Genomic DNA, 57671 nt, shown 5'->3' with positions numbered 1-57671 from the left:
CGACGCTCAGCGCCTCGATGGGCTCTCCCTGCAGCCGCACCGAACCGCCCACCGTCGCATGCTGGCCGGCCAACGCCTCCGCCAATTGCTTCTGGCCATTGCCGTCGATACCGGCGATGCCCAGCAGCTCGCCTGGACGGATATCGAACGAAATCGACGACAGGCCCGGTGCATCGTCTGTCGGCGCAACGCCGAGATCATGGACCTGAAGCAGCGGAGCCGCTTCGGCGCGGACGGTGCGAATAGGACGCTCGGCCGCTTCCGGGTCGTCCTTCTGCTTGCCGAACATCAATTCCACGATCTCGGAGATGATCGCCTGCTCGCCCAGCGCGCGAAACCGCTCGGGAGGAATCTCGCCGACCTTGCGGCCGAGTTTCAGCACCGAGATGCGATCGCCGAAGGCCGCCGCTTCCTTGAGCTTGTGGGTGATGAAGACGATCGCCAACCCCTGCTCGACCAAGCGGCGCATCAGTGCGCCCAGCTCATCGATACCCTTCGGCGTCAGCATCGAGGTCGACTCGTCGAGGATCAGAAGCCGGCTGTTGCGCACCATGGCGCGCAGGATCTCGACCTGCTGCTGCTCACCGAGCGAAAGCTCGGACACCTTGGCATGCAGCTTTACCGTGATGCCGAGCGTTCTGGTGATCTCGGCGACGCGCGCTTCCAATTCTTCGGTCTTGGGGCGCTGCCACCACGGTCCGCCGAGCAACAGGTTTTCCGCGACTGTCAGCGTCGGCACCAGCATCATGTGCTGGAATACGGTTCCGATGCCAAGCGCCAGTGCATGGCGGGGCGAAGTGATCGCGGTCGGCTCGCCGTCGACCAATATGCGCCCCTCGTCCGGCTGCTGCAGACCCGACAGCATGCCTATCACAGTGGATTTTCCGGCGCCGTTTTCGCCGAGAAGCACATGCACTTCACCTGGACGGATCTCCAGATCGACGCTGTCGTTGGCGACGACGCCGGGGAACCGTTTGGTGACGCCTTCAAGCGCGACGATATCGCGCTTAGCGACCGACAATGAGGAAGCACTGCTCATAAAAGCCAAGGCCTTGAAAATATGAAATCGGTCCGGAGGGGCGAACGGATCGCCCCTCCGGCAGCCTGCTGTTAATCGCCTTACTGGGCGACGCTGGTCATCAGCGCCCTGACGGCGGCTGCATCATAGACCGGATCGACCTTGGTCTTGCCGGAAATGACGTCTTCGCGCAGCGCCTGGATCTCAGCCCAAATATTGTCCGGGATCGCAGCGGTCTTCAGAAGCTTGACGGAATCGTCCTTGAGGCCGATCGAGTAGCTCTTCGTGCCGAACGTGTCGGCCTTCAGGTCTGCGATCATCGCCGCATAGACCGGCTCGATGTTCCAGACCACCGACGACAGCAGGAAACCTTTGTCGATGGGCGTCTTGTCGCCGATGACATCGATGAAATAGACCTTGCCGCCATCCCCGGCCTTGGTCGTCTCGACCGCCTGCAGCATGCCGAAGCTCGAGCCGTTGCCCTGGCCGAAGATGATGTCGGCGCCCGATGCGATCACGCTTTCGGTGACGCGCTTGCCGCCGGCCGCATCGCTGTAGGCGGCAGGTCCGATCACAGCATAGGTAACCTTGACGTCCGGGCTCTCGGCCTTCACGCCCTGCGCAAACGCTGCCGACTGCGAGTTCCACGACGGAGGCTCGCCGGACACGACGATGCCGACCGACTTGGAGCGCGACATCTTGGCGGCGAGACGGCCGGCAAGATACGAACCCTCATGACCGCTCAGCGTGTAGTCGGCGACGAGGCCCTTCTCCAGACCGGTCGGTGTGTCGACGATCGCCACCGGCACCTTGGTTTCCTTGGCGATTTCGGGAGCCGAGGTGTTGTAGCCGCTGGCATGAGCGATCAGCAGGCTGGCGCCGTCAGCCGCCAATTCGCGCAGTGTCGGCCGCACGTCGCCATAGCCGAGCCCCTGCGCCACGACTATCTCGACACCGGCAGCTTTCGCCGCCGCCTTGGCAGCGTCGATACCTTGCTGGTTCCAGCCATAATCGGTGCCTTCTTCCGGCGTCAGGATGGCAATGGACTTGACCTCGGCGGCAAGTGCGTTGCCGAGCAAGAGGCCGCTCAATATAACAGCGCTTACGCTGCTCTTCAAAAACTTAGACATGTTACCCTCTCTGTTCTGTTGACCCAAGATATTCTTATTGTTATTGCGCAAAAGCGAGGTAGACTGCCTGAACAATTATATCAGGAGTTCAAGCAAGGTGGTTGTGCGATATGTCCTTCCGATAACGCTGGCGTTCACCTCGTTCGCCAACGCGGTTGAATTGCGGCACATCACTGTGCGGACCGGCACCGACGGGCTCGATCCCGTGCCGCTGACGATCTCGAATGCGGGGCGCGAGGCGCTTTCCTGCAACGCCGACTTCGCCCACTGGTATTCGGCCACGATCGCCACCGCGGCGCCTGGCAAGAGCGCACGTGTCGAGCTGTGGTTCGATCCAAAGACCGGGACGTTTGCGATTCTCAACGACAAGCGCGAAAACCTGCCTGTCGAGCGGCTGTGGTGCGGCCTGGCCGGCCACGCCTACACCAGCCGCGTGCAGATCGCGCTCGACCGGGCCAGTGCCGCAAAGGGGCAAGTGGCCGTGACATGCGGCAGCGCGGACGGCAGGCTGGCCTGCTGGTAGACGCTGACTGTTTGCCACTTCAGACACCGCCGGAACCTTCACTCTGCCGCCAGGAATTTGTCGGTAAAGACGTCGTCTGCCGACAGCGCCGTTTTGAGCACGCCCTGATCCGTCAGCGTCTTCAAGGTCTCTTCCCACTGGGCCTTCGTCATCCAGCCGAGACCGTGTTCCTTCGTCGCCGGGCTGTTGAACGTCGAGGCGATGTCGGCCTTGAGCTGGGCCAGCAGGACATCTTTCTTTTCCGCGTAGCCCGGAACGGCCTTGGCGGTGATCTCGGCGGCTTCTTCCGGATGGGCCGCGACATAGTCGAAAGCTTCCCTGTAGGCCTTCACGAAACGGCGCACGACATCAGGCTTGTCCTTGATCGTCGCTTCAGAGGTGAACAACCCCGAGCCATAGGCTTTCCAGCCATGATCGGCGCCGAGCATGATGCTCAGCGACCCCGGGCCGCCGGCCTTGGCTTCGAGTTCGGGCACTTCGGCGTCGAGATAGCCGACCACTGTCTGCACACGCCCGAGCAGTAGGTAGCTTTCGTAAGGCGGCGAGACGCTGTTGAGCGTCATGTCCTTCTCGCTCATGCCGTTGGCGGCCAGGAAGCCCCTGAAGAAGATGTAGGTGGATCCTGCCGGGTGGATGCCGATGGTCAGGCCCTTGAGGTCGGAAGGCTTGGTCAGCTTGAGCGTCTTGGCGAGCGAGATGATGCCCAGCGGCGACTGCTGGTTGACCGCCGCCAGCGCCACGACGGGAACATTCTGCGACCTTGCCACGGCAAGCGTGGGAAGATCGCCGAAGCCGAATTCAGCGTTGCCGTTACCCACCAGGCGCATGGCGTCTGGCGAGCCGGAGCCCTTGCGGACCTCGCTCACATCGATGTCGTTCTTGGCGAAAAAGCCCTTGTCCTTGCCGACAAAGAACATGGCGTGATTGCCGCGCACGACCCAATCGAGCTGAACGTTGACCTTATCCGCCGCCAGCGCCGCGTTCGAGAAGCCAAGCGCGCCGACAAACGCCGCAAAGGTGGCTGCCTTGATAAGAGAGCGTCTCAGCATGTTTGTTCCCTTCTTTGATCTTGGTTGTTCGAGAAGCCTAGGCCTGGCTGAATTTCGGCGCCCACGGCACCACGATGCGTTCGAGAATTTCGGCTGCGTAGTAGAAGGCGATGCCGAGCACGGAAACGAGCAGCAGCGCCGCAAAGACCAAGGGCGTGTCGAGTTGGGTCGACGCGAACTGGATGACGTAGCCGAGCCCGTCCGAGGCTCCGGCAAATTCGCCGACGATCGCGCCGATCACACTCAGGGTCGCTGCAATTTTGGTTCCAGCCATCAGGCTCGGAAGCGAGTGGGGAACACGGATCCTGAACAGGATCTGGGTCGGGCTGGCACCAACCGAATTCATCAGCGACAGAAGCGAACGGTCGACCGACTGCATGCCAGCCAGCATCGACAGCGTCACCGGGAAGAAGGCAATGACCAGAATAAGTCCGATTTTGGGGGCGAGCCCGTAGCCGAACCAGAGGATGAAGATCGGCGCCAGCGCAACTTTCGGCACGTTCTGGAACAACACGACGAGCGGGTACAGAGCGCGGCCCAGCCAGTCGAAACGCACGATGACGAGAGCAAGCGCAATGCCGACTATGACCGAGACAAGAAAGCCAAACAGGATTTCGCCCGCCGTGACCACTGTCGCCTGCATGAGAGTGCCCCATTGCGCGACGAGCGATTTCGCAATCTCGGATGGGGCAGGAACGATAAAGGAGGAAATGGAGAATATCCGCACCGCGGCTTCCCACAACACGATCGTCACCAGCAAAAGGATGACCGCCGGAAGCCAGCTGCTTGTCGCCGCGTTCCAGCCGGAAACAGGCTGTGGCTGGGAGAGTTTCATGAGAGGTTGCTCGCTCACGTCGCGCCTCCTGGCTCATGACTGGATCGCAGCATGGTCCGAAGCTGAAGCACCAGCCTGACGAATTCGGGGACTTCGGTCACGGAAGTGTCGCGCGGATAAGGCAGCGGAATGTCCAGGCTCTGGGTAATGCGTCCTGGGTTGATCCCCAGCACATGGACCTGTCGGGACAAGTGAATGGCTTCATCGATGGAATGCGTCACCAGGACGATCGTCTTGCCGGTCCGCTGCCAGATCTCTAGCAGCGACTGACCCATCGAATCGCGGGTGATCGCATCAAGCGCGCCAAACGGCTCGTCCATCAGCAAGACCGCCGGATCGAGCGCCAAAGCCCGGGCGATGGCCACCCGCTGACGCATGCCGCCAGACAGTTCGTTTGGGCGCTTGTGGGCGGCATCGCCAAGCCCGACCAGTTCCAGCATCTCCTGCCCACGCGCTCGCAGCGCCGCGCGCGACATCGACTTGTCGGCGATACCGAGCAGCATCGAGGCATTGTCGACGGCGTTTTTCCACGGCAGCAGATTGGCGTCCTGGAAGACGAGACCGATCATCCGTTTGCGCGCCGCCTCGCCTGGTGAAACGCCGGCGACCGAGACGCTGCCGCTGCTCGGACTGACCAGCCCAGCCAGCACTTTGAGCAATGTGCTCTTGCCGCAACCCGAAGGGCCGATCAGGGATACGAACGACCCTTTCGGAACCGAAAGATCAATATCCCTAAGGATCAGCTGCCGGTTCTGATCCGTGCCCATCACCACCGAAACGCCCTTGGTGGAAATCAGGTCGTCGTGGCGGATGTGGGTCGCTCTGCCACCGGCGGGTCGAATGGTTTCAACCTGCATGGCTGGCTGCCCCATACGCGTTCATTACTTGCACACCCGCCTTGACGGCGATGTTCCCGGCCCCGTGCGCACAAGCGGCCAACCGGCAGAACTCCCCAACCCGGCTGCGCGCAACTTGTGCCATCGCCTACTCCCGGCCTTCGAGGATGCGGCGCACGGCGACCAGCTTGCGCGCCCGTTCGCCTTGCAGCGCCTTAATCTGCTCGGGCGTATAGGAGAACATGCCCTCGCCCGACTTGATGCCGAACTTTGATGCGCCGGTCTTCTCCAGAACCATCGGCGCGACATCATCACGATTGGAAAGATCGGCGTTGAGGAACGACGAGACGGATTTGTAGATATCGAGGCCGGCCATATCGAGCAGCGCCATTGGCCCGATAACGGCGATCTTGTAGCCGATGCCCCAGGAGACGCAGGTATCGAGATCCTCCGGCTCGATGACGCCGCGCTCAACCAGATCGACCGCTTCGCGCAGCAGCGCATAGAGCACGCGATTTTCGACGAAGCCGGGAACGTCCTTCTTCACCACCACCGGCAACAGGCCGATCGAGCGGATCAGCTCGCGTATGGTCGCCACGGTTTCAGGCGCGGTCTTCTCGCCGCCGATCACCTCGATCATCGGAATGATGTGCGGCGGGTTCGACCAGTGCATGCCGACCATCCGTTGGGGATGGGAGATATGGGCCTGCAGCTTGGTGATCGGAATGCCTGAGGTATCCGAGGCGACGATCACCGAAGAACCGATCAGCGGGTCGATGGCGCGATAGGCCTCGGCCTTGATGTCAATATTCTCAGGCACGTTCTCGATGACCAGCTCCGCACCATCGACGGCCTCGGCGAGGGTGCGGACGAACCGCACCGTGCCCGCGCCCGCAGTCGGCCCCTTGATGTCGAGCCGGTCCAGAACCCCGCCGGCCAAATCGAGCATGCCGCGGGCGCGTTCGACCGCAACTTCGGAAACATCGTACGCCGCCACGTCGAGCCCGCCGCGCGAAAGCCGCGCGGCGATGCCCGGACCCATCGTTCCCAATCCGATGAGGGCGGCGCGCTTGATCATCATGCGGCCTTTGCGGGAGCCGCGGCGGTCGCTGCTTTGAAGGCTGGACGAGCGGCGATTGCGGCCACCCAGCGCTCCAGATTCGGCAGCGACGGCCGGTCGATCTTGAAGTCGATACAGCGTTTCAGGATCGGCGCGCAGGCGATGTCGGCAATGGTCAGCTTGCCCAGCGCCAGGAAATCCTTGCCGGCCAGATGCCCGTCAATGATCTTGAGTTGCGCCACAAGGTCCTTCACCTGTTCCTTATATTCGGCGGTTTGCTCTTCGGGCGTCAGCTTCGCACCCTTGAAGGCGGCCAGATAACCGGGATTGACCGCCGCCAGCAGAAAATCCATCCAGCGCTCGACCTCGGTCTTTTCGGCAGGGGTGGCGCCGTTCAGCTGTTCGCCGCCGGATGCCGCGAGATAGCGCAGGATGGTGTTGGACTCCCAGATCACGATGTCGCCGTCGACCAGCGTTGGGACTTTGGACGTCGGGTTGAGTGCCTTGTATTCGGCCGTCTGGGTGTTTTCGAATTGGCGGCCGTAATCCTCGCGCTTATATGGCGCACCAAGCTCTTCGAGCATGAAGAGCACCTTTTGAACGTTGCCCGATGTCTGGCGTCCCAAAAGCTTGTACATGTCGTCTCCTCGATAGTGTCGTGGCCTATTTGCCGGCCGGCAGCGGCTTGTAGACGATGGCATCCATTTCGATCTTGGTGTTGATGACCGCCTTTGCCTCGACGGTCGTGCGTGCCAGCACCGCGTCACCGATCCCTTCGAGGAACGCCTTGTTGTAGCGGCCGAAGTCGCGCGTATCCTCGAGATAGGTGGTGATCCGCACGACATCGGAGAGCGTTGCACCCTCGTCGGCAATGACGCGCGCGATGGTCTTCAGCGTCGCCAGCGTCTCTTCCTCGATCGTGCCGCTGATCATGTTGTTGTTCTCGTCCTTCGGCACCTGGCCGGAGACGAAAATGAAATCGCCGGCACGCACCGCCGGATGAAACGGCAGGTTCGGATTCTTCTTGCCGATGGCGTAGTGGCTGGCGGATTTTCGCGTGCTGTCGCTCAACCTATCCCCCTAGAGAACGCTGGTTTCGATGATATCGACGCCACGGATACGGTCGATCAGGTAGACGATGCCGCGGTCGTCGATGGTGACGTCGTTGGAAGAGGAACGCTCGGCGCCTTCAGGCGCATCGGGCATGAAATGGCCGACCTCCTTGGGTGCGAACGGGTCGGCGATGTCGACCAGCCGCAGCCCCTGCGCGAACCATGCAAACGGAATGATGGTGCCCTTGAACCGTTCGGAAGGCTGATGGCAGCCGGTCATCGGCGGTTGCGGTGCGCCGTCCGGGTCGAGGCCGGGCACCTGGAAGGTCGCGATCGGCAGCGGATTCGTCTCGTCGGTGATGTCATAGATCCAGGTGAAAGCCGGCGGCGAAGGCCGGAGCTTGGCGACATCCTCGTCCGCCACCACCATGATGTTGCGGCCCTTGAGCGGCTGCGGGATCGGCAGGCACGTATGCGTGGGATGCGGAAAACTTGGGCTCGAATTGATATGCGAGACAAGCTTCGGCTTCGAAATGTCGGAAATGTCGAGGATGAACAGGCCGTGATGCCAGTAGCTGACATAGAGCCGGTCGCCCATGCGCAGCGGATGGTGGCAGCGTGGCGTGACGTAGTCATGCCACGGATACTCTTCACCGCCGCCGGTCCACTGGCCTGGTATCCACCAGCGCCCGACCTCGACCGGGCTCGCCGGATCGATCAGGTCGAGGATCATTACGATGTTGCCGACATAGCCGTCGGCGGTTGGCGAGATATAGGCGTAGCGGCCGTCATAGTCGTAGCGATGCACGCCATGGCCGCCGGTTATCCACTTCGAGATGAGCTTCGGCTCTGCCGGCCGGCTCGTGTCGTAAAGCGCCAGGCCACCTCCGAAATCGGCAGGGCCCGCATCGCCGAAGCGCTCGTGGTTGATGATCATCAGACCGTCCTGGGCGCGCACCTTGTGTGAATGCCAACCCGGCGGAACATCGATCGTCGCGATCTTCTTCGGATTGCGCGGATCGGAAATATCGACCAGCGTCGTGCCGCTCGGCGGACGCATGTGGCCGATATAGAGAATGTTGCGGTCGACCCAGACCTGACCACCGCCCGGACAGTCGATATGGCCGATCAGCTTTGTGTTGAACGCCGAAACCAAATGCATACGCCCTTGCTGCTGAAAACGTCTTTTTCGGTGTCCGCGCCACTATGGCGGCGCGGACAGGTTTCCGCTGCAAAAGCTAGACGATGCGGAGTAGATCGCCGGCCTGGTTGCGGCCCCAGCGCTTGTAGAGGAGCAGCGCCTTCTGGGTCGGCGCATCGGTCGCGCCGAAGAAGATGACCGGCTCGGACGAGGAGCCATTGACGTGCTCGACCCAGGAACCACCCGGTATGGCGATCGTGTCGAACTGGTTCCAGTCGTAGCGTTTGCCGTCGATGATTGAATGGCCATTGCCGCGGAACGGCGCCAACAGCAGGCTGGCGGTCTCGCGCTGCGGCAGCGTCTTTTCGCCCGGCCGCAACATCTGGACGTAGAAGTTGATCGTGTGGAAGACCGGGCCGCCGGTGGTGGGGTCGACATAGTCGATGACGATACCTTCGTGCGGATCGCCGTCCCAATCCTTGTGGGCATCGAGGATCGCTTCCATCTTCTCCCAGCGATAGACATACATCGGCGACGACAGGCCGCCGCCGCGTTTGTGGTCGACGAAGCGCGGCATCAGGCCGCCCTCCCCATAGATGCGTTGCGAATAATCGCTCGGGAAACGGGCGGTCTGCACCTTCTTCTCGACTTCCTTGCCGTCGACCATCTCGGTGTATTTGTGGTCGAAATGCACGGCGTGCAGTGTCTCGACCAGCGGCAGGTCGAGAACCGAAAGGTTGACTGCCTGCTCGCCGCCGACAGTGCCGTGATTGTGCCAGGCATCATTGGGTGTCAGCACCATGTCGCCGGGGCCGAAAACCACATCCTCGCCTTCGACGCCGGTAAAGTTGCCCTTTCCGGTCAGGCCAAAACGTATGGCGCTCGGCGAGTGCTTGTGCGGCGGCATGATCTCGTCTGGATCATTCAGGCGATAGGCGGTGTACATCGTGCTGACCGATGCGCGCTTGGGCGCAAGACCGGGATTGACCAGGATCAGCGAGCGGCGCTCGCTATCGTCCATGGTGACCAGTTCGGCGGCGCGCTGCAGCAGCGGCTCGATGTCGGCATAGGACCAGACGAAGGGTATCGCCTTCGACGTCGCCATGAGCTGCTTAATCTCGTCGTGATCGACGCCTTCCGATGTCGCCCAGAACGGAAACATGTTCTTTTCGTAGAGGGCGTCATACAGGCCCTTCAGCGCGGCCTTCTTGTTGGTGACGGCAAGGTCTGCTGGTTGCGCCATGGACATGTCTGACACCTCTCTTCGCGAAGAAAATGCACTTAACCAACTCAACCGTATTCGGATTGGTTTTGCTCGACAATCCCAAAACTGAGAATTTTTTAAGTTTTTGGTTGAGTGCTTTTCTGAAAGGCAAATGCCCCGAAAAGCGGCAGAAAAACTCGGAAATGCGCGAGAAAACGGATAATCGAGCAGATGCAGATCAAACAACCGCGGCCGCAGCAATTGCTCGGCAGCCCAACCAATTCGAATTTTTCTTTCAACCAAAGGATTTTGGTTGAACACCGGCTGCCGCCAATCAGGCCGCCATGGCTTGTTCAGCACGGCTGCGGATCAGGTCCGAGGCCTTTTCGGCGATCATGATGACCGCCGCATTGATGTTGCCGCAGATGAGGTCCGGCATCACGGAAGCATCCACTGCGCGAAGACCGGCAACACCGCGCACCCGCAGTTCGGGATCGACCACCGACCCGGCGTCGATACCCATGCGACAGGTGCCGCCGGGATGGTGCACGGTGATCGAGGTCTTGCGAATATGCTCATCGATCTCGTCGTCGCTCTGGCATTGCGGCCCCGGAAAGAATTCCGAGGCGATAAACGGGGTCATCGACGGTTGCGCAGCGAGGTTGCGCGCCACGCGGAAGCCGGCGCGGAGCGACTGCCAGTCACGCGGTGAGGACAGGAAATTCTGGTGGATCAGCGGCGCGGCCAACGGGTCGCTCGACGCCAGCTTCACGCTCCCCCTGCTCTCCGGCTGGACGGCGACGATGCGCGTCGCAAAACCATCGGCGAAGGGCGCCTTGAATGGTGCCATGTAGGGCCATGCGGCAAGCGGTGCAGCCGTGAAAAGCAGTTGGACGTCCGGCAATGGCCGACTTGCATCGCTTTTCAGGAATGCCACGACCCCGCCAGGCACATCGCCAGAAAAGCCCTTGCCGGTGAGATAGGTCTTGACGAAATCCAGCCCGATACGATCGGCCCGCATCATCTTGAGGAATGGTCCCGGCTGCTTGCGCCGATACATCAAAATGACTGAAACGTGGTCCTGCAGGTTCTTGCCGACCTGCGGACGGTCGACTTTCGCCTCGATACCATGCGCGGCGAGCTCGCCACTATCGCCGATCCCCGACAGCATCAGCAGTTGAGGCGTATTGATGACACCACCGGCAAGCAGGACCTCACGCCGTGCCAAAACCTGGTGGCTCGCGCCGCCTCTGGTATAGGCGATGCCGGTCGCGCGCCCATCCTTCAGCAGGATCCTCGTCGCCATCGCGCCGGTCAGCACCTTGACATTGCTGCGGCGCATGGCGGGACGCAGATAGGCCGACGCGGTCGAGCAGCGGCGACCGTTTGCGATCGTCATCTGCAGGCGACCAAAACCTTCCTGCACAGCGCCATTATAGTCGTCGGTCTGAGGATATCCGGCATCCCGGCTGGCGGTGGCAAAAGCATCGATCAGCTCGTCCTTGTAGCGGCAGAACTGGGTGTTCAGCGGACCGCTGCCGCCGCGATAGTCGCTCTCGCCCTTTTCCCAGCGCTCCTGCTTCTTGAAATAGGACAGCACCTTGTCGAACGACCAATCGGTCAGGCCGCTGGCCGCCCAGCGATCATAGTCGCCACGATTGCCGCGCACATAGGCCATGGCGTTGGTGGAGGAGGAGCCGCCGATGACCTTGCCGCGTGCGCATTCGACCTTGCGTCCGCCGACATTGGCCTCGGGCTCGCAGAAATACATCCAGTCGTGACGGCGCTCGGTCAGAATCTTGCCCCAGCCAAGCGGGATATGGATCATCGGATCGCGATCCCAGTCCCCGGCTTCCAAGAGCAGCACGGAAACATCCGGATCTTCGCACAAGCGGTTTGCAAGCACGCAGCCGGCCGACCCGGCTCCGACAATGACATAGTCAAATGTTTCCCCAAACGGCATGCACGGTCCTCGGGAGAAGGACGGCCCCACCGAGATGTGAGCCGTCAAAGAAACAACTGCGGCACTCAACCATCGCGCAACTGGTGTTGTCAACCACTGGGCGCAGATGTAGATTGGTTGAGTTGGTTGAGTGCCGTGTTCATCGATTCCGCGTCACAAGATGATGTCAGGACGTTGAGTCGGCGGCTGCCGATCAGACAGGAGATTTGGTTTTGAACGCATTCGAGCCGCAGATCGTATCATCGGATCTCGACGACATCATTGCAGCGGTCCGCCGGTTGCAACAGGGTGGCGGCAAGTTGCCTTCCGAGCGTGACCTTGCCGAACATCTGAATGTGAAGCGTCACCAGCTTCGCAAGGCGCTCGAATTGCTGCGTCAATCAGGCGATTTGAAACCGGCGCGCGCCCGGCGTGCGCCAACCGCCCTGCCCCGATATGGCGAGGAGCTTGTCAGGGTAACCAATCCAATCGAGGTTTTGGAATTGCGCCTGCTGATGGAGCCGGGCCTCGCCCGGCTGGCATCGCTGCGCGCTTCGTCATTCGAGACGGCCCGGATCATCGATGCGGCAACCACGCCGGAGAATGCCTCGTCGGGCGCAGTCGATTTCGCGTTTCATCTCGCCATCGTTGCAGCCGCTCGCAACCATCTTGCCACTGAATTCTACAAGATGCTGCGCCAGGTCGGGGTCGATGCGCGGGTGAAGATCGCACGCACCGCGGCACCCACCTGCCCCAAGCGGATCGCCGAGCGCGACGGCGAACATCGTCTGATTGCCGAAGCGATCTCGAAACGCGACCCGGAAGCGGCCGAGGCGGCGATGCGCGCGCATTTGCTGTCCGTGCAAAGACAGATCACCGAACGATCGAATGCCGGCGCCTTTGCCGCATAAGCGTGTTTTCCTATTAGCCAGACAGCCTGCGCGGGGACTTCAAAAGTGAAACGTCATTTCGACGTGCTGGTCGTCGGCGCGGGATCGGCCGGCTCGGTGGTGGCCAGCCGGCTGAGCGAGGACCGATCATGCCAGGTCGGCCTGATCGAGGCCGGGGTGATGCCGTCCGATCCCGATATCGCCGACCCGCTGAAATGGACGATGCTGCAAGGCCGCGCTTACGACTGGGCCTATCGGACAGTGCCGCAACCCTTTACCGCAAACCGCGTGCACGAATGGCCACGCGGAAAGATCGTCGGCGGTTCGAGCTGCCTGCATGCCATGGCCTATGTGCGTGGTCATCCCGATGATTTCGAACCCTGGGCGGCTGCCGGCGGCGAGCGCTGGTCCTTTTCGGGCTTGTTGCCGGACTTTGTCCGCAGTGAAGCTTTCACCGCCTTCGATGCGCCGTCGCGCGGCCGCAGCGGACCGCTGGATGTCTATTTGCCGGATGCAGAGGTCAGCCCCGTCGTCCGCGCCTATATGGCCGCCGGACGGGCCATGGGAATCTCCGCCCTGACCGATCACAACAGCGGCGAACTGGCCGGCACCAGCCCCAATTCGCTGAACATCCGCGCCGGCCGGCGCCTGAGCGTCGCCGATGCCTATCTGCCGCCGGAGGTCAGGGCACGACCGAACCTTGCCTTGCTCACCGCCCACGAGGTCGAGCACCTCCTGCTGGAGGGCCAGCGGGCCACGGGTGTGGCTGTCGTGCGTGACGGAGAGACCACGACGGTCTCCGCCGACAGGATCGTTCTTTGCGCCGGTGCGGTGTCCTCACCGCTCATCCTCATGCGATCGGGCATCGGCGATGCGGACACGCTGAAGCAAGCGGGGATACGCTGCCTCGCCGACCGAAGCGATGTCGGCCGCAATTTGCAGGACCATCTGCTGGTCCTTGGAAATGTCTACAGCACCAAAAAACCGCTGCCGCCGTCGCGCCTGCAGCACTCGGAATCGCTGATGTACCTGCACGGCAGCGACATTACCCGTTCGACGGGAAGCCCCGATATTGTGCTAGCCTGCGTCGTTGCCCCATCAGCCGCAGACGGCCTGAGTGCCCCGCCCTATGGCTCGGCTTTCACGATCCTATGCGGCGTCACCCATCCGACCAGCCGTGGGCGCATCGCACCGAGCGGGCCGGGCCGGGCCGATGCACCCATCATCGACCCGCATTATCTCGAAACCGAACACGACCGGGCGGTTTTCAGGACGGCGCTGAAGACGGCGCGCACGATTGGTCATCATCCAGCGCTCGACGAATGGCGCGATGTGGAAGTCCTGCCGGGATCAGCGGTGCGGTCGGACGCCGACCTTGACGCTTTCGTCGCGAGCGCTGCCTCCACACATCATCATCCTGCCGGCACGTGCAGGATGGGCGGGGATGCCGACGCCGTCGTCGACCCGGATTTGCGGCTGAACGGCTTCGACAATGTCTTCATCGTCGATGCGTCAGTGATGCCGACGATCCCGAGCGGGCCGATCAACGCCGCCGTAGTCGCCATCGCGGAAACCTGGGCGGCAGCTTCGCCTAGCGCATGAGCCGGAAAATCGGATCGAGGACAACGCAGGTAATTGAGATCGGCCGGGCGTGGCCTGAACCGGATCGATGCCGGACGGCCTATTCCGCCCAGAGCTCGCGGCGCAGTTCGTGCCAGCTTTGCTTGTCCGGCGCGACAAGAAGGCCGCCTCCGACATGCGAAGGCAGATAGGCGCTGCCGTCGAAACGCGCCGCATAACCACCTGCCTCGGCATGGATCAGCACACCGGCCAGATGATCCCACGGCATCAGCTTGTTGTAGACGACGAAGTGGGCGTGGCCGCTCGCCAGCAGGCGGTATTCGTGAGCCGCGCAGCGATAGCCGAACTGCGACAGGGATTTCGTCTGGTTGCGCGCCAGCCGTGACCGTTCCGGCTCGGGCATGTATTGCCAGGAAACCGCACCGGTCATTTGCGAGATCGGTGCAGGCTCGGCGATATGCACCTTCTCCAGAGTGCCATGCGCATGCCGTATGTGGCTGCCGGCACCCTTGGCGCCGATCAGCCAGTCCTTGCCGACGGGATCGTGAATGATGCCGGCGACGGTCTCGCCCTTCACCACGACGCCGAGCATGACGCCGAACAGCGGCACGCCGGAGGCGAAATTGAAGGTGCCGTCGACCGGATCGATGACGAAGGCGAGATCGGCTTCACCGAGGCCCTGGAGCAGCGCCGGATCGTCGGAACAGGCCTCTTCGCCCACGATCATCGCCTGGGGGTAGCGCTCACGCAGCCTGACGGTGATGAGCCGCTCGGCATTCACGTCGGCCTCCGTCACTAGGTCGGCTGCCGAGGTCTTCTGGCGGACGTCGCCCTCATCCAGCCGGCGAAAGCGCGGCATGATCTCGGCAATGGCGGCGTCGGACAGAAGGGTGGCAAGCCAGTCGATCGCGGTATCGTCAAATGTCATCGGGAATGTCTTGCCTTGTGGTGAGGGTCTCGTTGAGGGCGGCGAAATCGAACAGCTTTCTGTCGAGCAGATGCGAGAGCCGCACATTGGTCATGGCGTGGATCATCGTGTCCTTGCGGCCGGGCATGCGCTTTTCCAAGTCGTCGAGCATCGCCTTCATCGCGTTGCGCTGCAAGCCATCCTGGCTGCCGCACAGATCGCACGGGATGATCGGGAATTTCATGGCGCCGGCGAATTTTTCGAGATCGGCCTCGGCGCAATAGGCGAGCGGCCGCAGCACCATGACGTCGCCGTCGTCGTTGAGCAGTTTTGGCGGCATGGCCGCGAGTCGACCGCCATGGAACAGGTTCATGAAAAAGGTTTCAAGAATATCCTCGCGGTGGTGTCCGAGCACCAGCGCCGAGCAACCCTCCTCCCGCGCGATGCGGTAGAGATGGCCGCGCCTGAGCCGCGAGCACAGAGAACAGTAGGTGCTGCCCTCGGGAAGCTTGTCGGTCACCACCGAATAAGTGTCCCGATATTCGATGCGGTGCGGGATGGCGTATTTATTGAGATAGTCGGGCAATATGTGTTTGGGAAAATTGGGCTGGCCCTGGTCTAGATTGCAGGCCAACAGCTCGACCGGCAGCAGCCCGCGCCATTTGAGGTCGAGCAGCAAAGCGAGCAGGCCGTAGGAATCCTTGCCGCCCGACAAGGCAACCAGCCAGCGATCGCCTGGCCTCACCATCGAAAAATCGTCGATCGCCTGACGGGCGAGACGCAGCAGCCGTTTGCGCAGCTTGTTGAACTCGACGGAGGACGGCACATCGGCAAACAGCGGATGAAAGCCGCCTGCGGCATCGGCGATCGGTTCGAGTGTCTTGGCATCAGGCAGCATGTTCATGGCGCGTCGGCCCCAAAGGTCCTTGTTGCTGCCCGGATTAGCGCATCGGCCCGAAAATCGAAATCGATTTTCGGATGCCCAAAAGAAAAGGCCGCCTCGAGGGGCGGCCTTCGATGCTGTTGCAGATGAAGAAATCGATCAGCGCGAATAGAATTCGACGACCAGGTTCGGTTCCATCTGCACGGCGAAGGGAACATCCGACAGGCCGGGGATGCGCCCGAAGGTCGCGGTCATCTTGTTATGATCGACCTCGATGTAGTCAGGCACGTCGCGCTCGGCCAGGCCTACCGATTCCAGGACGATCACCAGCTGCTTCGACTTTTCGCGCACTTCAACGACGTCGCCCGGCTTGCAGCGGTACGAGCCGATGTTGACACGCTTGCCGTTGACATTGATGTGGCCGTGATTGACGAACTGGCGAGCGGCAAAAATGGTCGGCACGAACTTGGAACGGTAGACGACCGCGTCGAGACGCGATTCGAGCAGGCCGATCAGGTTCTCCGAGGTGTCGCCCTTGCGGCGGTCCGCCTCTTCATAGACCTTCCGGAACTGCTTTTCCGAAACGTCGCCGTAGTGACCCTTCAGCTTCTGCTTGGCACGCAGTTGCAGGCCGAAATCGGAAAGCTTGCCCTTGCGGCGCTGGCCGTGCTGGCCGGGACCGTATTCACGCTTGTTGACCGGGGATTTCGGGCGGCCCCAAATGTTTTCGCCGAGACGGCGGTCGATCTTGTATTTCGCGGATTCGCGCTTGCTCATCGCATTCCCTTTCAAAACAGTACACCCGGAACCTCATGGTCCGGGTGAAGGAAACGCGCCCTCCTCTGGCCCCCGTTTTCGAGACCTGACAGGGTTTTCCCACGCAACGCGGCGGAAAACCCACGGGACACGTCATTTTACACAAGACCCGGGAAATAGAGCGCTTCCCAAACGTCTTGCGCACATAAAGAAACCACCGGGCATTGCGGCCCGGTGTTGATGGGCTGATTAAACGGAGATTTAACCGGTGTCAAGCTTGCGGCTGGCGTCGGTGATGGCGAGTGGATACGACCCAAGGGCCGCGGCTCGGCCGCGGCTGTCAAACCATGGAACCGGAACCGACCTCCCTGCCTGGTGCGGACGAGCGGCTAGTGCTTCGCTTTCTTCTCCGGCAGGCCCTTACGTTTGGTCTCGGCAAATTCCTCGAGCTGTTTTTCGCTCATGGATTTGTACATTCCCTTCGAAGGGCCTTTGAGTTCGCTCTTCTTGGTCTCGCCACGCTTGGCGGACAATGCCGCGCCGGCAGCTTTCTGCTGGGACTTTGATGTGGCTGGCATGATCGTTTCTCCTGTTGCCAATAAGAGAAAACGTATCGGTCCGGATGATGTTCCTAACTATCAGGAAATCGCCAGCCCAAACCCCTGCATCAGGCGGCGAGTCGGAAAATCGACCCGCTTTGAGGTGAAGACAGCAAGATCGGCGCCTTCCGGCAACGCCTCGCCGCGATTCCTGACCTCGGTCTCCGCGAGCAGCGAGAGCGCGCGCCGCGCGATCGCCTCGGCGGGATCGAGCCAATCGACCGGCCAAGGTGCCGTCTTGCGCATGCGGTTTGCCAGAAAGGGATAGTGAGTGCAGGCAAGCACGACGATGTCGGTCCGCAGCGCGTCATGCTCGACGAAGCACGGCGCGATTTCGGTGCGCACGGCCTCTTCATCGACAAAGCCCTCACGCATATAGGCCTCGGCCAGTCCCGCCAGGCTGTCGCTGCCAACTAGGCGGACGTGGCATTTCTGAGCCCATTTGCTGATCAGGTCGCGCGTATACTGGCGCTTGACGGTGCCGGGCGTCGCCAGCACCGAAACAAGTCCGGAGCGCGTGCGTTCCGCCGCCGGCTTGATCGCCGGCACCGTGCCGACGAAAGGATGGCCGGGAAATCGTTCGCGCAGCGCATCGATGACCAGCGTCGAGGCGGTGTTGCAGGCGATGACCGAAATGGCCGGCGAAAACCGGTCGAGCAGCTTGCCGAACAGCTCCAGAACATGTGCCCTCAGCGCCGGCTCCTCCCAAGCGCCATAAGGGAAAGCCGCATCGTCGGCGACATAGACGAAGCGACGATCGGGCATCAGCACGCGCGCTTCGCGCAGCACTGTCAGGCCGCCGATGCCGGAATCGAACATCAGGATCGGGCGGGCGCTTGAGGGATCTGTCATTGTCATTGATTAGGAAAAAGGACTGGGATTACGAGAAAAGACTGGGGATACGAGAAAAGACTGGGACTCAGAGGGAAGGCTGGGACCACGGCAGGAAGATGGTCGCACATCCGAGGGTCCATCATTTTGAAATGATGGACCCCACCAAATAACATTCGGTTACCAGTGGTAGGCCCAACGATTTGTTCCTAGTCGTTGTCTTCCGCCTTGGCGGCGCGTGCCGCGGCTGCCGGAAGCCGTCTCGGATCATCACCCGGCGATCCGTCGCCGCGCGGCATGGCCGGCGAGAACCTGTCCAGCGATGATATTATGCCGCGCAGCACCTTGAGCTCCGGCTCGGCGAAGCCGGCGCGCGTCAGCACCGCGCGCAGATTGTCGACCATCTTCGGCTTCTTCGGCGCCGGGCGGAAATAGCCGCGCGCTTCGAGCGCGCCTTCCAGATACGCGAACAGGCCGTGCAACTGCTCCTTGGTCGCCGGCATCATGTCAGGGCTGGAAAAATTGGTTTTCGTCTCATCTTCCAAGCCCGACTTCATCCATTCATAGGACATCAGCAGGGCCGCCTGGGCAATGTTGAGCGAAGAGAAGGCGGGATCGACCGGGAAGGTGACGATCTCGTCGGCGAGGCCGACCTCGTCATTGTAGAGCCCGAACCGCTCGCGGCCGAACAGGATGCCGGTGCGCTGCCCGGCTTGCTGGCGCGCTCTCAGCGTCCTGCCCGCCTCGACCGGTCCGCGCACCGGCTTGAAATTATCACGCGCGCGCGCCGTGGTGGCGAAGACGAAGTTCAGGTCGGCAACCGCCGAGGCCAGATCGCCAAAGACCGTGACGGCATCGATGACATGGTCGGCGCGGCTCGCGGCAGCGCGCGCCTTCTCGCTTGGCCAGCCGTCGCGCGGATTCACGAGGCGCAGTTCGGCAAGCCCAAAATTCGCCATGGCGCGCGCGACCATGCCGATATTCTCGCCGAGCTGCGGCTCGACGAGGATGATCGCCGGGCCTGCGGCAGGAGGGATGTCGTTACTGGCTTGCATGATGTCAATGAACTGCTGTTTGCGGCATTTCAGCGTCCCCTGCCATATCCGGCCGCGAAAATGAAGCGTTCACAAGGAGAGGCCGATGGCGGTAGTCGAGCCAGGCCGCGCGGATCGCCGTTTGCGCGGCCAAAAATGCTTTGATATACGGGCCGCATCCCCGGCCGAAAGCCATGCGGGCAAGGCCGTTCCGATCCCCAACAATGAGGCATTCTTTCCATGGCGAAGATCAAGGTGGCGAACCCGGTCGTCGAACTCGACGGCGACGAGATGACCCGCATCATCTGGCAATTCATCAAGGATAAGCTGATCCACCCCTATCTCGACCTCAAGCTTGAATATTACGACCTCAGCGTAGAGCACCGCGACGCCACCAACGACCAGGTGACCATCGATTCGGCCAATGCCATCAAGAAACATGGCGTTGGCGTGAAATGCGCGACGATCACGCCCGACGAGCAGCGCGTCGAGGAATTCAAGCTGAAGAAGATGTGGAAGTCGCCGAACGGCACGATCCGCAACATCCTCGGCGGCACCATCTTTCGCGAGCCGATCATCATGAAGAACGTGCCGCGGCTGGTGCCCGGCTGGACCAAGCCGATCATCGTCGGCCGTCATGCCTTCGGCGACCAGTACCGCGCCACCGACTTCCGCTTTCCCGGCAAGGGCAAGCTGACGATCAAGTTCGTCGGCGAGGACGGCAAGGTCATCGAGCATGAGGTGTTCGATGCGCCGGCCGCCGGCGTCGCCATGGCAATGTACAATCTCGACGAGTCGATCCGGGAATTCGCCCGCGCCTCGCTGAATTACGGCCTGCTGCGCAATTATCCGGTCTATCTCTCGACCAAGAACACCATCCTCAAGGCCTATGACGGCCGCTTCAAGGACATTTTCCAGGAAGTCTACGAGGCTGAGTTCGAAGCCGAATTCAAGGCGAAGAAGATCTGGTACGAGCACCGGCTGATCGACGACATGGTCGCCTCCAGCCTGAAATGGTCGGGCGGCTATGTCTGGGCCTGCAAGAACTACGATGGCGACGTGCAGTCGGACACGGTGGCGCAAGGTTTTGGGTCGCTCGGCCTGATGACCTCGGTGCTGATGACGCCGGACGGCAAGACGGTGGAGGCGGAGGCCGCGCACGGCACCGTCACCCGTCACTATCGCCAGCATCAGAAGGGCGAGGAAACCTCGACCAATTCGATCGCCTCGATCTTCGCCTGGACGCGCGGCCTCACCCATCGCGCCAAGCTCGACGACAATGCCGAGCTGAAGCGTTTTGCCGAGACGCTGGAAAGGGTCTGCATCCAGACCGTCGAGGCCGGCTTCATGACCAAGGATCTGTCGCTGCTGATCGGTCCCGACCAGCCATGGCTTTCGACCACCGGCTTCCTCGACAAGATCGACGAGAATCTGCAGAAGGCAATGGCCTGACGGCCAAACGAGATGAACAAGCCCGTCGTCTACGGGGCGGACTACAGCGTCTATGTGCGCATCGTCCGCCTCGTGCTCGAGGAAAAGGGCATCGACTATGAGCTTGTGCCGGTCGATGTCTTCGCGGCGGACGGTATTCCCCGCTGGTATTTCGGCCATCACCCGTTCGGTCGCATCCCTGCCTTCGAGCATGACGGGTTTCGGCTTTGCGAGACCAGCGCAATTGCCTGCTATGTCGACGAGGCTTTCGACGGACCGGCGCTGCAACCGGCTGATGCTCGACCCCGCGCAACCATGAACCAGATCATCGGCATGCTCGACGCCTATGCCTATCGGGCCATGGTCTGGGATGTTGCCGTCGAGCGGCTGGAGAAGACGGCGCCTGACGAGGCTTTGATCGCCGCCGGACTTCGGCAGGCGAGAACGGCATTACAGGCGCTCTCCTCGCTGAAAGCCGAGGGGCCATGGCTGTTGGGAGCGGAGCTGACGCTCGCCGACCTGCACGCCGCGCCAATCATCGGCTATTTCGTCAAGGTTGCCGAGGGTCAAAACCTGCTGGCGGAGTTTGCCGACATCCACGACTGGTGGACCCGCATAGCTCAGCGTCCAAGCTTTTCCCGAACTGAAAAGGCAGGCTGAGGCAAATGGCAGTTGTTCATTCGGGAAGGTAGATTTCCGCCTTCATGAAGGTTTTCGCACGACCTACGATCAGCACGCGATCTCCAGCCAGGTCGCATAGCAAATGCCCGCCGCGATGCGAGCATTGGAATGCCGACAGATGCGTCTTGCCGAGTTTTTCAGACCAGTAAGGCACCAGTGTCGCATGAGTGGAGCCAGTCACCGGATCCTCGGGAATGCCCGCCCCAGGCACGAAATAACGCGAGACGAAATCATGGGCTCGCCCAGGCGCGGTAATGACCAGGCCAAGAGGATGAAGGGTTCCGATCCTGAGCAGATCGGGAACGAATGACCGTATGGATGCCTCGTCGGCAAGCTCGACAAACAGATTTTCGAAATTGCGGAAGCTCGAAACCGTGCCCAGAGGAAATATCTCTTGCAGCGCCAGCGTTAACTCCCCGCCGAGCGGCTGCGGCGGAAAACATGGCAGATCGAGCTGGTAGGCGCCTTCCCGTTGCGAAACCCGTAGCTCACCCACCCGCGTGGCAAACGCCATGTCGCCAGGCACATTGTGTTCCGCGGCCAATACATGGGCGGTCGCAAGAGTAGCATGGCCACAGAAGTCGACTTCATGAACCGGCGTGAACCAGCGCAAATCCCAACTCTCGCCATTCGGCCGCGCAAACGCGGTTTCAGCAAGATTGTTCTCGTTTGCGATGGCCTGCATCACATCGTCCGATAGCCAGTCCGCCAAAATGAGAACGGCAGCAGGGTTGCCCTGGAAAGCCCGTTCGGCAAAGGCGTCGACTTGATACATGGTCAACGTTGCCACATCATCCCCGCTGCCACTTCGGCCTCGCCTGACTGGTGGAGGATTCACGCAGCTTCCAGCGCCGCCTTCACCGCAGCAATCGCTTCCTCGGCTTTCGAGGCATCCGGGCCGCCGGCCTGGGCCATGTCAGGCCGACCGCCGCCGCCCTGCCCGCCCAAGGCAGCGGATGCCACGCGCACCAGATCGACGGCGCTGAAGCGAGCGGTCAGATCGTCGGTGACACCGACCACGACGCTCGCCTTGTTGTCCTCGCCGGCGCCAACGAAGACCACGATGCCGGAGCCGAGCGACTTCTTGCCGGCATCGGCCAACGGCTTCAAATCTTTTGGCGAGACGCCGGACACCGCCTTGCCAAGGAAACCGATACCGGCAATGGTTTCGTTTTCCGCAGGCACACCGGATGGCGAGCGGTCGCCCAGCGCCAGCTTCTTGCGCGCCTCGGTCAGTTCCTTTTCGAGCTTCTTGCGCTCATCGAGCAGCGCCTCGACGCGGGCCGGCACGTCGGCCGGCGAAATCTTCAGCGTGGCAGCGACCGCCTTCAGCCGTTTGTCCTGCTCGTCGAGATGCTTTCTGGCCGCCTCTCCGGTCAACGCCTCGATACGGCGCACGCCGGCGGCGACAGCGCTGTCCGACACGACGCGCACCAGACCGATATCGCCGGTCGCCCTGACATGCGTGCCGCCGCAGAGCTCGACCGAATAGGGCCGGTTGGCCTTGGCGCCATGCAAGCCCGTTCCCATCGAAACGACGCGCACTTCGTCGCCATACTTCTCGCCGAACAGCGCCATGGCGCCCTCGGCGATGGCGTCGTCGACCGACATAAGGCGCGTCGACACCGGGCTGTTCTGGACGACGATCTCGTTGGCCATGCGCTCGACCTCTTCGAGCTCGTCCGGCGAAATCGGCTTGTTGTGCGAGATGTCGAAGCGCAGACGCTCGGGCGCGACCAGCGAGCCCTTCTGCGCGACATGAGTGCCGAGCACCTCGCGCAGCGCCTCATGGATCAGATGCGTCGCGGAATGGTTCGCGCGCAGCCTGGAGCGGCGCGCATGGTCGACCTTCAGCTCGACGGTTCCGCCCGTGTTGACCGTGCCGCTGATCACCTTGCCGAGATGCACGAAAAGCCCATCGGCCTTCTTCTGCGTATCGGAGATCTCGATCGAGAACCCTTCGCCTAAAATGAGGCCGGTGTCGCCCATCTGGCCGCCGGATTCGCCATAGAACGGCGTCTGGTTGACGACCACGGCAACGGCGTCGCCCTTGGCCGCGCTGTCAACGGTCTTGCCGTCCCTGACCAGCGCCTGGATGAGGCCTTCCGCCTGCTCGGTCTCGTAACCGAGGAACTCGGTGGCGCCGTTCTTCTCGCGCACCGGGAACCACACCGTTTCGGTCGCGGCCTCGCCGGAGCCAGCCCAGCTCTTGCGCGCCTCGGCCTTCTGCTGCTCCATCGCATTGGTGAAGCCGGCAAGATCGACCGAGATGTTGCGCTGACGCAGCGCGTCCTGCGTCAGATCGAGCGGAAAGCCATAGGTGTCGTAGAGCTTGAAGGCTGTCTCGCCATCCAGCATGTCGCCGGCGCCCAGTCTTTCCGTCGCCTCCGAAAGCAGGCCCAGGCCGCGCACCAGCGTCTTGCGGAAACGCGTTTCCTCAAGCTTCAGCGTCTCGGTGATCATCTGTTCGCCGCGCACCAGTTCCGGGTAGGCCTGGCCCATCTCGCGCACCAGCGCCGGCACCAGGCGCCACATCAGCGGATCGCGGGCACCGAGCAACTGTGCATGGCGCATGGCGCGGCGCATGATGCGACGAAGCACATAGCCGCGGCCTTCATTGGACGGCAGCACGCCGTCGGCCACCAGGAAGCAAGACGAACGCAAATGATCGGCGATGACGCGGAACGATCCGACGGTGTCCGCATCCGGACCGCGGCCGAGCGCGGACGACGCAGCGTCGACCAGGTGACGGAACAGGTCGGTCTCGAAGACGCTCTCCACCCCTTGCAGAATGGAGGCCATGCGCTCCAGGCCCATGCCGGTGTCGATCGACGGGCGCGGCAGGTCGATGCGCTCGTCCTTCGTCACCTGTTCATACTGCATGAACACCAGGTTCCAGAATTCGAGAAAACGGTCGCCGTCCTCCTCGGGGCTGCCGGGAGGCCCGCCCCAGATGTGCTCGCCACGGTCGATGAAGATCTCCGAGCACGGCCCACAAGGTCCGGTGTCGCCCATCGCCCAGAAATTGTCCGAGGTCGGAATGCGGATGATGCGATCGTCGGAAAAGCCGGCGATCTTCTTCCAGAAGGCGGCGGCCTCGTCATCGGTGTGATAGACGGTGACCAGCAGCTTGTCCTGCTTCAGCCCGAACTCCTTGGTGATCAGGTTCCAGGCAAGCTCGATAGCGCGTTCCTTGAAATAGTCGCCGAACGAGAAATTGCCGAGCATCTCGAAGAAGGTCAGGTGGCGGGCGGTGTAGCCGACATTGTCGAGGTCATTGTGCTTGCCGCCGGCGCGCACACTCTTCTGAGCCGTCGTGGCACGCGAATAAGGTCGCTTTTCCAGGCCTGTGAAGACGTTCTTGAACTGCACCATGCCGGCATTGGTGAACATCAGCGTCGGATCGTTGCGCGGCACCAGCGGGCTCGACGCGACGACCTCGTGACCCTCCTTGCGGAAATAGTCGAGGAATGTCGACCGGATCTCGTTAACGCCACTCATGAATAATACTGCCTTTTAACTTTTAGAGAGAGCCGTCGGCCCGGCCGACGGCAAATGGACATGGCCTTTTAGCCGCCGCGTTGCACCCTGTCCAGAAACACGGAATTGGGCCAATTTGCAGGGCTTGTCGGTCATCTCGGCGCCGCCGCTGAAACGCAAACCGCCGGCGCTAGGCCGGCGGTTCGAAACGCAACAATACAGAACTCGATTACATGAGCTGCAGGTGATGAGCGGGAATTATGGCCAAACTCCGGCCACCACCGAAGCCTCACATCGCGCCGGCTTCATCCTCGAAACCATCGTCGCCGCCTTCGGAACCACCATTCTCGAGGAATTTCTCCGCGATCAGCCCGGCATTCTGCCGCAGCGCCAATTCGATCTCGCGCGCCGTATCGGGATTGTCGCGCAGGAACAATTTGGCGTTCTCACGGCCCTGGCCGAGACGCTGCGAATTGTAGGAGAACCAGGCGCCCGACTTCTCGACCACGCCGGCTTTGACGCCAAGGTCGACCAGCTCGCCAGTCTTGGACACGCCCTCGCCATACATGATGTCGAATTCGACCACCTTGAAGGGCGGCGCCAGCTTGTTCTTGACGACCTTGACGCGGGTCTGGTTGCCGACGACCTCGTCGCGGTCTTTGACCGAGCCGATGCGGCGAATGTCGAGGCGGACCGAAGCATAGAATTTCAGCGCGTTGCCGCCGGTCGTGGTCTCGGGCGAACCGAACATGACGCCGATCTTCATGCGGATCTGGTTGATGAAGATGACCATGGTGTTGGAGCGCGAGATCGAGGCGGTCAGCTTGCGCAGCGCCTGGCTCATCAGGCGGGCCTGCAGGCCCGGCAGCGAATCGCCCATCTCGCCCTCAATTTCGGCGCGCGGCGTCAGCGCCGCGACCGAATCGACCACCAGCACGTCGATGGCGCCGGAACGCACCAGCGTGTCGCAGATCTCCAGCGCCTGCTCGCCGGTATCAGGCTGCGAGATCAGCAGGTTCTCGAGATCGACGCCGAGCTTGCGGGCATAGACCGGATCAAGCGCGTGCTCGGCATCGACGAAGGCGCAGATGCCGCCCTTCTTCTGGGCCTCGGCCACCGTGTGCAGCGCTAGCGTCGTCTTGCCCGAGCTTTCCGGCCCGTAGATCTCGACGATGCGGCCGCGCGGCAGACCGCCGACGCCAAGCGCGATGTCGAGGCCAAGCGAGCCGGTCGGCACCGTTTCGATCTCGACGACCTGCTCGTTTGCGCCGAGCCGCATGATCGAGCCCTTGCCGAAGGCACGCTCGATTTGCGACAGCGCCGCATCCAGAGCCTTTGATTTATCCACTGCTTTGTCCTCTACAAGCCGCAAAGAATTCTGAGCCATGATACATCACCCCTTGGTCGTCAATGAAGGCCGGACAATCCGTAATCCTTATTAATTTGTACCTTTTTTGTTCTCATTTGGCAAGGGGATGCAACCCATTGAAAAACAAAAAGTATCCGCATTTGTTCTTTTTTTGTTTCGCGCTTTCACGCCAAGATGTATCCCGCGTCTCCCGCAGGATCGTGCCGGCATCTTCCGAATCGCGCCTCCGGTTGCCGGGTTCCGCCGGACAACCTAGTCTTCACCTGGCAACAGCAATGGTCTTCTCGCCGGCATGATGAAGTCGCCGACAATCCTGGCCGTAGGCGGCGCCTATATAGATCGGCGCGGCCAGGTTTCGGGCGCCTTTGTGCCGGCAGCGTCGAATCCCGGCACGATGCGCGAGGCTGTCGGCGGCGCCGTCTTCAATGCGCTGCGCAGCGCCGTGCGCCGCGGCGTTTCCGGCTCGCTGCTTTCGGTGCGCGGCGGTGATGTTCTGGCCGATACGGTCTCGCGCGCCATCCATGCTGCCGGCATTGCCGATCTGTCCGCGGTGTTCCTCGATCGCGCGACGCCGAGCAACACGATGCTGGTCGACGGCGACGGTGCGCTGATCGTCGGCCTTGCCGACATGGCGCTCTACGATCTGGCGCTTGCCAAGCAGATCCGCCGCGCCAAGGTGCGCGAGGCGATCAGCACTGCCGATGCGATCCTGTGCGACGCAAACCTGCCATCGGCAGCACTTGAGCGGCTGGTGGCGCTTGCCGCCGGCAAGCCGGTTTTCGCCCTTGCCGTCTCACCGGCCAAGGCGGCGCGACTCGCGCCAATGCTCGGCAGTCTGGCGCTGGTCTTCATGAACCGGCGCGAGGCCATCGCACTCGCCGATGTGGGTATCGGTGCTGCGGAGCAAGATATCATCGACGGCCTGAGGCGCGCGGACCTCAAAGGCGGCGTCGTGACGGCGGATGACGGTCCGGTGCTGGGCTTCGACGAGGTCGGCGCCTTCTCGATCCTGCCGCCAGCCCCAGGAAAGGTGTCGGACAGCGCCGGCGATGCGCTGGCGGGTGCAACGGTGGCTGCCCTGCTCAACGGCCTGACACTACGTGCGGCGCTATGCGAAGGCGTTGCCGTGGCGATGCTTGCCAGCGAGGGTATGGGGCGTGCGCCGGCTTTTACGGCGGCGAGTTTTGCTGAGGCGCTGACCCTTGTGCCCGAGGCGCAGGACTTGGCATGAGGTGATGACCAGCGGGGAGGCAAGCCTACTTGCCGGCCCGCAGCCCCGCCTCATAGGCCCGGCGTGCCCAGACCGCCATCTCATCCGGATCATCGAAGGCACTGTCAGGGATGCTCCAGTATGGCATAGACACGAGTTTGCCATGCCTCGAGCCGGTATAGGTCCATTGCCGACAGCCGGCCGCTTCGAATTCCGGCGCGCTTTCCGCGTCGGCCTTCAGCAAAAGTTCACCGCGAAGGACGATCGCGACGATGACCCGGTCGAAGTAGATGCCCTTGCCGCCGAACAGCTTGCGGATGCTGACCGGGCCGAGGCCTTCGAAAAGTTCGGCAATGCGTTCATTGTCCATGCGTCGATCATGTCACCCGGATTTCTCCTTGTCATCGCCGCAACCAGCACCATCCTGACAAGTTGAGACCAATTTCGTCGGAGTTTTTTCATGCCGCTTCTGCTCAAAGGGTCCTGCCGGTGCAACGCTGTCCGTTTCGAGGTGGAAAGTCACACGCCGGTGCCGTTCATGCTTTGCTACTGCTCGATCTGTCGCAAGCAGCAAGGCGGCGGTGGCTTTGCCATCAATCTCGGTGCCGATTTCGATACGCTGAAAATCAAGGGCAAGCGCAATCTCGGCGTCTATCAAGCCGAGATCGAGGACGACGAGCATCCGCAATGCGAGATCTCGTCAGGCGAGCGGAATTTCTGCCGGAAATGCGGATCGGCACTGTGGCTCTACGATCCGACCTGGCCGGAACTGGTCCATCCCGTCGCCTCGGCGATCGACACAGACCTGCCGAAACCACCTGAAAAGGTGCATCTCATGCTGAAATACAAAGCGAACTGGGTCGAACCTGACGTCGGCAAGGGCGACAAGGTGTTCGACGTCTACCCGGAAGAGTCGATCGCCGACTGGCACAAACGAACAAAAATGTGGGTGGAGTGAGAAGCCCGATCAGGCCGAAGCGCGTGCCTCGGCCAGTGCCTTCAGATCGGCCGGCTTGAGCTCAACCGATTCGCCGCAACCGCAGGCCGAGCTCTGGTTCGGGTTGCGGAAGGTGAAGCCGGTGCGCAGCGTCGTCTGCTCGAAATCCATCTCGGTACCGAACAGGAAAAGCGCCGCCTCAGGCGCGACATAGACATGGGCGCCGTCGCGCTCGATATGATCGTCCTTGGTGTTCGGCTCGGTCACCAGGTCGACCGTATACTCCATGCCGGCGCAGCCGCCCTTCTTGATGCCGAGACGAATGCCATGCGCATTCTCACGGGTTGCGACGATCTCGCGCACCCGGTCAGCAGCCTTTTCGGTCATCGTGATGACGGCGAAGCGTCCCATCTTCTTCTTTCTCCATTGCGTGCAGGTTCAAGGCCTGCCGAATGATTCCTCACCTAAAATGGTGAAATTTTCTGCCCGGCGCAAGTATGCCCATTAATACCAGCCCACCGCGACCTGCGCCTCTTCCGACATGCGGTCGGGCGACCAGGGCGGATCGAAGGTCATGTTGACCTCGACGCCGGACACGCCTTCGACGGCGCCGACGGCATTCTCCACCCAGCCGGGCATTTCGCCGGCCACCGGGCAGCCGGGCGCGGTCAGCGTCATGTCGATCTTGACCGAGCGGTCGTCCTCGATGTCGATCTTGTAGACGAGGCCAAGCTCGTAGATGTCGGCCGGGATCTCCGGATCATAAACCGTCTTGAGCGCCGAGACGATGTCGTCGGTCAGCCGCGCCAGTTCGTCGGCGGGAATTGCCGAGGCGGAAACCACCTCATTGATTGCCGTTTCCGAAGTGGTCTCAGCGGTGCGGCCTGCATCATCCATGATCGTCACCCGAAGAACTTTCGCGCTTTTTCGAGCGCATCTGCCAAAGCGTCGACTTCGGCCCTGGTATTATACATGCCGAACGACGCCCTGCATGTGGAGGTTACGCCGAAGCGTTTCAACAGCGGCTGGGCGCAATGCGTGCCTGCGCGGACAGCAACGCCTTGCCTATCGATCACCATCGACACGTCGTGGGCATGAATGCCCTGAAGCTCGAAGGAGATGATGGCGCCCTTATCGGGCGCGTCGCCGAAGATGCGCAGCGAATTGATGGCCCGCAGCCGCTGATGCGCATAATCCTTCAAATCGGCCTCGTGCGCGGCGATGCGCTCGCGGCCGATCTTTTCCATGTATTCCAGCGCAGCGCCCAGCCCGATCGCCTGCACGATCGGCGGCGTGCCGGCCTCGAAGCGGTGCGGCGGATCGTTGTAGGTGACGATGTCTTGCGTCACCTCCTCGATCATCTCGCCGCCGCCCATGAATGGGCGCATGCGTTCCAGCATGTCCTTCTTGCCATAGAGCACGCCGATGCCCGAGGGCCCGTAGACTTTGTGGCCGGTGAAGACGAAGAAATCGCAGTCGAGATCCTGGACGTCGATCGGCATATGGACGGCGCTCTGGCTGCCGTCGACCAGCACCGGAATGCCGCGCGCGTGCGCGATACGGACGATCTCCTTGATCGGCGTCACCGTGCCCAACGCATTCGACATGTGCGTGATGGCGACGAGCTTGGTGCGATCGGTCAGCCGCTTCTCGAACTCTTCGATATGGAAGACGCCGAGATCGTCGACCGGCACCCAGACAAGCTTGGCACCCTGCCGCTCGCGGATGAAATGCCACGGCACGATGTTGGAATGGTGCTCCATGATCGAAAGGACTATTTCGTCGCCCTCGCCGATATTGGGCATGCCATAGCCGTAGGCGACAGTGTTGATCGCCGCGGTCGTGTTGGAAGTGAAGACGATGTTGTCGGTACTTGGCGCGTTGAGGAAACGGCGAACCGTCTCGCGCGCTTTCTCATAGGCATCGGTCGCGGCATTCGACAGGAAATGCAGCCCGCGATGGACGTTGGCGTATTCCTGGGAATAAGCGTGCTGGATGGTGTCGAGCACGATCTGCGGCTTCTGTGCCGAAGCGCCATTGTCGAGATAGACCAGCGGTTTGCCGTAGACTTCCCGCGACAGGATCGGGAAGTCGCGGCGGATCGCCTCGACGTCGTAGGGGATGTTTTCGACTTTCTGGTCCATCACAAGCTCTCTCGAGGCATCGCCTCATTCCGTCCAGCACCCCTCACCCACTTCACCCGTGCGTCGCGAACCAGCCGTCGAGCCTCGTTTCCAGCGCCTCGACAATCGCCTCGTCGTCCAGTTCCTCGATCACCTCGGCGACGAACGCCTTCACCAACAGGCCACGGGCCGACTTCTCGTCGATACCGCGCGCCATCAGGTAGAACAGATGGCTGTGGTCGATCTCGGTGACGGTCGCGCCATGGCCGCAGACGACGTCGTCGGCGAAGATCTCGAGCTCCGGCTTGGTCGAGAACTCGCCGTCGTCCGACAGAAGCAGCGTGTTGCAGGCCATCTTGGCGTTGGTCTTCTGCGCATATTGGTGGACGTTGATGCGCCCCTGGAAGACGCCGCGCGCTCTTCCCGTCACCACGTTGCGGATCACTTCCGTGGAAGCCGTGTGCGGCACGGCATGGTCGAGCACCATGGTCACGTCCGTATGGGTGTCGCCGGCAAGCAGGTTGATGCCGCGCAGCGTGAAATCGGCGCCTTCGCCTGTCGTCTTGACCACGATCTCCTGACGCACCAGCTTGCCGCCGGCATTCATCACGAACAGCGTCAGTTTGGAATTCTTGCCAAGATGCGCCTTGAACTGGGCAAGATGCGTGGCCGTATCCGGCTGCTCCTGCACGATCAGCCACGTCACGTCGGCGCCCTCGTCAAGCAGAAGCTGGCTGACCGAACTGACCAGTGCGGCGCCCTCGCCCGTCTGGCGCTCGACGATGACAGCCTTGGCGCCGGCACCGACGCGGACGGCCAGGCGCACATGCGTTTGGCCGCCGGCCTGCAGGTTCTGCAACTCGACTGGCTTGTCCAGTTCGGCGCCATCGGCGATGTCGACAAAATAGCCGTCGGCGACAAAGGCTGTGTTCAGTGAGCCGATGGCATCGTCGGTGCCGTAGGGATCGAGCCCAGGTGCGATGCTGCCGTCGGTTAATTTCTCCGACAGGCGCTGGACGATAACGCCGTCGATGACAGGCACTTTCGCGCTCGACACGCCGTTCAGCACCGGCAAAATGACGGAGCCCTCAACGATCGGCGCAATGGCTTTCGCGGCGGCTGCCGGATCGAAGTCCGGCACTGCATTCAGCAGACGGCGCAGGTCGGTGTAATGCCAGGATTCGATGCGCCGCGTCGGCAGTCCGCTCTTGATCGCCTCGATGGCGTCGTCGCGCTTCAGCATCACCGTGCCGTCGCCGGGCAGCAGCGACAGCCGGTCGCTGAAGGCGTCGATCAGCGCTGTTTCGGCCGGCGTTCGCTGGGGTGTCGTGTGTATATTCATCAGTTTCGCCTTGTTTGGCTTGCCTTCTGGGCCTTCTGGCATCTCACGCGGCTTGGCCGATCACGCCGGCATAGCCATTGGCTTCGAGGTCGAGCGCCAGCGACTTGTCGCCGGACTTGACCACCTGGCCTCTGTAGAGCACGTGCACACTATCCGGCACGATGTACTGAAGCAGGCGCTGGTAGTGGGTGATGATGACGATGGCGCGGTCTGGCGCGCGCAACGCATTGACGCCTTCCGAGACGATCTTCAGCGCATCGATGTCGAGGCCGGAATCAGTCTCGTCGAGCACGCACAGTTTTGGCTCCAGAAGCTTCATCTGCAGGATCTCGGCGCGCTTCTTCTCGCCGCCGGAAAAGCCGACATTGAGCGGCCGTTTCAGCATTGCCATGTCCATGTCGAGCAAGGCGGCCGCGTCCTTCACGCGCTTCAGGAATTCGGGGATCTTCAGCGGCTCCTCGCCGCGCGCCTTGCGCTGCTCGTTCATCGCCACTTTCAGGAATTCCATCGTCGCCACGCCCGGTATCTCCATCGGATACTGAAAGGCGAGGAAGATGCCTGCGGTGGCACGCTCGGCCGGGTCCATTTCGAGGATCGACTGGCCGTTGTAGAGGATTTCGCCTTCGGTCACTTCATAATCCTCGCGACCGGCGAGGATGTAGGACAGCGTCGATTTTCCTGAGCCGTTAGGGCCCATAATGGCGGCGACCTCACCGGCTTTCACCGTCAGGTTCAAGCCGCGGATGATCTCGGTGCCGTCATCGACGATGCGGGCATGCAGGTTTCTGATCTCAAGCATTTTTTCTTTTCCTGAAAATTTTTATCCGGTCAGCCGACCGAGCCCTCTAAGCTAATCCCAATCAGCTTCTGCGCCTCGACCGCGAACTCCATCGGCAGTTGCTGGATGACGTCCTTGACGAAGCCGTTGACGATCAGCGCGATCGCCTCTTCTTCCGGAATGCCGCGCTGCATGACGTAGAATTTCTGGTCCTCGGAAATTTTCGAGGTGGTCGCCTCATGCTCGAACTGCGCCGACGCGTTCTTGGCTTCCATGTAGGGCACGGTATGCGCACCGCACTGGTCGCCGATCAGCAGCGAGTCGCAATTGGTGAAGTTGCGGGCGTTGGTCGCCTTACGGTGCGCCGAGACCTGGCCGCGATAGGTGTTCTGCGAGAAGCCGGCGGCGATGCCCTTGGAGATGATGCGGCTCGACGTATTCTTGCCGAGATGGATCATCTTGGTGCCGCTATCGACCTGCTGGTAGCCGTTCGAAACGGCGATTGAATAGAACTCGCCGCTGGAATCGTCGCCGCGCAGGATGCAGCTCGGATATTTCCAGGTGATCGCCGAGCCGGTCTCGACCTGGGTCCACGAAATCTTCGAGCGATCGCCACGGCAGTCGCCACGCTTGGTGACGAAATTGTAGATGCCGCCCTTGCCCTCGGCATCGCCGGGGTACCAGTTCTGCACCGTCGAGTATTTGATCTCGGCATCGTCGAGCGCGATCAGTTCGACCACGGCGGCGTGAAGCTGGTTCTCGTCGCGCTGCGGCGCCGTGCAGCCTTCGAGATAGGAGACGTATGCCCCCTCCTCGGCGATGATCAGCGTGCGCTCGAACTGGCCGGTGTTCTTCTCGTTCATGCGGAAATAGGTCGACAGTTCCATCGGGCATCGCACGCCCTTGGGCACGAAGACGAACGAGCCGTCGGTGAATACCGCCGAATTCAGCGTCGCGTAGAAATTGTCGGAGGTCGGCACGACCGAACCGAGGTATTTCTGCACCAACTCCGGATGCTCGCGGATCGCTTCCGAGATCGAGCAGAAGATGACGCCAGCCTGTGCCAGCTCCTTCTTGAAGGTGGTGACGACGGAAACCGAATCGAACACGGCATCGACGGCGACGCGACCAGACTTGTAGACATTGTCGCTGGCTTCCTCGAATTCCGACACATCGGTTTTCTGCACGCCGGCGAGGATTTCCTGTTCCTTCAGCGGGATACCGAGCTTTTCATAGACCCTCAACAGTTCGGGATCGACGTCGCTCAGCGAGGTCGGTCCCGGCGTGCTCTTGGGCGCCGCATAGTAGTAGAGGTCCTGGAAATCGATCTTCGGATAATGGACGCGCGCCCACTTCGGCTCGTCCAGCGTCACCCAGCGCCGATAGGCTTCCAGACGCCATTCCAGCATCCAGGACGGCTCGTCCTTCTTCGCTGAAATGAAGCGGATAATATCTTCGCTCAGGCCCTTTGGGGCCTTGTCCATCGCGATTTCGGTCTGGAATCCGTATTTATACTGGTCGACGTCGATCTTTCGGACCCGATCGATCGTGTCCTGCACAGCAGGCATATGCGTTCTCCATCCACGCCGGGGTCAAGGCCCGGCAGTTTTCAAACTATGGCACCGCGAAACGAGTACCCCGAGGGCAACCCCTAAGCAGCGTAAGTTCCATATAGTGCGTCCCTGCCGGAAATTCACCCGGCCACCATGAAACGCACGGCTCTACCAGGCCGGAAGGCCTGCATCATTCTGCCGCACTCAGGCGGCTTTTTCCCTGCCCACGCGGCGCGAGGCAATATCTGCCAGCGCGGCACGGAACAGTTCGATGTCCTCGGCGCTCGTTGCGTGGCCGATGGACACGCGCAAAGCGCCAAGGCTGTCACTGTGCCCCATGGCCTTCAGAACATGGCTCGGGCCGACTTTGCCCGACGAACAGGCCGACCCGGCCGACAGCGCCACGCCGGCCAGGTCGAAGGCGATCTGCGCCGTCTCAGCCTTGATGCCCGCAATAGCGAAGAATGTCGTATTGGCAAGCCTCGGCGCGCCGGTTCCGAAGATTTCCGCATCTGGCACCAGCGTTTTTACGATGGCCTCGATCTTGTCACGATGGCGAGCGACGGCGTCGATGCTCTTCAATCCGATCATGGCTTCCCGCGCCGCCGCGCCAAAACCAGCGATCGCGGCCGGGTTTTCGGTGCCGCCGCGATGACCCTTTTCCTGGCCGCCGCCGGTAACCAAGGGCCTCGGCATCATCAGGTCCGAGGCGGCGACGACGGCGCCAACGCCTTTGGGACCGCCGATCTTGTGCGAAGACAGAATCAAGTAATCGGCGTAACCCGCTGACATATCGAGCGGAATGCGACCGGCCGCCTGCACGGCGTCGACGACCAGGATGCCGCCCGCCGCCTTGACGATTTCGGCGATGCGGTCGACGGGCTGGATGACGCCGGTCTCGTTGTTGGCGGCATGGATCGCCACCAGCGGCAGGCCGTCTACCTTGTCGTGCGCGGCGAGTGCCGCCGCCAACGCGTCCAGCTTGATTATGCCGTTGCCCTCGACGCCGATCCGCGTCACCTGGGCTGCTGGAAAACGCCCGCCATTCAGCACGCAAGGATGGTCGGCCTCGCAGACGTAGAGCCGGCCCATGCGGATAGTGCCGCGCCCCATCTGCCAATCCGGCGTCAGCAACGTCGAGGCGGCTTCCGTCGCACCGGAGGTGAACACGACATGCTCGGCCCTGGCGTTGACCAGTGCTGCCACATCGCGCCTCGCATTCTCGATCAGCCGCCGTGCGGCGCGCCCCTCGGCATGGACCGAAGACGGGTTGGCGGCGGCATCGAGGGCGGCAATCATTGCCGCACGCGCCGCGGCAAGCAGCGGCGCACTGGCATTATAGTCGAGATAGGCGCGTCTTCCGGTCATTTTCGTTTCGATTGGTCCCTTCAAGAGCCATTCCGCGAGGATAGCGCGTTATTTCCTTGAAATTGCAAGGCAAGCCGTCCTATTTACGCGACTTGCGGCGCGGGTGGCCGAGCCACGATTTTTTTGGCCACCCAGTTTTGAACAATTCTAAACTAGCTTCTAAGAAGACGCTCGCCCTGCGTCAAGGCCAGAGGAAGAGTTGTTCCGGGCGCCGCGCATTCTTATGCCATGTGGAGTATTTTATGCCTGAGGTCATTTTTACCGGTCCGGCCGGCCGCCTGGAGGGTCGCTACCAGCCTTCCAAGGAAAAGAGCGCGCCGATTGCCATCGTCCTGCATCCGCACCCCCAGTTCGGCGGCACGATGAACAACAAGATCGTCTACGACCTCTTCTACATGTTCCAGAAGCGGGATTTCACCACGCTTCGCTTCAATTTTCGCGGCATTGGCCGCAGCCAGGGCGAATTCGACCATGGCACCGGCGAATTGTCGGATGCGGCCGCGGCACTTGACTGGGTGCAGTCGCTGCACCCGGATTCCAAGAGCTGCTGGGTCGCCGGCTATTCGTTCGGCTCGTGGATCGGCATGCAGCTTCTGATGCGCCGGCCGGAGATCGAAGGCTTCATCTCGATCGCGCCGCAGCCCAACACCTATGATTTCTCGTTCCTGGCGCCCTGCCCGTCGTCTGGCCTCATCATCCATGGCGACGCCGACAAGGTGGCGCCGCCAAAGGACGTGCAAGGGCTGGTCGACAAGCTGCACACGCAAAAGGGCATCACCATCACCCAGAAGACCTTGCCCGGCGCCAACCATTTCTTCTCCAACGATGCGGACCTCCTGCTCCAGGAATGCGCGGACTATCTCGATCGCCGGTTGGCCGGTGAATTGTCCGACCCGCGGCCGAAACGGCTGAGATAGCAGCGATGTACCAGCCCCCTCATTTCCAGGAAACGCGGCAGGACGTGCTGCACGGGCTGATCCGGGCGCATCCGCTTGGCCTGCTGATCTCAAATGGAGCCGAGGGGCCGGTCGCCAACGCGATCCCGTTCCTGCTCGACGCCGATGTGCCGCCGAACGGCAGGTTGCGCGCGCATCTGGCGAGAGCCAATCCGCAATGGCGGCTGCTGGCCGACAGCCCGGCATCGCCGGTGCTGGTCGTCTTCCAGGGCACAGACGCCTATGTGACGCCGTCCTGGTATGAAACCAAGCGCGAGACCGGCAAGGTCGTGCCGACCTGGAACTACGCCATTGTCCAGGTGCGCGGCATCGTAACGGTGATCGAGGACCAGGACTGGCTGGCCCAGCAGATTTCCGATCTGACGGTGTCACAGGAAGGCGCTCGCGAAGCACCTTGGGCGGTGACCGACGCGCCAACCACCTTCATCCAGTCGCAGATCAAGGGCATTGTCGGGCTGGAAATCGAGATCACTGACATCCAAGGCAAGTGGAAGGTCAGCCAGAACCGGCCGATCGCCGACCGTAGCGGTGTTGCCGAAGGGCTCGAGAGCGAGAGCCCGAACTCGCCCGACATGGTCCGGCTGGTACGATCCTACGGCGGGCTGGATAGCAAGTAGTATCCGTCAGGGATTGGCTGCTGCCAGGACAGGCGTCGGTGTCGACCCGGCCGGCTTGCGCCACGCCGCGCTGAGCCTGAATGTCTTCTTGCGGATCGGCAGTCCCGCCGCAGTTTGGCGGAAGATGAAGCCGAGCCGGGCAAAGACCAGCGCCGTAACGACGGTGCAAGCCATGCCGAGGCCGAAGCCCGCGATCGTATCGCTCGGATAGTGTGCACCGACCGCAATCCGCGTCGCCGCTACCCAGACGGTGATGGGCAAAACAACGTATTTCCCCCATGCCGGGGAAAGAAGGATCACCACGGCCGCAAGCATGCCCATATTCGTTGCATGGCCGGAGGGAAAACTGGCGAAATACGGGTCGAACTCGAATGGGCGGAACGAGAATAACCCCATGTCCAGGACTGGCCGGCTGCGGCCGAAGACGTGCTTCAAGACCGTCACCGTCAGCCCCGACAAACCGGCCGCGCTCAGCACGAAGAAGGCGAAGCAGGTCCAGTTGTATGCAACCATGCGCCAACGCCTTGAAAGGGCTTGCCAGTCCAGCAGATTGGCCGGCACGAACAGCACCAGCGGCGGTATGAGATACCAGCCGCCCAAGCCGAAACTGGTAAAGCCGTTGGCGACCGCGACAAGCCCGTTCGGCCAGCGGTCTCGCCAGCTGACGGCAATGCCATCCAGGAAAACCATGCTGGCAGCGGTCAGAAGCAGATAGGCGACTACCAAGGTCAGCCATGGCATCCTGGAATAATTGGCCGGCCGCCTCGCAAATCGGGAACGAGCGATCGCTATCGTTTTCTGGAGATTGCCCACCGACCGCGCCGGCAGCTTTCGAAGCAGCTCAAGAACCAGAGCTCTGCGACCAATGCTCATGTCAAACCACTGAAGTCAGTTGATGATCCGGTATAGACCAAGTGACATTTTCTCCCCCGATGAATAGTTGACGCCATCGATCCGGGCGACGCGGTTCGCCAACCTGCCCTGCCCTGCCAGCAGGTCGTCCAGCCGCTTTTCCTCGCCAACCGGTGCTAGCGCCAGCGCGCAGGCAGGATCGGCAAGCAGATGTTGCGCAGTACCATCGACATTGGTCAATATCGTTTCTGTGCCCACCAGAAATACCAGGCTCGGTTCGTGATACCCGGCCGAGGCAAGCACCATCGTCTCGCAGGGTCGATTGGCGCGAACCGCAGCCTCGATCTCGCGGCTCATCCAAATAGGCTTCAACGACGGCGCGATGACACCGAACAGCACGGCGTAGGTGGTACCGGCGCAAATCGCGATTGCCCCAATACGGCCGAGCCGCACTTGCAGTTGGCGCGAGAAGCCGAGATAGCCGGCTCCGAGCGCAGCAAGGGCAGCCGGAATGCTCCACCATGAGAAGGTGCCGGTAAAATACAGCGGCGCGGCAATGCAGAGCACGGTAAGGCCTGTTGTGACCAAGGCGAGGCCAAAGGCAGTCGCCCACCACAACCAGGTCTGCCAGCGCTGGAGCGGCGCGTTCGCGTCCTGCGGCTTCAATGTCAAAAGCCAACCGACCATGAGCGCCATGCCGGGATAGGCCGGCAGGACATAGTGCGGCAGTTTTGTCGGGATCAGTTCGAACAGTAGCCAGAACGGAATGTACCAGGCGAGGCAGAAGCGGAGCCGGGGATCGTCGCGCAGGCGATTGAGTGCCTGGAGCCCGGCACCCACCGCGATCAGGCCGAACGGCCACATGAACAGCGAATAGGTCAAGACATAGAAGCCGGGCGGCAGGCCATGCGATTCCTCGCCCTGTGCGACCTTGCCGAGCATATCCTTGCCGACTGCCTGCTGCAGGAAAGTGCCGCCGCTTTTCCAGGTGATCAGGACGAGCCAGGGCAGGATGATCAGCAACACGAGAGCCAGGCCGCGCCCCGCCTTCAGCTTCGACAGCCAGCGCCAGTCCCGCTCGAACGCGAACAGCACGGCGACCGTCAGCGCCGACAGCAGCGGCGCGATCGGCCCTTTGATCAGGATTGCCGCACCCTGGGCTACCCAGAATATCCATGGCAGGTGGCTGCCGACGACTTCGTTCCGCCGCGACGACGTATAGATCTGCGCCAGCGCGCCTTGCGCCGCCACGCAGCAGGCCAAAAGCATCGCGTCGGTCTTGGCGTCACGCCCCTCGAAAGCCGTCGCGAAGATCGCAGCCATGACAAGGCCGGCGGCCAGACCGGCGTTGGCGCCGAAAAGATTGGCCCCTGTCCAGGCCGTCGCCACAACGGCAATGGCGATACCCAGCGCCGAGACCAGTCGATACACCCAGATCGGCGCCTCGGCGCCCTCGCCGCTCAGCGCGACGGCTGCCGATTGCAACCAGTAGATGCCGATCGGCTTCTGGTAGCGTGAGCGTTCCTGGAAGCGAATGTCGACATAGTCGCCGGTCTCGGCCATCTGTTTGGTGGCCTGGACGAAGCGCGGCTCATCGCGGTCGAGCGGCGGCATGGCCGCCAGTCCCGAAATCGTCATCAGCAGGCTGAACAGGAAGAGAAAAAGATAGTTCCTGCTCGCCACGTCAGCCCCTTCGGTTTGCTTCTTACGGAGGCCCGTCGCTCAGTCGACCTTCGTCATCGCCGCCTTGCGCTCATTGGCAATCAGCCAGAGATTGCGAACATAGATGAACATGCCCATGGATTGACCGGCGATGAACACCGGATCCTGCCGCTGGATGGCATAGATCAGCAGCAGGCTGCCGCCGAACAGCGAAAAGAACCAGAAAGCGATCGGCACGACGCTGCGCTTGGCTTTTTCCGACGCGATCCACTGCACGACGAAGCGCATCGAAAAAAAGAACTGAGCGACGAAGCCGAGCAGAACCCACGCATCGAATTGCTTGACGAAGACCTCGTGAAGCCAGATCGCCAATTCCTGAAGCACGTTAGCCATGCCTGATTTCCTCTGTTTTTGGCATTCTCCGGCGCCTACGGCGCAGCCACCAGACACCGGCGAGATCAAGCACCCCTTGCAGGCCGCGATCGAAAATTCCGTAATTCGACTTACCGTGGCGGCGAGAGCGGTCGACGACGTCGCAATGCACGACGCGATACCCCTCCTGGATGACGAGCGCCGGAACAAAGCGGTGCGTGCCGTCGAAGAACGGCAATTTCCTGAGGATACCGGTATGGATCGCCTTCAGGCCGCAGCCCGTGTCGCGGGTCTCGTCATGCAGGATGGCCTTTCTCAGCCAGTTGGCAAAACGGGACGCCAGTTGTTTGATCTTGCTGTCACGGCGCTTCAGGCGCTCTCCTTGCGCAACACCGAAATCGGGACCGGCCTGCCGCAGGGCGTCGACCAGCACCGGAATGTATTTGGGATCGTTTTGGCCGTCGCCGTCGATCGTAGCGACGATATCGCCGCGGGCCGCCCATGCGCCCGAACGCACAGAGAGCGACTGGCCGGCGGATTTCTCATGCCGGAGGTGGCGAAGCGGAAACGGCCGAAGTACTGCCTGGACGGCAAGGACCGAAGCGGTTTCGTCGGTCGAGCCATCGTTGACGACGATCACCTCGAAGTCGCGCCCGGCCATCGCCGCCCCGATCTCATCGAGCAGAAGCGGCAGGTTCGCCGCCTCGTTCCGGCAAGGAATGATGATGGATATCTCCGGCATGTCGCGTCGGGCTCTGTCACAGGATATGGCATTCGATTCGATGCCGTGCGGTGCCGTTCCAGCGGGGTAAGTGCTGCAAGAACCCGCTGGCGCGGCGCCTCATTACGCCAGCCCAAACGATGAAGCAAGCATCCGCACGCCATCCGCGCGGGCCGCAAAACCGGATTCCCCTTTTGCTGATCGCGCTTGGATGCTAAACGCCCGCCTTCACGCATGCCACGCCCGATCCGCTTCGGTTGGGCGCTTTCGGGAAAGAAAAGATGTCCGCCTTCAAATCCGATTTCCTGCGCATAATGAGCGAGCGCGGTTTCATCCACCAGATTTCGGATGATGCCGGCCTCGACCAGCTTTTCGCCAAGGAGACGGTGAGCGCTTATATCGGCTTCGATGCGACCGCCAAGAGCCTGCATGCCGGGTCGCTGATCCAGATCATGATGCTGCACTGGCTGCAGCAGACCGGTCACCGGCCGATCGCGCTGATGGGCGGCGGGACCTCGATGATCGGCGATCCGTCGTTCAAGGACGAGGCACGCAAGCTTCTGACGCCGCAGGACATTGAGGACAATCTGGCCGGTATCCGCCGCAATTTCATGCCCTACCTCAAATTCAGCGGTGGTCCGAACGACGCCATCATGGTCAACAACGCCGATTGGCTGATGGAAATCAACTACGTCAACTTCCTGCGCGATGTCGGCCGGCACTTCTCCGTCAACCGCATGCTGGCCTTCGATTCGGTCAAGCTCAGGCTCGAGCGCGAGCAATCACTGTCGTTCCTCGAATTCAACTACATGATCCTGCAGGCCTATGACTTCGTCGAGCTCTACAAGCGTCTCGGCTGCCGGCTGCAGATGGGTGGTTCCGACCAGTGGGGCAACATCGTCAACGGCATCGATCTCGGTCATCGCATGGAGGGCGCGCAGCTTTACGCGCTGACCACGCCCCTGCTCACCACCTCATCCGGCGCCAAGATGGGCAAGTCGGCTTCAGGCGCTGTCTGGCTCGATGCCGAAATGCTGTCGCCATACGAATTCTGGCAATACTGGCGCAACACCGAGGACGCCGATGTCGGCCGCTTTCTCAAGCTCTACACGACGTTGCCTCTGGACGAGGTCGCGCGTTTGGAACGGCTTGGCGGCTCCGAAATCAACGAGGCGAAGAAGATCCTAGCGACTGAAGTCTGTACGCTGCTGCACGGCCGTGCCGCCGCAGAGCAAGCGGAAGAGACGGCGCGCAAAACGTTCGAGGAAGGCGTTACCGCCGACACGCTGCCGACTGTCGAAGTGGGCAGGGCCGATCTGGAAAGTGGCGTCGGCATATTGTCGCTGTTCGTCATCGCCGGACTTGCCGCGTCCAACGGCGAGGCACGGCGACACATCCAGGGCGGCGCCGTGCGCCTCAACGACCAGCCGGTGTCCGACGATCGCAAGGTGGTGACGCTTCAGGATCTTGGCCCGGAAGAGGTCGTAAAGCTGTCGCTCGGCAAGAAAAAACACGTTCTGGTGCGGCCGGTCTGACCAAAGCCTGATCCGTCCCCGATAGAATCGGATGGGCTCCATTAGCTATGACCTTTTCCGAAACCGGTTTCGCTTCTTGCTGCACTGACCTTCGGTTCGCGATCACGGCCTAGGTAAAACAGGTGGCTACTGAGAATGGCCGAGATGGGTGAACATTCGTCTCATCGATCGGAACGAGCAGGTAGCGCCACTTGCGTTCAGGGCGATGCACCGAACGTCTTGTTCGGGGCCGGAAGCGGAATGGCGGTTTCAAGGCTCGAATTCTTGCAGCAGACGTTCACCGCGACGCAGCCAGTCAGGGTAAGTTGAGACTTTTTCTAGGGCGAGCTGCCTGGGGGCGCCTGTTCTGCCTGAGCGGGGAAACCGATTTCGACGGCCCGAACGGTTGTGCTGATGAGGAGGATAACTAACTGCCAAGTTAGAGCGGCATGTTTGAGTACGCTTTGCCCTGGTCACGCCTTATGGCGCAGTGCGTCGACAAGCAGAGCGAAGGCTGGCGTGTGTTGGCGTCTGCTTGGGTAATAGCGGTGGTAGCCAGGAATGGCTCACACCAATCCTCCAAGACCCGGATCAGCCGCCCATTGGCGATGTATTGCTCAACCTGACTTTCGAATGTGTAGGCGAGAGCCAGTCCATCGAGGACGGCGGCCTCTAGCATCTCTCCGTCGTTGATCACAATCGGCCCATTCATTGCCACTTCAAGCTCTTGCTCACCGCGCTGGAATTCCCAGGCATAGAGGCCTCCCCCGGTCGTTTGTCGGTAGCTGATGCCTCGGTGGTCCTTTAGGTCGCGGGGCGTCATGGGGATCGAGCGATTGGCAAAGTAGGAGGGTGATCCGACAACAGCCACGTGATCATTTCGCAAACCGTCTTCAGCTTCCTGCCCGCAACCACCAGCTTTACCGCTCGTCAGGCCCACACTCTCGTCGCCTATGGGGCATTGCTTATTGTCGCGCTGCATCTGGGCCTGCAGTGGTCGACGATCATGGGCTTGGTGCGTGGGAGGCTAGGACTCGAAGCCAACAGATTGCGCTCCTGGATTCTTCGCGTTCTGGCACTGGGCATCGCCGCGTATGGCGTCCACAGCCTGCTCGCCCTGTAGCCTCGAAACTTTTGATGCAGGTGGCGATGGGTTTTGCCGACTTTCAGGTCTCATCCCCGGTTCTATTGGCGCAGCATTCTGCCGTGGTCGGACTCGGGGTTTGTCTTTCGCACTATGCTTTGAAGTTGCTTTCAGTGAAACGACGGACGGCTCCGGACGCAGAACGAACTGCTAACCAGGCAGATGCATTACCGCATTCAATATTCACGCACTTATGAGTTGTGATTCACGCATTTATGAGTTGTGTTGATAAGGGCATTCCCAATTGAGGGTCTAATATGAATGCCTGCGGCGCATTAAATACCGCATGCCAGCTCCGTGTCTGGCCCCTCTATGGGAGACCGATGATGGAACGCAAGCTTGCGGCAATCATGGCCGCTGACATTGTCGGCTACAGCCGGCTGATGGCTGAAAACGAGGCGTCCACCTACGCGGACTTGCGCACGGTATTCGACGATCTCATCGACCCCACAGTCGTGCGGCATGGCGGCCGCACCTTCAAAACAACCGGCGACGGCTTTCTCGCCATGTTTCCGAGCGTCAACGAGGCCGTTGATTCGGCCCTGGCCATCCAGCAGGGTTTCGACAAAGGGCCGTTCAAGCTTCGCATCGGTATCAATCTTGGCGACGTTATCGAAGACAATGGCGACGTATATGGCGATGGCGTCAACGTCGCCGCCCGTCTTGAGACCATGACCGAACCCGGCCAGATATTTGTCAGCAGTGCGGTGGTGATGGCCGCAGACCGCAATCGTGCCGATATTTTTGCCCGTGTCGGGCACCGGCGGGCAAAGAACATTCCCGAACTCCTCAACGTATACCGTGTGCGGCGCACGGATTCGCGCAGGTCGGCTTGGCGGAGACTGCCGCACGTCCTGCGCGGCACGGCAGCTCGCTGGTCTTACGGCGTTGCCGCCTTGGCCCTCATTCTCATCGGCACCCAAATCGCACCCCTGCCGCTGGCGGCCATGGTCAGCCGTATTCCAGCCGCGCTGTCCTTTGATCAGACTCGCGAGGACCCAAGACCGTCGGTTGCGGTCATGCCGTTCGCCACCATGAGCGGCGGAGGAGTAGAACAGTCATACTTTGCTGACGGTCTGACTGAGGACGTAACCACGGCGCTCGCCCGGAACTCGGAACTTCAAGTGATCGCGCGCGACTCCACTTATGCCGTGCGCGGGCAGGATAGCGATGTAAGCAAGCTCGGTGAGAAGCTGGGGGTTTCGTACGTTGTCGAAGGCAGTGCCCGGCGAGAGGGTGACCGGCTGCGCGTCTCGGCACAGCTTATCGACGTCAAGACCGGCGCGCACCTCTGGTCGCGCAGCTTCGACAGGCAAGTAGCTGACGTCTTTACCGTCCAAAGCGAACTGACAACGGAAATCGTCGCGCAGCTCGCGCCGTATATCGGTAGGAGTGAAGCCGCCGCCGCTGCGCAGCGCCCGACAGACAATCTGCAGGCTTATGATCTTGTGCTGCAGGCTCGTGATCGTTACCGGCACGGTGCCAACGATGCCAAAGGCCTCCAGGAAGCGCGCGCGCTCTATCAGCGTGCGCTGGAAATGGACCCGGCCTATGCTGCGGCGCGTGCGGGTCTGGCGTTGACTTACATTGCTGATGTAGCACAGCGGGCGGACGGCCAGACTGCCGGACTGGATACCGGTCTCAGTGAAGCGCGCCAGGCCGTGCGCCTCGATCCTAACCTTGCGCTGGGTTATCAGGTTATAAGCTTCGGCCTTGCGGTTCAGGGCGACTACTCAGGCGGACTGCAGGCAGCAACACGCGCGGTAGAGCTCAACCCTAACGACCCGGACAGCATGATGGCGCTTGCGAAGGCGCAAGTCCGGTTCGGTGAATACGATGAGGCCGTTTCGAATGCCGAGCGGGCACGTCGCCTGCACCCCATGGCGCCGGAATACTATGCCTATGTGCATGGCCAAGCCCTTTACGCCGCGGATCGCCGAGAAGAGGCAGCGACGGTCATCTCAGAGTGCCTTGTGAGGGCACCGCAGGACGCCAACTGTCTGCTGATACAGGCGGCCCTGCAGGTTAGTAGTGGCGATATAGCAGCGGCGCAGCTAACCATGGCGAAACTGATCAAGGCGCATCCGACTTTCTCCCTCGAAGCGGAGCGCGATTACCGCCGGTTCGGCGACAGGCCGTTGATGGACGACTTTCTGCGTGACCTGGCGCGCGCGAAAGCTCCCGAGACTGCCTGACTTTGCAAGCCGTCGCAAAGCTGCCTGCAGCGTGTAAAGTCGCAATGTCCGCTTTTGGTGGATGGACGGCTTCTCGGGAATGACTGATTTGAGGTGGTGGGCTGCCATTCCTTACGTGCGCGGAAACCGTCGTCTATCCGGCCGGGGCGAGCTAGAGTCCACTTAGGGTCAAGACTCGGTCGCTTGAAGTGATTGGGTTTTGACCTCATCGATACTCGAAGATCGACCTGAAAATTCCGGGAGCGATCACCGACAGCGGATTGACGTCCAGTTTCGGCTTGTTGGCATCGCCCCTGAGCCGGTAGGTCACGCCGATCAGCCCGCGATCGCGGCCATTGCCGAGCAGTGCGCCGAAGAGCGGCAGTTCGCCGAAGATGCGGTTGAGGCCATAGACCGGCATGAACGTGCCGGTCATGTCCATGTTGTTGTTCCGGTCGTAGAGTGTGCCCTGGAAGGTGGTGCCGATGCGTGGACCGCGCAGCACGCCATTGGCCAGCTTGAGATAGCCGGCGCCCTTCTCGATCTCGGAAAAGCCGCGCTCGAACTTCACTCTCGACGTGTCGATATTGGCTTTGACGGCTTCATTGAGGCTGCGGCTGTCGCCCGCCGGCGTCGTCGATACGAGCGAGGCGAGTTTCGGCTCGTTGACCACGAAGAAGTTGCTCGAATCGACCAGGCCCTTCATCGGCCCATCGCTTGCCCCAGCGAGCGCCAGCGTGATCGAACCGCCCTCCATATGCTCGTAGATGTTGAGGAACCGCAGGATGGCGCCGGCATCGGCCGACGTCATGTTGAGGGCGCGCCTGCCGGCGCCGGTCGTATTGCTGATGCTTATAGCAGCACCCGAACTTGCCGTGGCGCTCACCCTGAGCCCGTTCACCCTGGAGCCGGCGGCGCTGTAGTCGAGCTTCAGGTTCGACAGTGTCTCGTTGTGGAAGCCGGTCAGGGAATTGACATCGGCGCTGACGGAAATTGCGTCGGAACCCGTGGCCTTGGTGGCGGTGTCGACATCGGACGTGAATTGCTTGATCAGCGAGCGCGCGTCCAGCGCGTTGCCGCTGATGTCGATAGCGTAGCCCTTGCCCGATCGTTTCACCGACACGGCAACGTCGTCTCCCCGGTTCAACGTGACCTTGCTGAACCGCGCCGAGGACAGGGCGCCGTTGACCAGCACCACGCCGCCGTCGATCGAAAAAGTCTTTCCATCCAGGTCGAAGTCGGACAGCGTCGTGGTGTCGCCGGACTTGGTCATGGCAAATGTGACCTTGGCTGGAATGCCGGGTCCCTTGCTCCAGCCTGCCCACGGAATGTCCAGCCTGGCGTTGGTCAGGTCCGCCGAAACAGTCTGGTTGCTGCCGCCGCTCTTGTCGATCGCAACCTTGATGGTTCCGGAAAGCAGCGCCGACAGGCCAGGCATGGCGGTTGCGCGCATCTTGTCGTCGAGCACCAGCGCCACTTTCCGGCTGCGTGGCGGTCCGGCATTGTTGAGCGGCTCGATCAGTTCGAGCTCGGCTGGAATGCCGTTCAGCAGCGCCTTGGCGGAGATCACGGCCCGATTGGGCTCGACAGTGATCGAGCCGTTGGCCTCCGTCACCGCCTGGCCTTCGAACGGCTTGGCCAGCGAGAGGTCCTTGTAGTCGAGCGCCACCAGCCAATCGAGCTTCGAGGTGTCGACGCCGGACTGCAACGGAATGTCCGCTCTCACGTGGCCGGTCACCGTGCCGGACAGGTCGTCCGGCAGCAGGCCGACATGGCGCATGGCGTTGATCGGCTCATAGGAGGCGAGCTCGGCGATTGCAGACGCCTCGCCGGCGACGTCGATGTCGAGCGCGCCAATCACCGGCGGGCGGTTTGCCGCCTTGACCGTCATCGTGCCGTTGCTCGCCGCCACCGTGCGGCCGCTGACCATATAGACGTTGCCCGAGGAGAGCCTGACGTCGACGTCGTTGCCGTGAAATTCAACAACGCCGACGGCATCGCGTATAGGCGGAATGTGACCGGCCGTATCGAAGCGCGCCCCTTCGATCTGGAAACGGCCGAACACTTCATCGGCAGATAGCGGAATCCCGTTGCCCAGGCGCCCCGGCACAACCTGGAACTGCAGGCTGGCGTCAACGACGCGGCCGCCGAATAGGTTCTTCAGCACCCAAAGGCGGGCGTTTCGCGCGGAAAACCAGGGCCACAACTGCTTGACATGCGAGACCGGCATGTCGTGGACGTTGAAGGCAACGGATATGCCCGGCACCTTTGCCTCAACGAACTCGACCGACGCCGTGCCCAGCGCCTCGCTGGCTCCCCCGGACCTGATCCCGATCTGCTCGGCCACGAGCTTATGGCTCCTGGTCTGGTAGACGCCGGCGACGCGGGCGATGAAATTGAGCGCGGGTTCGGATGATTCCGAGGGTGCCAGTATCGAACGGTCGCTGGTCAGGTCGTAGCGATAGGACGGCTCCTCGCCCGCTGTTCCAGTCGTCGGCTTCGGCCCGACCGAACCGGCGAAATCGAATGTCGAGCGACCGGTCTTCACCTGCAGCCTGTCCACTTGGACCTTGTTGGCGCCGGCGACAAGTGTCGCGTCGAGATCGACATCGGCTGGAAGCATCCCCGCACGCGGGCCGAGATCGAGCACGGAGCCGGCGAGCGACAACGAGGCCGTCAGCCGCGACGCGTTCTCGCCGGATCCTTCCGATCCCGCCAACTTCAAGGCAATCGCGCCCAGCTTCCCGCCTGGCGCTGCCGCGGCCTTGCCGGCCTCCGCCATCTCGACGCTCGCATCCAATGCCGTCACGAGCCGCGTCGTCGTATCGCGGGTGGCTGTGGCAGCGACGGTGAGTGCCCTGCCGTCGACATCCGCGTCGGATGAAAACTCCATGCCGCCCGGCCCCGACTGCGCAACGGTGGCGTCGGTGATCCGGACCAGTTTGACCGCGCCGGCCTCAGGCAGAACGAGGTCGACATTGCTGAGGTCGATCTGGCGCATCGAATCCACCTGCACCGTGTCGAGCGCGCGGTTGAGGTTGGCAAAGACCGCATCGGATAGTCTTTCCGGATCGATGAGGCCGTCGTCATTGCGCAGCGCCGCCGTCCAGTCGCCAGCAGTCGGGATCGCCGCCATCATGATGCGCGCGTCGGAAATCCTGGCGCTGGTGAGCCGCACCTCGCCGGAAAGCAGCGGTATCAGCCTTATGCCGAAGCGGACCCGTCCGGCATCGGCCATCGGCTTGCCGTCGGCGGTCTTGAGGCTGACGTCGCTGACCTGCAGCGCGATGAAGCTCGATCCGTCGAGCGTGAGACGGGCCGGTCCGACCGCAACATCGACGTCGACGCCGGCCAATTTCTCGATGGCTATTTCCGCCTCGGTCCGCAGCCGCTCGGTGCCGAAACCGGAAATGCCGATCGCATACACAGCGACAGCGGCCAGCAGCACGAGGGCCACAAGGCCGGCAAACAGCCGCGCAAGAACACGAACGCCGCGGCCGATCGACGCTTGGCCGAGCGGCGGCACGCGGCACGCGGACGGGAAAGTCTCCAGGTCGGTGATCTCATCACGCCTGAATCTGATCTTCTCGTGCTGCGGCTGCTCCTGATCCACGCAATTTTCCGTTGAACGAACTCGACCGGTGGACGAATCCCGGTTTGACATTATATCGATGCGGCTTGGCGCGTAACCACAAACAAGGGCATCGATATGGCTGATCTCGACGTCGGCGAGCTTGCGCCGCAATTCGAACTTCCCCGAGACGGCGGCGGGTCACTCAGCCTTGCGGCATTGCTGGGAAAGCCGGTCGTGCTTTACTTCTATCCGCAGGATGACACCACGGGCTGCACCAATGAGGCGATCGGCTTTTCGCAGTTGAAGCCGGAATTCGAAAAGCTCGGTGCCGTCGTGATCGGCCTTTCGCCGGACAGCGTCCGAAAACACGACAAATTCAAATCGAAATACGGCCTTGCCGTCGATCTTGTCGCCGACGAGGAGCGCAAGGTGATCGAAGCCTATCATCTGTGGGTCGAGAAGAAGCTTTATGGCCGCCGCTATATGGGCGTCGAGCGTGCAACGTTCCTGATCGGCAGCGACGGACGAATTGCCAGGATCTGGCGGAACGTTCGCGTCAAGGGCCACGCCGAGGCGGTGCTGGAGGCGGTGCGGGCGCTTTGACGGTGAGCCAATGGCGGCCTTGAAAGCCCCAAATGAAGCATGAGCCGCCAAAAATTCGACGCAACCAACGGTAAGGGAGTTGCGCGCAAGCAACCGACCGTTAACCTTAATGATGTGTAATCAGGCTTGTCGTTTGGTGTCGTAACGAAAGCTTGGTCCCGTGAACGTAGCCAGTCAGTCAACGGTCTTTGGCAGGCGCAAGGAGCCCCACACGGTCATTATCGCCCGGGGCAACGAGATAAGGCATTTTACCATACGGCCATGGGTTGCCGCATTTTGCGGCTCCGCGCTGGCAGCGATGGCCATAGGCTATCTGCTGGCGACCTCCTACCTCGTGCTGCGCGACGACCTGATCGGCGCGACCACGGCGCGGCAGGCGCGCATGCAGCAGGCCTATGAGGACCGCATCTCCGCGCTACGCGCCCAGGTCGACCGGATCACCAGCCGCCAGCTTCTCGACCAGCAGCTCATGGAAACCAAGGTTGGCGAACTGCTGGAACGACAGACCCAGCTCAGCCTGCGCCATGGCCGCCTCGGCCCGATCCTCGAACGCACCGAGAGCGACGTCGGAGCGCCACCTGCGTCCGCAAAGCCGGACAAACGCGCCGACGTGACCGACGCACAGCCGCAGGCCTATTCGGTTGCCAGCGTCGGCGCCAATCTTGGCGGCGGCGATACCAGGCCGTTCTCCTTGTGGTCGACCCGCTCCGATCCGCTGCCGAGCGACACGGCGGCCGATCGTGCCGACAGACTGTTCGTGTCGATCAACGAGTCGCTCAAGGCCATAGAGAGCCAGCAGCTCACCCGCATCACCGCGCTTGCCGACAACGCCTACAGAAACGCCGATGCGATTTCACAGGCGCTCGAGGCGGCTGGCCTGCCGGTCGACAGCGATTTCGGCAAGAGCGATGCCGGCGGTCCGCTGATACCGCTCGACAGTTCGATGATGTTCGACAGCAAGGTAAGAGAACTTGACGAGGCGCTGGACGCGCTCGACCGCCTGAAGACGGAGGCGCGACGGCTGCCGCTCGCCAATCCTGCCCCCGGCCGTTCGGTCACCAGCCCATTCGGCGTGCGCACCGACCCGCTCCTCGGCACCGCCGCGCTGCATTCGGGGATGGATTTCAGAGCGCCGACCGGAATGCCCGCCAAGGTCACGGCGCCCGGTGTCGTCGTCAAGGCCGGCTGGAACGGCGGCTATGGCCGCATGGTCGAGGTCGACCATGGCAATGGCTTTGCGACGCGCTATGGGCATCTCAGCAAAATCAGCGTGACCGTCGGCGAGAGGCTCAACGCCGGCGACGTCATCGGCAAGACCGGCAGCAGCGGCCGCTCGACCGGCCCGCATCTGCATTACGAGATCCGCCACAATGGCGAAGCCATCGACCCGCTGCGCTTTCTGAGGGTCGGCAAGAAGGTCGCGCAGTATCTCTGATCTAATTCCCTGGCATTAGTTGCAGCCTACAGGTTGTACCTGCTTTTTGGGGCTGGCGGGACAGCACCCCCTCTGTCCTGCCCTCTTTGTCAAAAATTGGCATCAGATCGGCGGTCGTCCCGGCTTTCGCCAGTCTCCAACGTTTCATGAATGAGCACCGCGCCGAAGCTGCCAATCTCCCTCCTTGTGCGGAGGATGTCCGGCAGGACAGAGGGGGCGTGAAGGAACGCTACATAACCGGGATCGCGCGCAAAATTATTTTTGAATTCCATTTGACTGAATAAATATTCGGTGCGAACCTCATGTTTCCTAAGGGCGCAAGACATGGCACTGCGGGGGACCAATCAGGAATTCGGGCGGCCTTACAACAGGCGCATCGTGCTCGAATCCATCCGCCTTCACGGCCCGATCACCCGCGGCGACATTGCCAGGCGGGTCGGGCTCACCGTGCAAACGGTGTCGACCATCGTTCGCGAGCTGGAAGAACACGGCTACGTTCTGTCCATGCGCGAAGAGCCGCGGGGGCGCGGGCTGCCTCCGGCGACCCTGCGGATCAACCCGGAGGGCGGCTACGCCGTCGGCATCCACGTCACTCCCCTCGGCATCAATGCGGCGCTGATCAATTTGAGCGGTGACGTGATCGAGAGCACCTACCGCGAGGCTCCCAGCGCAACGCCCGACCATGCCTTCGAGTTGATCGGCGCGATGGTGCTTGAATTGACCGGATTACGGCCTGGCGGTCGCGTTCTCGGCATCGGCATGGCGCTGCCCGGCCCTTTCGGCGTGGAATCGATGAGCTTTATCGGCCCGACGACGATGACCGGCTGGAAGGACGTGGCGCTTCGGGAACGGCTTGAGGCCTCGACCGGGCTGCCAGCGTTTTTCGAGACCGACATGGCGGCCGCGGCAATGGGCGAGCGCCTGTACGGCCTCGGTGCGGGGTATTCCGAATACTACTATCTCTATTTCGGTGTCGGTCTTGGCGGCGTTATGGTGCATGATGGAAGCGCCTTGCGCGGCGCCTGGGGAAATGCCGGCGAAATCGGGCATATTCCTGTCGCGCCGGGTGGCGAGCCCTGCCCCTGCGGCAATCGCGGCTGCCTCGAACGATACCTTTCGCTCGAGGCGCTGCGGCGCCGGAACATCAGTGACGCCGATTGGGTTGATGAAGTCGGGCCGATCTTCCGCAACGCCCTCACCATCATCGAGAACCTGTTCGATCCAGAAACCATCATCCTCGGCGGACTGGCGTCCACCGATTTGCTTGAACGGCTGGCCGGTTCGGTTGCGAACCTTCCCAACTCGGTCTCGGCGCGAGGAGACCGCATGACGCCCCGTGTCACCGTCGCACGCGGCGGACAACATGCGGTGTTGCGCGGGGCCGCAGCGCTTGCCGTCTCAGGGGTGCTTTCGCCGCGCTTCGGCCAGATATTCACCGCCGAGCGCGAACGCGGGCGAGATATCCTGCAAAGCAAGGGAATCGCGGCATGATCGGAGCTCAGCCTGGCATGAGCGGAGTTCAGCCTGGCATGATCGAGCCCCTGCTGGTGCTTGACAACGTCACCAAGAATTATGGCGCGATCGAAGCGCTCAAGGGCATCAGCTTCTCGATCGGCAAGGGCGAGGTGGTGGCGCTTCTGGGCGACAACGGCGCCGGCAAATCGACATTGGTCAAGATCATCGCCGGCGGGCTGGAGCCGACCTCCGGCCGCATGCTGTTCGAGGGAAAGGAATTCCTGGCCAAGTCTCCCGCCGAGGCAAAAGAGGCGGGAATCGAGACCGTCTACCAGGACCTCTCGCTTTGCACCAATGTCGACGTGGTGGCCAATTTCTTCATGGGCCGCGAGATCACCAGGAAATTTCTTGGCGTTCCCGTGCTCGACGAACCCGCCATGGAGCAAGTGGTCAAGAACGCGCTGGCCAGCGCCGGCACGCGCATCCCCTCGCTCAGGACCAATGTCGAGCATCTCTCGGGCGGTCAGCGACAGGCTATCGAGCTCAACCGATTCGTGCATTTTGGCGGCAAGCTCGTGCTTCTTGACGAGCCGTTCGCAGCACTCGGTGTCGAGCAGACGCGGCGCGGTCTCGACATGATCCGCCAGGTGGCGAGCCAGGGTATCGGCGTCGTCATCATCACCCATATCATGCAGCAGGCCTTTCAGGTCGCCGACCGGATCGTTGTGATCCGGCAAGGTGTCGTGGCCGGCGATGTCGCGCGCAACAAAACAAGTCCCGACGCGGTGATCAACATGATCACCGGAGAGACGCTTGCCGGTGCCGGACCGGCGGGCTGAGGGACAAAATGAGGGGTCCGGCGCAAAAGGAGCGAACGACATGAAGAAAATACTTCTTGCTGTCTTCGGTATCCTGGCACTGGCCTTTGCCACGCTCACGCCGGCATTCGCCCAGTCCAAGGGCACCGTCTACTATATGGTGCCGACATTGCTCGATGAATTCCAGACCGGCTCGGTGAGCGCTCTGGAATTATTCCTGAAGCAGGTCGGCTACGAGATGAAAACGCTGAACGCCGATAACAAGACCGACGCTCAGCAATCGCAGATGAACGACGTCATCGCGCTCAAGCCGTCGGCGATCATTCTCGCCGCCGTCGATTTCAATGCGTTGAAGCCGTCCATCGAGGCCGCCCGCGCCGCCGGCATCCCGGTGGTCGAATTCGACCGCCAGATCACCTCGACACCGTCCGACTTCACGTCGGTGGCGGGAACGGTCGAGATCGGCTACGTCGCCGCCGACCAGGCCGAGAAGCTCTTGAAGGCGAAGAACGGCTCGGTGAAGGGAAAAATCCTCCAGGTGCTCGGCGATCCTGGCGATCCCTACACGCTCGATATCCAGAAGGGTTTCGAGGAGAAGATGAAGGCATTTCCGGACGTCAAGATCATCTCGGTTCCGGCCATGCAATGGGAAGCCAGCAATGCCGGCACCATCGTTGCCGACCAGATGCTCGCCAACCCGGACATCGACCTGATCTTCAGCCACGCCGCGCATCTCTCGGTCGCTGCCGTCGCCTCGCTCGAGGCCGCCGGCAAGAAACCGGGCGACGTTATGCTGATGAGCTCGAACGGTGCGCCGGTCGGCCTCGACCTGATCCGCAAGGGCTGGCTCAATGTCGAAGTCGAGCAGCCGCTCTACGCTCAGGCCGCCGCCGTCGCCATGTTCATGGACAAGGTCGTCAACAAACAGGAGATCAAGCCGGGAGAGTACGAAGTGCTCGGCCTGAAGTCGACCGTGACCAAAGAAGCCTGGGGGCCGAACATCAAGATCCCCGGCGCTGCGATCACCAAGGAAAATGTCGATAACCCGGCCTTCTGGGGCAATATGAAACCGCCCTCGGACACGGTGAAGCCGATCGAATAGCAAGGTCGCCTGGGGCTTCGGGCCACGCTGGCCCGGAGCCCAACCACTGCAGCCCGGCGCGTCCGAACAGGCGCGAGGGACGCTGCAGCAATTTCAATCCGCGCATGATCCTTTCCGAAAATCGAATCGGTTTTCGGGGTCATGCGCCAGCCGGATCAGCACATGAATCCCCGCACGCGCCGCGCCCTCGAGTTCGCCCTCGACAACCTCGTCTGGTTCATGCTGGTCTTCGTGCTGGTGGTCTTCTCCATTTTCATTCCGAACTATTTCCAGCTCGGCATCTTCGCCAACATCATAGAGGCGTCGAGCGTGCTCGGTGTCATGTCGATCGGCCTGGCGCTGGTCATCATCACCGGACACATGGACCTGTCGGTCGAATCCGTGGCGGCGCTCGGCGCCATGGCGGTCGGCATCCTGTTCTGCTCGGCCGGTATCGGCCTTGGCGTTCAATTGCACCCGGAATGGCTGATGGTTCCGGTTTCGCTGCTGCTTGCCCTGATTGTCGGCGGCATCATCGGCGTCATCAACGGCTATTTGGTCGTGAAAGTGAAGATGAGTGCTTTCATCATCACGCTCGCGTCCTACATCTGGGTGCGCGGCCTTGTGCTGGTTATTTCCGGCGGCCGCTCTGCGCAGGACCTTGCGCCGGCGATCCGCTGGTTCGGCATTCAGCGGCTCCTTGGCCTCCCCCTCACCGCCTGGATCGCCATTTCGTGTTTCGTGGTCTTCTCGCTGATTATGGCCAAGACACCGTTCGGCAGGCATCTCGTCATGATCGGTGGCAACGAGACCGCAACCTTCCGCGCCGGCATCCGCGTGAACCGCAACCTCGTCATTGCCTTTGTTCTCGCTGGCGCCATAGCCGGCCTTGCCGGCTGGCTGCTGGCGATCCGCACCTCCGGCGCCACCGCCAATCTGGGCGTCGGCCTGCTGTTCAACGCCTTCGCCGCCGTCGTCATCGGCGGTGTCAGTCTGAAGGGTGGCGTCGGCACCCTGCCCGGAGTCTATGCCGGTGTGCTTTTGCTGTCGGCCATCAACACGGCGATCAACCTCATGGGCCTGCCGGCCAACTTCACCCAAGTGATCCACGGCCTGCTCGTGCTTGCCGCCGTGCTGCTCGACGCATTCAAGCAAACCATTCGCCAGAGGCTGGCATGACTGGCCGTCTCGAAAACAGGGTCGCGCTGATCGTCGGCAGTGCGCGCGGCATCGGCAAGGGCATCGCACAACGCTTTGCCGAAGAGGGCGCAAAGCTGGTCCTGGCCGATACCGAGGTTGAGGCCGGGCAAGCGACCGCGGACGAACTCGGCGCTGCCTTCATTCGCACCGACATCTCACAGATGGCCGATGCGGAGGCCGCCGTTGCGCTGGCGCTCGAACATCACGGCCGTCTCGACATCCTGGTCCAGAATGCCGGGATCTACCCCTGGCAGCTCATCGAGAACACCAGTCCGGACGACTGGGACCGGGTCATGGCCGTCAATCTGCGCGGCACCTTCAATGCCACTCTTGCTGCGCTGGCGCCGATGAAGGCGCAGCGCTTTGGGCGCATGCTCTACACCTCGTCGATTACCGGCCCGCACGTCACCAGCCCCGGTCACGGCCACTACGCCGCCAGCAAGGCCGGCATCAACGGCTTCATCCGTTCGGCGGCGCTGGAATTCTCCGGCTACGGCGTCACTGTCAACGGCGTTGAGCCCGGCAACATCCTCACCGAAGCAATCCAGATGCATCGCGGCGCGGCCTATATCAAGAACATGCAGGATTCCATTCCACTCGGCCGGCTCGGCAGCCCGCGCGACGTGGCCAACGCCTTCCTGTTCCTGGCCTCGGACGATGCCAGCTACATCACCGGCACGACCATCATCGTGGATGGGGGGCAATTGCTGCCCGAGGGCAAGGATTTTCGGCTCCTTCCGCCGTGATCCTCGATTTCGGTGACGGTTTTTCCTGCGGCCGGCAACAACAGCCGATCATCCGGCACTTGCCATGATTTGCCTCAAGGCAAGGACGCGGCCGGCCGCGACGACGACCCGGAGCTACTCGGCCTGTCTACACCATTCCCTACCAGGTCCTCGAACCCGATCTGGCGTTCATCGTCGATGGCCCCGCAGGTGCCTGCGGCTACCTCCTTGGCGCAGCCGACACAAATTCCTTCAATGCCAGCATGGCCGCAAAAGTGGTATCCCAACCTTTAAGCGCGCGTGGCCGACCCCTGGACCCGACAGCTCCCGCTGGCGCGGCAGCGATTGGCTGCGGCACAAATCCATCATCCCAATTTCGCCGTACCGCAAGCGCTGGCCGCCTATCCCTTGCAAGGCCATATCGACCTGTTGTCGCAGGCGCGCGGAAAAGTCATCGGCAGGCGAGCGATGGTCTTTCTCGATCAGCGCCTTGCCGCCTGCGGTTCAACCGGGCTTTGCCTTGAAGTCATGCGGCGGAATATTGACGCGCTGAACTTCTACAAGGCTGTCGGGTTCAGGGCTGGGGCCTCGCCAGACGTTCCGCGGCGCCGACGAAGCAAGGCCGCGCCAATGCACTCGGTTCGCTACCAAAACTTTAACATCGGTTTACCCGAAGTTGGTACAGCAACGCTGGTTTCATCCGTTCAAGCAAAGAGACTGCCCTTGCCGCAACACCACAGCTCTCCTTTGGTCCGGAAACGCGGTGGACGGGACTCCGATGGCGGGAGCCGCGCTTGAGCGTAATTCGCGCCTTTGAGGGTGCCGATCTTCCTGCAGTCGCGGGCATGTTTCAACGCGTGCTGCGCAAAGAACGGACCGAAGCGCCGGCCGCGCTCATCGAATATATGAGACGGTTTTATCTGGAGGCGCCGGGTTGCGGAGGCGATCTGCGGTCGCTTGTCCATGTCAACGACGCCGGCCGCGTCTCTGGGTTTGTCGGCGTTCACGTATTGCCGATGCAGTTCAACGGCCGACAATTACGAGCCGCCATTTGCAGCTCGCTCATGGTCGAGGATCATGAGCGCGACCCGATGGCCGGCGCTCGCTTGTTGAAAGCTTATTTGGATGGTCCGCAGGACATCTCCTTCAGCGAGACGGCCAATGATATCTCCACGAAGTTGTGGACCCGGCTGCGCGGCGTGGTCCTGCCGCAATACAGCCTTGA

At 61.8% G+C, this 57671-nt stretch carries 55 protein-coding genes (2 of these 55 running past the window's edge); 21 read left to right on the top strand and 34 right to left on the bottom strand.

Annotated features, from left to right (window positions below):
• Window positions 1-1039 carry the 5' portion of an ABC transporter ATP-binding protein gene (locus EOC94_RS13335; protein WP_127290981.1) on the bottom strand. 530 nt of this gene lie to the left of the window's left edge, so 1039 of the gene's 1569 nt are visible here — the first part of the coding sequence; it begins with the start codon at window positions 1037-1039; its stop codon lies beyond the left edge, outside the window.
• Between the two features lie 80 nt (window positions 1040-1119).
• A complete protein-coding gene (locus tag EOC94_RS13330) occupies window positions 1120-2148 on the bottom strand; it encodes a BMP family protein (RefSeq protein ID WP_126106813.1) in 1029 nt (342 codons plus the stop codon).
• Window positions 2149-2245: 97 nt separating this feature from the next.
• Between EOC94_RS13330 and EOC94_RS13325 the strand changes: the two genes are divergently transcribed.
• Entirely contained in the window at window positions 2246-2671 is a 426-nt protein-coding gene (locus EOC94_RS13325) for a hypothetical protein (RefSeq protein WP_127290979.1), read from the top strand.
• 38 nt (window positions 2672-2709) lie between these two features.
• Here the strand turns inward: EOC94_RS13325 and EOC94_RS13320 are convergent, their stop codons facing one another.
• From EOC94_RS13320 to EOC94_RS13285, 8 genes are all read right to left on the bottom strand, one after another.
• Window positions 2710-3720 (bottom strand): ABC transporter substrate-binding protein, encoded by a 1011-nt coding sequence (locus EOC94_RS13320; protein ID WP_127290977.1) that lies wholly within the window; start codon window positions 3718-3720, stop codon window positions 2710-2712.
• 37 nt (window positions 3721-3757) lie between these two features.
• Window positions 3758-4573, bottom strand: a complete 816-nt coding sequence (locus EOC94_RS13315; protein ID WP_126106816.1) for an ABC transporter permease — start codon at window positions 4571-4573, stop codon at window positions 3758-3760.
• Window positions 4570-5412 (bottom strand): ABC transporter ATP-binding protein, encoded by an 843-nt coding sequence (locus EOC94_RS13310; protein ID WP_127290975.1) that lies wholly within the window; start codon window positions 5410-5412, stop codon window positions 4570-4572. Before EOC94_RS13310 ends, EOC94_RS13315 begins: the two co-directional genes overlap by 4 nt.
• Window positions 5413-5539: 127 nt before the next feature.
• Entirely contained in the window at window positions 5540-6469 is a 930-nt protein-coding gene (gene fhmpcd1, locus EOC94_RS13305; protein ID WP_127291063.1) for a 5-formyl-3-hydroxy-2-methylpyridine 4-carboxylate 5-dehydrogenase, read from the bottom strand.
• Window positions 6469-7089, bottom strand: coding sequence for a glutathione S-transferase family protein (locus EOC94_RS13300; RefSeq protein ID WP_127290973.1), 621 nt, complete (start codon window positions 7087-7089; stop codon window positions 6469-6471). The genes fhmpcd1 and EOC94_RS13300 overlap by 1 nt, the downstream gene beginning before the upstream one ends.
• Before the next feature lie 25 nt (window positions 7090-7114).
• Entirely contained in the window at window positions 7115-7522 is a 408-nt protein-coding gene (locus EOC94_RS13295) for a RidA family protein (RefSeq protein WP_029353627.1), read from the bottom strand.
• Window positions 7523-7531: 9 nt separating this feature from the next.
• Window positions 7532-8665 (bottom strand): hypothetical protein, encoded by a 1134-nt coding sequence (locus EOC94_RS13290; RefSeq protein ID WP_095489585.1) that lies wholly within the window; start codon window positions 8663-8665, stop codon window positions 7532-7534.
• A gap of 76 nt (window positions 8666-8741) precedes the next feature.
• Entirely contained in the window at window positions 8742-9887 is a 1146-nt protein-coding gene (locus tag EOC94_RS13285; protein ID WP_245458048.1) for a cupin domain-containing protein, read from the bottom strand.
• Window positions 9888-9955: 68 nt separating this feature from the next.
• Here EOC94_RS13285 and EOC94_RS13280 point away from each other — a divergent pair, with 68 nt between their 5' ends.
• Entirely contained in the window at window positions 9956-10165 is a 210-nt protein-coding gene (locus EOC94_RS13280; protein ID WP_210212077.1) for a hypothetical protein, read from the top strand.
• 17 nt (window positions 10166-10182) lie between these two features.
• Here EOC94_RS13280 and EOC94_RS13275 read toward each other — a convergent pair whose 3' ends face one another.
• The gene (locus EOC94_RS13275) at window positions 10183-11811 is read right to left on the bottom strand and encodes a choline dehydrogenase (protein ID WP_127290969.1); all 1629 of its coding nucleotides are present in this window, start codon (window positions 11809-11811) and stop codon (window positions 10183-10185) included.
• 212 nt (window positions 11812-12023) lie between these two features.
• Here EOC94_RS13275 and EOC94_RS13270 point away from each other — a divergent pair, with 212 nt between their 5' ends.
• Both EOC94_RS13270 and EOC94_RS13265 read left to right on the top strand, forming a co-directional pair.
• Window positions 12024-12701 (top strand): FCD domain-containing protein, encoded by a 678-nt coding sequence (locus EOC94_RS13270; protein WP_095489588.1) that lies wholly within the window; start codon window positions 12024-12026, stop codon window positions 12699-12701.
• Between the two features lie 45 nt (window positions 12702-12746).
• Window positions 12747-14282, top strand: a complete 1536-nt coding sequence (locus tag EOC94_RS13265; protein ID WP_185928223.1) for a GMC family oxidoreductase N-terminal domain-containing protein — start codon at window positions 12747-12749, stop codon at window positions 14280-14282.
• 79 nt (window positions 14283-14361) lie between these two features.
• Here the strand turns inward: EOC94_RS13265 and EOC94_RS13260 are convergent, their stop codons facing one another.
• From EOC94_RS13260 to EOC94_RS13235, 6 genes are all read right to left on the bottom strand, one after another.
• On the bottom strand, window positions 14362-15189 hold the full coding sequence (locus EOC94_RS13260) for an inositol monophosphatase family protein (protein ID WP_127290967.1): 828 nt from the start codon (window positions 15187-15189) through the stop codon (window positions 14362-14364).
• On the bottom strand, window positions 15179-16072 hold the full coding sequence (gene ttcA / locus EOC94_RS13255) for a tRNA 2-thiocytidine(32) synthetase TtcA (RefSeq protein WP_127290965.1): 894 nt from the start codon (window positions 16070-16072) through the stop codon (window positions 15179-15181). Before ttcA ends, EOC94_RS13260 begins: the two co-directional genes overlap by 11 nt.
• A 138-nt stretch (window positions 16073-16210) precedes the next feature.
• Window positions 16211-16828, bottom strand: a complete 618-nt coding sequence (gene rpsD / locus EOC94_RS13250) for a 30S ribosomal protein S4 (protein ID WP_127290963.1) — start codon at window positions 16826-16828, stop codon at window positions 16211-16213.
• A gap of 368 nt (window positions 16829-17196) precedes the next feature.
• Window positions 17197-17385: a DUF3008 family protein gene (locus tag EOC94_RS13245; protein ID WP_126106826.1), complete on the bottom strand. Its 189-nt coding sequence runs from the start codon at window positions 17383-17385 to the stop codon at window positions 17197-17199.
• 60 nt (window positions 17386-17445) lie between these two features.
• Window positions 17446-18258, bottom strand: a complete 813-nt coding sequence (gene murI / locus EOC94_RS13240; RefSeq protein WP_127290961.1) for a glutamate racemase — start codon at window positions 18256-18258, stop codon at window positions 17446-17448.
• Between the two features lie 188 nt (window positions 18259-18446).
• A complete protein-coding gene (locus EOC94_RS13235) occupies window positions 18447-19292 on the bottom strand; it encodes an RNA methyltransferase (protein WP_127290959.1) in 846 nt (281 codons plus the stop codon).
• 219 nt (window positions 19293-19511) lie between these two features.
• Between EOC94_RS13235 and EOC94_RS13230 the strand changes: the two genes are divergently transcribed.
• Together EOC94_RS13230 and EOC94_RS13225 are read left to right on the top strand one after the other, a co-directional pair.
• Window positions 19512-20723 carry an NADP-dependent isocitrate dehydrogenase gene (locus tag EOC94_RS13230; RefSeq protein ID WP_095489594.1) on the top strand — a complete coding sequence of 404 codons (1212 nt, stop codon included), beginning with the start codon at window positions 19512-19514 and terminating at the stop codon, window positions 20721-20723.
• Between the two features lie 12 nt (window positions 20724-20735).
• Window positions 20736-21362 (top strand): glutathione S-transferase family protein, encoded by a 627-nt coding sequence (locus EOC94_RS13225; RefSeq protein ID WP_127290957.1) that lies wholly within the window; start codon window positions 20736-20738, stop codon window positions 21360-21362.
• 16 nt (window positions 21363-21378) lie between these two features.
• On the opposite strand, the gene EOC94_RS13220 is transcribed toward EOC94_RS13225, so the two are convergent.
• The 3 genes from EOC94_RS13220 to recA form a co-directional block, all read right to left on the bottom strand.
• Window positions 21379-22158 (bottom strand): PhzF family phenazine biosynthesis protein, encoded by a 780-nt coding sequence (locus EOC94_RS13220; protein WP_127290955.1) that lies wholly within the window; start codon window positions 22156-22158, stop codon window positions 21379-21381.
• A gap of 59 nt (window positions 22159-22217) precedes the next feature.
• Complete coding sequence (gene alaS, locus EOC94_RS13215; protein WP_095489597.1) at window positions 22218-24884, bottom strand: alanine--tRNA ligase; 2667 nt, start codon at window positions 24882-24884, stop codon at window positions 22218-22220.
• Between the two features lie 268 nt (window positions 24885-25152).
• Window positions 25153-26250, bottom strand: coding sequence for a recombinase RecA (recA, locus tag EOC94_RS13210; protein WP_008875470.1), 1098 nt, complete (start codon window positions 26248-26250; stop codon window positions 25153-25155).
• Between the two features lie 274 nt (window positions 26251-26524).
• Here recA and EOC94_RS13205 point away from each other — a divergent pair, with 274 nt between their 5' ends.
• The gene (locus EOC94_RS13205; RefSeq protein ID WP_127290953.1) at window positions 26525-27463 is read left to right on the top strand and encodes a carbohydrate kinase family protein; all 939 of its coding nucleotides are present in this window, start codon (window positions 26525-26527) and stop codon (window positions 27461-27463) included.
• A gap of 25 nt (window positions 27464-27488) precedes the next feature.
• Here EOC94_RS13205 and EOC94_RS13200 read toward each other — a convergent pair whose 3' ends face one another.
• The gene (locus EOC94_RS13200; RefSeq protein WP_095489599.1) at window positions 27489-27812 is read right to left on the bottom strand and encodes a TfoX/Sxy family protein; all 324 of its coding nucleotides are present in this window, start codon (window positions 27810-27812) and stop codon (window positions 27489-27491) included.
• Between the two features lie 90 nt (window positions 27813-27902).
• Here EOC94_RS13200 and EOC94_RS13195 point away from each other — a divergent pair, with 90 nt between their 5' ends.
• Entirely contained in the window at window positions 27903-28400 is a 498-nt protein-coding gene (locus EOC94_RS13195) for a GFA family protein (RefSeq protein ID WP_127290951.1), read from the top strand.
• Window positions 28401-28409: 9 nt separating this feature from the next.
• On the opposite strand, the gene sufA is transcribed toward EOC94_RS13195, so the two are convergent.
• The 7 genes from sufA to EOC94_RS13160 all read right to left on the bottom strand — a co-directional run bounded on the left by sufA (window position 28410) and on the right by EOC94_RS13160 (window position 35543).
• Window positions 28410-28790 carry a Fe-S cluster assembly scaffold SufA gene (gene sufA, locus EOC94_RS13190; RefSeq protein ID WP_006206001.1) on the bottom strand — a complete coding sequence of 127 codons (381 nt, stop codon included), beginning with the start codon at window positions 28788-28790 and terminating at the stop codon, window positions 28410-28412.
• 93 nt (window positions 28791-28883) lie between these two features.
• Window positions 28884-29276, bottom strand: coding sequence for an SUF system Fe-S cluster assembly protein (locus tag EOC94_RS13185; RefSeq protein WP_127290949.1), 393 nt, complete (start codon window positions 29274-29276; stop codon window positions 28884-28886).
• A 5-nt stretch (window positions 29277-29281) separates the two neighbouring features.
• The gene (locus EOC94_RS13180) at window positions 29282-30523 is read right to left on the bottom strand and encodes a cysteine desulfurase (protein WP_126106836.1); all 1242 of its coding nucleotides are present in this window, start codon (window positions 30521-30523) and stop codon (window positions 29282-29284) included.
• Window positions 30524-30575: 52 nt separating this feature from the next.
• Entirely contained in the window at window positions 30576-31844 is a 1269-nt protein-coding gene (sufD, locus tag EOC94_RS13175; RefSeq protein WP_127290947.1) for a Fe-S cluster assembly protein SufD, read from the bottom strand.
• A gap of 43 nt (window positions 31845-31887) precedes the next feature.
• Window positions 31888-32643: a Fe-S cluster assembly ATPase SufC gene (gene sufC / locus EOC94_RS13170; protein WP_095489602.1), complete on the bottom strand. Its 756-nt coding sequence runs from the start codon at window positions 32641-32643 to the stop codon at window positions 31888-31890.
• 29 nt (window positions 32644-32672) lie between these two features.
• On the bottom strand, window positions 32673-34190 hold the full coding sequence (sufB, locus tag EOC94_RS13165; protein ID WP_126106837.1) for a Fe-S cluster assembly protein SufB: 1518 nt from the start codon (window positions 34188-34190) through the stop codon (window positions 32673-32675).
• Between the two features lie 189 nt (window positions 34191-34379).
• The gene (locus EOC94_RS13160; protein WP_127290945.1) at window positions 34380-35543 is read right to left on the bottom strand and encodes a cysteine desulfurase family protein; all 1164 of its coding nucleotides are present in this window, start codon (window positions 35541-35543) and stop codon (window positions 34380-34382) included.
• 242 nt (window positions 35544-35785) lie between these two features.
• Here EOC94_RS13160 and EOC94_RS13155 point away from each other — a divergent pair, with 242 nt between their 5' ends.
• Window positions 35786-36460: an alpha/beta hydrolase gene (locus EOC94_RS13155; protein WP_095489603.1), complete on the top strand. Its 675-nt coding sequence runs from the start codon at window positions 35786-35788 to the stop codon at window positions 36458-36460.
• Window positions 36461-36465: 5 nt separating this feature from the next.
• Window positions 36466-37116, top strand: coding sequence for an FMN-binding negative transcriptional regulator (locus tag EOC94_RS13150; protein WP_095489604.1), 651 nt, complete (start codon window positions 36466-36468; stop codon window positions 37114-37116).
• 6 nt (window positions 37117-37122) lie between these two features.
• Here the strand turns inward: EOC94_RS13150 and EOC94_RS13145 are convergent, their stop codons facing one another.
• The 4 genes from EOC94_RS13145 to EOC94_RS13130 form a co-directional block, all read right to left on the bottom strand.
• Window positions 37123-37842, bottom strand: coding sequence for a phosphatase PAP2 family protein (locus EOC94_RS13145; protein WP_245461480.1), 720 nt, complete (start codon window positions 37840-37842; stop codon window positions 37123-37125).
• A gap of 162 nt (window positions 37843-38004) precedes the next feature.
• Window positions 38005-39606 carry a glycosyltransferase family 39 protein gene (locus EOC94_RS13140; RefSeq protein ID WP_095489693.1) on the bottom strand — a complete coding sequence of 534 codons (1602 nt, stop codon included), beginning with the start codon at window positions 39604-39606 and terminating at the stop codon, window positions 38005-38007.
• A gap of 84 nt (window positions 39607-39690) precedes the next feature.
• On the bottom strand, window positions 39691-40023 hold the full coding sequence (locus EOC94_RS13135) for a lipid-A-disaccharide synthase N-terminal domain-containing protein (protein ID WP_095489606.1): 333 nt from the start codon (window positions 40021-40023) through the stop codon (window positions 39691-39693).
• A complete protein-coding gene (locus EOC94_RS13130) occupies window positions 40016-40744 on the bottom strand; it encodes a glycosyltransferase family 2 protein (RefSeq protein WP_095489607.1) in 729 nt (242 codons plus the stop codon). The genes EOC94_RS13135 and EOC94_RS13130 overlap by 8 nt, the downstream gene beginning before the upstream one ends.
• 260 nt (window positions 40745-41004) lie before the next feature.
• Here EOC94_RS13130 and tyrS point away from each other — a divergent pair, with 260 nt between their 5' ends.
• On the top strand, window positions 41005-42258 hold the full coding sequence (gene tyrS, locus EOC94_RS13125; RefSeq protein WP_095489694.1) for a tyrosine--tRNA ligase: 1254 nt from the start codon (window positions 41005-41007) through the stop codon (window positions 42256-42258).
• Between the two features lie 418 nt (window positions 42259-42676).
• Here the strand turns inward: tyrS and EOC94_RS13120 are convergent, their stop codons facing one another.
• Window positions 42677-43219, bottom strand: a complete 543-nt coding sequence (locus EOC94_RS13120) for a LysR substrate-binding domain-containing protein (protein WP_245465556.1) — start codon at window positions 43217-43219, stop codon at window positions 42677-42679.
• 488 nt (window positions 43220-43707) lie between these two features.
• Here EOC94_RS13120 and EOC94_RS13115 point away from each other — a divergent pair, with 488 nt between their 5' ends.
• Window positions 43708-45576 (top strand): tetratricopeptide repeat protein, encoded by a 1869-nt coding sequence (locus EOC94_RS13115; RefSeq protein WP_127290943.1) that lies wholly within the window; start codon window positions 43708-43710, stop codon window positions 45574-45576.
• Between the two features lie 205 nt (window positions 45577-45781).
• Here the strand turns inward: EOC94_RS13115 and EOC94_RS13110 are convergent, their stop codons facing one another.
• Window positions 45782-49168: a DUF3971 domain-containing protein gene (locus EOC94_RS13110; protein WP_127290941.1), complete on the bottom strand. Its 3387-nt coding sequence runs from the start codon at window positions 49166-49168 to the stop codon at window positions 45782-45784.
• Between the two features lie 96 nt (window positions 49169-49264).
• On the opposite strand from EOC94_RS13110, the gene EOC94_RS13105 reads away from it, so the two are divergent.
• The 9 genes from EOC94_RS13105 to EOC94_RS13065 form a co-directional block, all read left to right on the top strand.
• Entirely contained in the window at window positions 49265-49732 is a 468-nt protein-coding gene (locus EOC94_RS13105) for a peroxiredoxin (RefSeq protein WP_126106845.1), read from the top strand.
• 160 nt (window positions 49733-49892) lie between these two features.
• Window positions 49893-51167: a M23 family metallopeptidase gene (locus EOC94_RS13100; RefSeq protein WP_127290939.1), complete on the top strand. Its 1275-nt coding sequence runs from the start codon at window positions 49893-49895 to the stop codon at window positions 51165-51167.
• Between the two features lie 324 nt (window positions 51168-51491).
• Complete coding sequence (locus tag EOC94_RS13095; protein ID WP_127290937.1) at window positions 51492-52658, top strand: ROK family transcriptional regulator; 1167 nt, start codon at window positions 51492-51494, stop codon at window positions 52656-52658.
• 38 nt (window positions 52659-52696) lie between these two features.
• Window positions 52697-53461 (top strand): ATP-binding cassette domain-containing protein, encoded by a 765-nt coding sequence (locus EOC94_RS13090; RefSeq protein WP_127290935.1) that lies wholly within the window; start codon window positions 52697-52699, stop codon window positions 53459-53461.
• A 40-nt stretch (window positions 53462-53501) separates the two neighbouring features.
• A complete protein-coding gene (locus EOC94_RS13085) occupies window positions 53502-54542 on the top strand; it encodes a sugar ABC transporter substrate-binding protein (protein WP_095489616.1) in 1041 nt (346 codons plus the stop codon).
• Window positions 54543-54704: 162 nt separating this feature from the next.
• Window positions 54705-55700: an ABC transporter permease gene (locus EOC94_RS13080; protein ID WP_127290933.1), complete on the top strand. Its 996-nt coding sequence runs from the start codon at window positions 54705-54707 to the stop codon at window positions 55698-55700.
• Complete coding sequence (locus EOC94_RS13075) at window positions 55697-56467, top strand: SDR family oxidoreductase (protein WP_127290931.1); 771 nt, start codon at window positions 55697-55699, stop codon at window positions 56465-56467. The genes EOC94_RS13080 and EOC94_RS13075 overlap by 4 nt, the downstream gene beginning before the upstream one ends.
• Before the next feature lie 324 nt (window positions 56468-56791).
• Entirely contained in the window at window positions 56792-57244 is a 453-nt protein-coding gene (locus EOC94_RS34085; protein WP_185928222.1) for a hypothetical protein, read from the top strand.
• On the top strand, window positions 57241-57671 hold the start of the coding sequence (locus EOC94_RS13065) for a hypothetical protein (RefSeq protein WP_127290929.1). The gene runs 685 nt beyond the window's last position; the window shows 431 of its 1116 coding nt (coding positions 1-431); it begins with the start codon at window positions 57241-57243; its stop codon lies off the right edge, out of view. The genes EOC94_RS34085 and EOC94_RS13065 overlap by 4 nt, the downstream gene beginning before the upstream one ends.

The sequence above is a fragment of the Mesorhizobium sp. M6A.T.Ce.TU.016.01.1.1 genome (assembly GCF_003997065.1).
In the GTDB taxonomy this organism is placed as follows: domain Bacteria; phylum Pseudomonadota; class Alphaproteobacteria; order Rhizobiales; family Rhizobiaceae; genus Mesorhizobium; species Mesorhizobium mediterraneum.
This window is presented reverse-complemented; position numbering and strand designations above follow the sequence as displayed.

Coding starts and splice junctions, on each gene's coding strand:
- EOC94_RS13320 (WP_127290977.1), bottom strand. CDS start 3,720: ATGCTGAGACGCTCTCTTATCAAGGCAGCCACCTTTGCGGCGTTTGTC.
- EOC94_RS13155 (WP_095489603.1), top strand. CDS start 35,786: ATGCCTGAGGTCATTTTTACCGGTCCGGCCGGCCGCCTGGAGGGTCGC.
- fhmpcd1 (WP_127291063.1), bottom strand. CDS start 6,469: ATGATCAAGCGCGCCGCCCTCATCGGATTGGGAACGATGGGTCCGGGC.
- EOC94_RS13205 (WP_127290953.1), top strand. CDS start 26,525: ATGATGAAGTCGCCGACAATCCTGGCCGTAGGCGGCGCCTATATAGAT.
- recA (WP_008875470.1), bottom strand. CDS start 26,250: ATGGCTCAGAATTCTTTGCGGCTTGTAGAGGACAAAGCAGTGGATAAA.
- EOC94_RS13225 (WP_127290957.1), top strand. CDS start 20,736: ATGAACAAGCCCGTCGTCTACGGGGCGGACTACAGCGTCTATGTGCGC.
- EOC94_RS13275 (WP_127290969.1), bottom strand. CDS start 11,811: ATGCCGTTTGGGGAAACATTTGACTATGTCATTGTCGGAGCCGGGTCG.
- EOC94_RS13245 (WP_126106826.1), bottom strand. CDS start 17,385: ATGCCAGCCACATCAAAGTCCCAGCAGAAAGCTGCCGGCGCGGCATTG.
- EOC94_RS13120 (WP_245465556.1), bottom strand. CDS start 43,219: ATGCAGCGCGACAATAAGCAATGCCCCATAGGCGACGAGAGTGTGGGC.
- EOC94_RS13095 (WP_127290937.1), top strand. CDS start 51,492: ATGGCACTGCGGGGGACCAATCAGGAATTCGGGCGGCCTTACAACAGG.
- EOC94_RS13075 (WP_127290931.1), top strand. CDS start 55,697: ATGACTGGCCGTCTCGAAAACAGGGTCGCGCTGATCGTCGGCAGTGCG.
- EOC94_RS13085 (WP_095489616.1), top strand. CDS start 53,502: ATGAAGAAAATACTTCTTGCTGTCTTCGGTATCCTGGCACTGGCCTTT.
- EOC94_RS13185 (WP_127290949.1), bottom strand. CDS start 29,276: ATGGATGATGCAGGCCGCACCGCTGAGACCACTTCGGAAACGGCAATC.
- EOC94_RS13290 (WP_095489585.1), bottom strand. CDS start 8,665: ATGCATTTGGTTTCGGCGTTCAACACAAAGCTGATCGGCCATATCGAC.
- rpsD (WP_127290963.1), bottom strand. CDS start 16,828: ATGAGCAAGCGCGAATCCGCGAAATACAAGATCGACCGCCGTCTCGGC.
- alaS (WP_095489597.1), bottom strand. CDS start 24,884: ATGAGTGGCGTTAACGAGATCCGGTCGACATTCCTCGACTATTTCCGC.
- EOC94_RS13200 (WP_095489599.1), bottom strand. CDS start 27,812: ATGGACAATGAACGCATTGCCGAACTTTTCGAAGGCCTCGGCCCGGTC.
- EOC94_RS13195 (WP_127290951.1), top strand. CDS start 27,903: ATGCCGCTTCTGCTCAAAGGGTCCTGCCGGTGCAACGCTGTCCGTTTC.
- EOC94_RS13300 (WP_127290973.1), bottom strand. CDS start 7,089: ATGTACAAGCTTTTGGGACGCCAGACATCGGGCAACGTTCAAAAGGTG.
- tyrS (WP_095489694.1), top strand. CDS start 41,005: ATGTCCGCCTTCAAATCCGATTTCCTGCGCATAATGAGCGAGCGCGGT.
- EOC94_RS13235 (WP_127290959.1), bottom strand. CDS start 19,292: ATGCAAGCCAGTAACGACATCCCTCCTGCCGCAGGCCCGGCGATCATC.
- EOC94_RS13310 (WP_127290975.1), bottom strand. CDS start 5,412: ATGCAGGTTGAAACCATTCGACCCGCCGGTGGCAGAGCGACCCACATC.
- ttcA (WP_127290965.1), bottom strand. CDS start 16,072: ATGAACATGCTGCCTGATGCCAAGACACTCGAACCGATCGCCGATGCC.
- EOC94_RS13080 (WP_127290933.1), top strand. CDS start 54,705: ATGAATCCCCGCACGCGCCGCGCCCTCGAGTTCGCCCTCGACAACCTC.
- EOC94_RS13230 (WP_095489594.1), top strand. CDS start 19,512: ATGGCGAAGATCAAGGTGGCGAACCCGGTCGTCGAACTCGACGGCGAC.
- EOC94_RS13160 (WP_127290945.1), bottom strand. CDS start 35,543: ATGACCGGAAGACGCGCCTATCTCGACTATAATGCCAGTGCGCCGCTG.
- EOC94_RS13130 (WP_095489607.1), bottom strand. CDS start 40,744: ATGCCGGAGATATCCATCATCATTCCTTGCCGGAACGAGGCGGCGAAC.
- sufD (WP_127290947.1), bottom strand. CDS start 31,844: ATGAATATACACACGACACCCCAGCGAACGCCGGCCGAAACAGCGCTG.
- EOC94_RS13115 (WP_127290943.1), top strand. CDS start 43,708: ATGGAACGCAAGCTTGCGGCAATCATGGCCGCTGACATTGTCGGCTAC.
- EOC94_RS13260 (WP_127290967.1), bottom strand. CDS start 15,189: ATGACATTTGACGATACCGCGATCGACTGGCTTGCCACCCTTCTGTCC.
- EOC94_RS13135 (WP_095489606.1), bottom strand. CDS start 40,023: ATGGCTAACGTGCTTCAGGAATTGGCGATCTGGCTTCACGAGGTCTTC.
- sufB (WP_126106837.1), bottom strand. CDS start 34,190: ATGCCTGCTGTGCAGGACACGATCGATCGGGTCCGAAAGATCGACGTC.
- sufC (WP_095489602.1), bottom strand. CDS start 32,643: ATGCTTGAGATCAGAAACCTGCATGCCCGCATCGTCGATGACGGCACC.
- murI (WP_127290961.1), bottom strand. CDS start 18,258: ATGACAGATCCCTCAAGCGCCCGCCCGATCCTGATGTTCGATTCCGGC.
- sufA (WP_006206001.1), bottom strand. CDS start 28,790: ATGGGACGCTTCGCCGTCATCACGATGACCGAAAAGGCTGCTGACCGG.
- EOC94_RS13330 (WP_126106813.1), bottom strand. CDS start 2,148: ATGTCTAAGTTTTTGAAGAGCAGCGTAAGCGCTGTTATATTGAGCGGC.
- EOC94_RS13180 (WP_126106836.1), bottom strand. CDS start 30,523: ATGGACCAGAAAGTCGAAAACATCCCCTACGACGTCGAGGCGATCCGC.
- EOC94_RS13220 (WP_127290955.1), bottom strand. CDS start 22,158: ATGTATCAAGTCGACGCCTTTGCCGAACGGGCTTTCCAGGGCAACCCT.
- EOC94_RS13090 (WP_127290935.1), top strand. CDS start 52,697: ATGATCGAGCCCCTGCTGGTGCTTGACAACGTCACCAAGAATTATGGC.
- EOC94_RS13140 (WP_095489693.1), bottom strand. CDS start 39,606: ATGACGATTTCGGGACTGGCGGCCATGCCGCCGCTCGACCGCGATGAG.
- EOC94_RS13285 (WP_245458048.1), bottom strand. CDS start 9,887: ATGGCGCAACCAGCAGACCTTGCCGTCACCAACAAGAAGGCCGCGCTG.
- EOC94_RS13150 (WP_095489604.1), top strand. CDS start 36,466: ATGTACCAGCCCCCTCATTTCCAGGAAACGCGGCAGGACGTGCTGCAC.
- EOC94_RS13105 (WP_126106845.1), top strand. CDS start 49,265: ATGGCTGATCTCGACGTCGGCGAGCTTGCGCCGCAATTCGAACTTCCC.